The sequence below is a fragment of the Luteimonas sp. A611 genome (assembly GCF_054072715.1).
Genome location: NZ_JBSVRP010000005.1, coordinates 57,672 through 111,206 on the forward strand (window position 1 = coordinate 57,672; position 53,535 = coordinate 111,206).

Consider the following 53,535-nt stretch of genomic DNA (forward strand, 5'->3'; position numbering starts at 1 on the left):
CGAACAGCTCAACCTGGTGATGCACAGCGCCGAGTTCCAGCAGCTGGAGAGCGCCTGGCGCGGCCTGCACTACCTGGTCAACAACACCGAGACCGACACCCAGCTCAAGCTGCGCGTGCTGAACATCTCCAAGAAGGACCTGGGCAAGGTGCTCAAGCGCTACAAGGGCACCGCCTGGGACCAGAGCCCGGTGTTCAAGAAGATCTACGAGGAAGAGTACGGCCAGCTCGGCGGCGAGCCCTATGGCTGCCTGGTGGGCGACTACCAGTTCGACCACAGTCCGCCGGACGTGGAGCTGCTGCGCGGTATCGCGCAGGTCTCGGCGGCCTCGCACGCACCGTTCATCTCCGCCGCCGCGCCGACCCTGATGGGCATGGAGGGCTGGAACGAGCTGTCCAACCCGCGTGACCTGGCCAAGATCTTCACCACGCCCGATTACGCCGCTTGGCGTTCGCTGCGCGAATCGGACGATTCGCGCTACCTCGCGCTGGCGATGCCGCGCACGCTGGCGCGCCTGCCGTATGGCGCCAAGACCGACCCGGTCGAGGAGTTCGACTTCGAGGAGGACACCGCTGGCGCCGATTCGAGCAAGTACACCTGGCAGAACGCCGCGTACGCGATGGCGGTCAACGTCAATCGCTCGTTCAAGGAATACGGCTGGTGCTCGCGGATCCGTGGCGTGGAGTCGGGCGGCGCGGTGCAGAACCTGCCCACGCACACCTTCCCGACCGACGACGGCGGCGTGGACATGAAGTGCCCGACCGAGATCGCGATCACCGACCGCCGTTCGGCCGAGCTCGACCGGATGGGGCTGATGCCGCTGGTCCACCGCAAGAACTCGGACATGGCGGCCTTCATCAGCGCGCAGTCGCTGAACCGGCCCGAGGAGTTCGACGACCCCGACGCCACCGCCAACGCGGCGCTGGCGGCGCGGCTGCCGTACATGTTCGCCTGCTGCCGGTTCGCGCACTACCTCAAGTGCATCGTGCGCGACAAGATCGGTTCGTTCAGCAGTCGCGACCAGATCCAGAGCTGGCTGCAGAACTGGATCCTCAACTACGTCGACGGCGACCCGGCCAACTCCAGCGAGGAGGCCAAGGCGCGCAAGCCGCTTGCGGCGGCCGAGGTGGTGGTCGAGGAAGTCGAGGGCGCGCCGGGCTACTACAGCTCGAAGTTCTACCTCAAGCCGCACTACCAGCTGGAGGGCTTGACCGTCTCCCTGCGGCTGGTCTCGCGCCTGCCGTCCGAAGCCGCGGCCTGACAGACCGCGCACGCCGTCCCGCGCGCGGCGCCGATGCGCCGCGCGCACCACACCACGATGCGGGCGAAGCCCGCGACACACNCGCCAAAAGCTGCGCCCGGAAAACCCGCCCCCTCTTCCCTGCACGTCCCCCCGCGTCCCCCCCCCCACCACACCACGATGCGGGCGACGCCCGCGACACACAGAAGGGAGCATCGCCATGGCGTTCGACATGCACATCAAGTTCGGCAAGGGCAAGGTTTCGATCGAGGGCGCGTCCGACCACGGCAAGCACAAGGGCGAGGTACCGATCCTGGCCTGGTCCTGGGGCCTGTCCAATACCGCCGACCTGCATTCGGCCAGCACCGGCGCGGGCGGCAAGGCGCACGTGCAGGACATCTCGTTGACCAAGTTCGTCGACTCGTCCTCGCACGCGCTGCTGCAGGCAGCGTCGACCGGCGCGCGGATCGAGGAAGCCTGGCTGTACGTCACCAACGCCACCGGCGAGCAGACCGACTACGTCGAGCTGCACCTGAGCAACGGCGTCATGGTGACCTCGGTCTCGACCGGTGGCTCCGGCGGCGAGGATCGCCTCACCGAGAACGTCACCCTGCACTTCGGCAAGTTCAAGTACGGGTTCCAGCCGCAGAAGCCGGATGGTTCGAAGGACGGCGCGGCCAAGGAATTCACCTACGACATCCAGGCCACGGCCGCGGCCTGACCGATCGCGATGTCCACCACCGTGCAGACCAGCTTCCGCGCGCAGCCCTCGCCGGCCGAGGCGCTGCTGCGCGAGGGACGCCCGGACGAGGCGCTGCAGGCCCTGACCGCGCAGGTGCGCGCGGCGCCGGCGGATGCGGCGGCGCGCGTGTTCCTGTTCCAGCTGCTCGCGGTCTGCGGGCAGTGGGCGCGGGCGCGCACGCAGCTCGAGGCGGCGGTGCGGCTGGATGCGGCCAACGCGATGCCGGGCGCCGCATGGGCGGCGCTGCTGGACGCGGAGGACGTGCGCCTGGCGGTGTTCGCCGGCGAGCGGCTGCCGGTGGTGATCGGCGAACCGGCGCCCTGGCTGCCGCCGCTACTCGAGGCGGTGCGCCAGGATGCGCGTGGTGCGCATGCGGCGGCCGCTGAACTGCGCGTGCAAGCCTTCGATGCGGCGCCAGCAACGCCGGGCCGCATCGACGGCGTTGCGTTCGCGTGGATCGCCGATGCCGACACCCGCTTCGGGCCGTGCCTGGAGCTGGTGCTGCAGGGCGGCTATGGCTGGGCGCCGTTCGAGCGCATCGCCGCGCTGCAGTTCGAGCCGCCGGCCAGCCTGTCCGACACGCTGTGGGCGCCGGTGCTGGTGACCTGGCGCAACGGCGGCGAAGCGCACGGCTACGTGCCGGTGCGCTATCCGCACAGCGAGAGCCACAGCGACGTGGCGCTGCGCCTGGGCCGCGCCAGCGACTGGTCGAAGCTGGGCGAGGACACCTGGATCGGGCACGGCCAGCGGATGCTGGCGAGCGAGGGCGGGGAACACCCGCTGCTCGAGTTGCGCTCGATCGAGTTCGACTGCGACGACGGCTGACGACGGCGATGGCCGAGCTCACCGCCCAGGAGCGGCTGCAGCCCTCGCTGCTCGACCGCCTCACCGACGATGAGCCGGCGCGCCGAGAGGAGGGTCGCGACGCGCGCGTGATCAGCGCGCAGCGCCTGCGCGAATGCGTGATCCGCGACCTGTCGTGGCTGCTCAACTGCACCCACGCCGAAGCGACACGGCCGCTCGACGATGCGCCGCACGTCGCGACATCGGTGCTGAACTACGGGATTCCCGACCTCGCCGGCGTCGCCGCCAGCGGCCTGGACCTGGCGCGCGTCGAGCGTCGCCTGCGCGAGACGATCCTGGCCTTCGAACCACGGCTGATCGCCGACACGCTGCAGGTCCGCGTGCACCGCGACGCGGTGCGCATGGACCGGCGCTCGCTGGTGTTCGAGATCGAGTCTGAGATGTGGGCGCAGCCGCTGCCGCTCAACCTGTACCTGAAGACCGAGGTCGACCTGGAAACCGGGCGCATGGACCTGGCCGAGGCCTGGGGCTGAGCCATGGACCCGCGCCTGATCCCGCACTACAACCGCGAGCTGCAGTTCGTGCGCGAGATGGGCGCCGAGTTCTCGCGTGAGTACCCGAAGATCGCCGGCCGCCTCGGCCTGGACGGCTTCGAGTGCGCCGATCCCTACGTCGAGCGCCTGCTCGAGGGCTTCGCCTTCCTCACCGCGCGCGTGCAGCTCAAGCTCGATGCGCAATACCCGGTGTTCACCCAGCACCTGCTGGAGATGCTCTACCCGCACTACCTGCGGCCGGTCCCGTCGATGGCGGTGGTGCAGTTCCACCCGGACCCGGCGGCGGCCGAGCTGGCGGGTGGGCACCCGGTGCCGCGGCAGACGCCGCTGCGCGGCCTCCCCGGCGTCGACGAGCGCACCGCCTGCGAGTTCCGCACCGCGCACGCGCTGACGCTGTGGCCGCTGGAACTGGCCGATGCGAGCTACCTCGACACGCCCGCGGCGCTGGCCGCCGCCGGGGTCGAACCGCCGCCCGGAGGGCGGGTGCGCGCCGGCCTGCGGCTGGCGTTCCGCACCACCGGCGGCATCGACGCCGGCACGCTTGCGCTCGACGCGCTGCCGGTGTTCCTGGCCGGTGCCGACGAGCTGCCCAAGCGGCTTTACGAGCAGTTGCTGTCGGAGGCCGAAGGCTTCCTGGTACGCGGTGAGGGCGCGCATGGGCAGGTGTCCGTGTTCCGCCGTGGCGATGCGATCCGCGCGCGCGGCTTCGACGACGAGGATGCGCTGCTGCCGGTCGATGGCCGCTCGTTCAGCGGCTATCGGCTGCTGCAGGAATACTTCGCCTGTCCGGAGCGGTTCCTGTTCGCCGAGTTCACCGGCCTGCGCGAGGCGCTGCAGCGCCTGCGCGGCCAGTCGTTCGAGATCGTGGTGCTGCTGCGGCGCAGCCTCGGCGCCGCGGCGCGCGGCGTTGGCGCCGGCAACTTCCGCCTGTTCTGCACCCCGGCGATCAATCTGTTCCCGCGCGCGGGCGACCGCATCCACCTGCGCCAGGAGCAGGTGGAATACCACGTGGTGCCCGATCGCGTGCGGCCGATGGACTTCGAGGTGGTTGGCCTGGAGCGCGTGGAAGGCTTCGGCGACCGCCAGGAACCGGAGCTGCGCTTCCAGCCCTTCTACGGCGGCGACGCGCGCACCTGGCACGAGCGCCACGGCGCCTACTACACCCTGCGCCGCGAGCCGCGCCTGCTCTCGGGCCGCCAGCGCCGGCGCGGCGCGCGCTCGAGCTACGTCGGCAGCGAGGTGTTCATCGCCCTGGTCGACGCAGGCGAGCGGCCGCTGGCCACGCCGCTGCGGCAGCTGGGCATGCGCCTGTCGTGCAGCAACCGCGACCTGCCGCTGCACATGCCGGTGGGCAAGTCGAAGACCGACTTCCATGTCGATGCCGGCCTGCCGGTGCAGCAGGTCCGCTGCGTGGCCGGCCCGACGCGCCCGCGGCCGGCGGTCGCCGGCGGCGAAACCGCGTGGCGGCTGCTGAGCCACCTGCAGTTCGACTACCTGTCGCTGTTCGAAGGCGATCCTGCCCAGGGCGCCGCTGCGCTGCGCGAAATGCTGTCGCTGTACTGCGACCACAACGACGCTGCCGCGCTGCGCCAGATCGAGGGTGTCAAATCGGTGTCCTCGGCGCAGATCGTGCGCCGCCTGCCGGTGCCGGGGCCGATCACCTTCGGTCGCGGCCTGGAGATCGCGCTGACCTGCGACGACAGCGCCTTCGAGGGGACCGGCGCCTACCTGATCGGCGCGGTGCTGCAGCACTTCTTCGCGCGCTACGCCTCGGTGAACGCATTCACCGAGACCGTGCTGCGCACCCTGGAACGCAACGAGGTGGCGCGATGGCCGGCGCGGCTGGGCACGCGACAGGTCGCCTGACGCCGGTCGCGCTGGCGACGCCCGCGCCGGCCGCGGACGATGCCGCGCTGCGCGCGCGCCCGCACGGCTTCGAGCTGTTCGCCGCGCTGCGCCTGCTCGAGCGCGTGCATCGCGAGCGCCCGCGGCTGGGCCGGTCCACGAAACCTTCCGAGGATGCGGTGCGCCTGCGGCAGCCGCCTTCGCTGGCGTTCGCGCCCGGCGATATCGCCGCCTATGCACCCGCCAGCGGCGCGGGTCCGGCCACGCTCGACACGCACGTGCTCGGACTGTTCGGCCCCAACGGGCCGCTGCCGCTGCACCTGACCGAGTACGCGATCGAGCGCGCGCAGAACGCACGCGACCACACCCTGCGCGCCTTCGCCGACGTGTTCCACCATCGCATTCTGGCGCTGTTCTACCGCGCCTGGGCCGATGCGCAGCCGGTGGTGCAGGGCGACCGTCCGGAAGAGGACCGCTTTCGCTTCCATGTCGGCGCGCTGATCGGCATGGGGCCGTGCACCGGCGACGCGGTGGTGTCCACCGGCGCGCGCCATTACGCCGGGCGGATGCTCTCGCACGCGCGCAACGCCGAAGGGCTGCGCTGCCTGCTGCGGCGGGCGTTCGCGGTGGCGGTCGACGTGCAGGAATTCGTTGGCGAATGGATGCCGCTGCCGGACGAGGCCTGGCTGCGGCTGGGCGGCGCGCCGGCGGTGTCCACCCTGGGCGCGACCGCCGTCCTGGGCGCACACGTGCGCGGCGCGCAGCATCGCTTCCGCCTGCGGCTCGGGCCGCTGGACGGCGCCGCCTTCCGCGCCTTCCTGCCCGGTGGTCGCACGCTGGACGAACTCGCGGCGCTGGTGCGCGCCTACATCGGCGACGAACAGGCCTGGGACGTACAGCTGGTGCTGCGCGCCGGCGACGTGCCGACCTCGCGGCTGGGGCAGGCCGGCCGGCTCGGCCTCGACACCTGGCTCGGCCGCCGCAGCTGGGACCTGGACGACGCCCGCGACGTCGTCGTGCGGCCCGCCGCGCGCGCAAAGACACGACACTGAGGAGATACAGCCATGGCGGAAATCACCCGCAACGCCCTGTTCGGCAAGCTCAACCCCACCACCTACCGCGCGATCGAAAGCGCCACGGTGTTCTGCAAGCTGCGCGGCAATCCCTACGTGGAGCTGGTGCACTGGCTGCACCAGTTGCTGCAGCTGGAAGACTCCGACCTGCACCGCATCGTGCGCCATTTCGCGCTCGATCCCTCGAAGCTCGCGCGCGACGTCACCGCCGCGCTGGACCGCCTGCCGCGCGGCGCGACTGCGATCTCCGATCTGTCCTCGGCCATCGAGGAGGCGGTCGAGCGCGCCTGGGTGTTCGCGACCCTCATGTTCGGCGAGGCCCAGGTGCGCAGCGGCTATCTGGTGGTCGGCGCACTGCGCACCTCGCAGCTGCGCAACGCGCTGCAGGCGATCTCGCCTGAGTTCGCCAAGCTCAAGCCCGAAGCGCTGACCGACGGTTTCGACGCGATCGTCGGCGACTCGCCCGAGAACGGCATGCGCGCCAGCGACGGCTTCGACCTCGGCGGCGCCGCGCCGGGCGAGGCCAGCGGCGCGATCGCGCCGGCGGCGATGGGCAAGCAGGAGGCGCTGAAGAAGTTCACCACCGACCTCACCGCGCAGGCGCGCGAAGGCACGCTCGACCCGATCATCGGCCGCGACGACGAGATCCGCCAGGTGGTCGACATCCTGATGCGCCGGCGCCAGAACAACCCGATCCTGGTCGGCGAGGCCGGGGTGGGCAAGACCGCGGTGGTCGAAGGCTTCGCCCAGCGCATCGTGCGCGGCGACGTGCCGCCGGCGCTGCGCGATGTCGAACTGCGCGCGCTCGATGTCGGCCTGCTGCAGGCCGGCGCCAGCATGAAGGGCGAGTTCGAGCAGCGCCTGCGCGCGGTGATCGACGAAGTCCAGGCCAGCCCCACGCCGATCATCCTGTTCGTCGACGAGACCCACACCCTGGTCGGCGCCGGCGGCGCGGCCGGCACCGGCGATGCCGCCAACCTGCTCAAGCCCGCGCTCGCGCGCGGCGTGCTGCGCACCATCGGCGCCACCACCTGGGCCGAGTACAAGAAGCACATCGAGAAGGACCCCGCGCTGACCCGCCGGTTCCAGACCGTTCAGGTGGAAGAGCCCGACGAGATCAAGGGCGTGCTGATGATGCGCGGCGTGGCCAGCACCATGGAGAGGCACCACAAGGTGCAGATCCTGGACGAGGCGCTGGAGGCCGCGGTCAAGCTCAGCCACCGCTACATCCCCGCGCGCCAGCTGCCCGACAAGTCGGTGAGCCTGCTCGACACCGCCTGCGCGCGCGTGGCGGTCAGCCTGCACGCCACCCCGGCCGAGGTCGACGACAGCCGCCGCCGGATCGAATCGCTGGAAATCGAACTGGCGATCATCGCCCGCGAACAGGCGATCGGCATTCCCGTGGTCGAGCGCGAGGCAGAGTGCCGCGCCGCACTGGTATCCGAGTGCGCGCGCCGCGACGGCCTGGAGCAGCGCTGGGAATCGGAGCGAACCCTGGTCGACGAACTGCTGCTGCTGCGCGGCAAGCTGCGCGAAGGCCTGGCGCCGGTGGAAGGCACCGGCAGCCCGCTGGAGGCCGCGGCCGAAGCCGAAGCCGACGCGGTGGCTGACGCGGCCGACGTGCCCGCCGCCGTGGAAGGCGACGACCGCGACGCGCTGCTGGCGCGGCTGCGCATCGTGCAGGCGGAGCTGGCCGAACTGCAGGGCGAATCGCCGCTGATCCTGCCCACCGTCGACTACCAGGCGGTCGCCTCGGTGGTCGCCGACTGGACCGGCATTCCGGTCGGGCGCATGGCGCGCAACGAGATCGAGACCGTGCTGCGCCTGCCCGAACTGCTCGGCCTTCGCGTGATCGGCCAGGACCACGCCATGGAGATGATCGCCAGGCGCATCCAGACCAGTCGCGCCGGCATCGACAACCCCTCCAAACCGATCGGCGTGTTCATGCTCGCCGGCACCTCGGGCGTGGGCAAGACCGAAACCGCACTGGCCCTGGCCGAGGCCCTGTACGGCGGCGAGCAGAACCTGATCACCATCAACATGAGCGAGTACCAGGAAGCGCATACCGTCTCCTCGCTCAAGGGCGCGCCGCCCGGCTACGTCGGCTACGGCGAAGGCGGCGTGCTGACCGAAGCCGTGCGCCGCCGGCCGTACTCCGTCGTGCTGCTGGACGAGGTCGAAAAGGCCCACAGCGACGTGCACGAACTGTTTTTCCAGGTCTTCGACAAGGGCTGGATGGAGGACGGCGAGGGCCGCAAGATCGACTTCCGCAACACCCTGATCCTGCTGACCACCAACGCGGGCACCGACCTGATCGGCAGCCTTTGCGCCGACCCCGAACTCATGCCCGAACCCGAGGGGATGGCCAAGGCCCTGCGCGATCCGCTGCTGAAGATCTTCCCCCCGGCGCTGCTGGGACGGCTCGTCACCATTCCCTACTACCCGCTCAGCGACGAGATGCTCGGCCAGATCGTGCGCCTGCAGCTCAACCGCATCAAGAAGCGCGTCGAGGCGCGCTACCGCATCCCCTTCGACTACGACGACGAGGTGGTGAAGCTGGTGGTCTCGCGCTGCACCGAGAGCGAATCGGGCGGCCGCATGATCGACGCGATCCTGACCAACACAATGCTTCCGGACGTCTCGCGCGAATTCCTCAACCGCATGATCGGGGCCATGGCGGTGACCGGTGTGCAGGTGGGCGTGAAGGATGGCGGGTTCTCGTACGCGTTTGGCTGAGGTGTGCGAGAAGTAAACCTGACCCCGCTAGTTTTTGAACTCGGGTGAGATGCCGCGGACGTTGCTGCACCTGCGGCTATTTTTGGTGAGGAGATTCAGGAATGTTGAAGCTTCGCATAGGAAATGTGGCTGCCACAGAGAAGGTGTACCAGACGGCCGACGAGGCCTACAAGGATATTGGCGACGGCCTGGCGGCCTCCACGAATATTGTCAATGCAGAAACGTCCGTCATGGCCGTAAAGTGGCATGCTAAATGGATCAAACACAGTGAAATCATTCGCCAGGTGCTGCAGGATTGGGTGGCATCGAGCGACTATTTTCTTATCCGGCTCTTATCGGGTCAGGCGTGCGAATCAAAGACGTACACCAGTTATCTTGGCGTCGCCAAGGCGGTGGTGGGCGAGGCGAAGTCGAGGCCCAACCTCCTCAAGGAGCGTGACCTCGCGCTTGACGCCAAATCCAATGGTTCCATTGACCGCGACCTGTGCGGATTGATCAAGAAGATCCACCAGAAAGTCGCCAATCCCGTCGGCTGGCGGTCGCCGTGCCCGAATCTGGCCTGGCATCGGGGCGCTTACTGGTCCATCGGATACAAGAGCTACAACTTTGAAACCCTGCTCGCCAATCCTACTGCGGATGGCAACGTCACCCTGAAGGTGGCCGTTCTGCACGACATCATGGACGTGCTCAAGGATCACGGGCCCTTGGCTGCCACCGTGGTCCCGGGGGGCAAGGACATGTGCAGCATCCTGGTGCCAAATCATGTCGGCGGACACACATATTACAACGTTCAGCAAAACAATCTCGGCCCCACGCTCGGCTTCCGGCGTGGCGACGACGGCACGCTGCTCGAAGAAAGTGGTGTCATTTCGTCCGCCCGAAAGAAGAAAATGCCGCTGTCCTGCGGTCCGTCCTACACAACGGGAAGGTTGATGCAGATGTCTTCTTGGGCAGGCGGTACAGTTGACGAAACAACGGCGATGGCGTGGGGTATCTTTGCCTTCTGGAACCAGGACTATTTCACCAGTTTTTCAGGCGTTCACCGATTTCACGAGGTCATGGACATGGCCAAGAACTACAGGGTCGCCTACAAGCCATTTTCCTACCCAGATGCCTCGCCGACGGATGAGGCGATGGACGTGGGCTGGCTGTTTGACCAGTGACGGTGCCGGAGTGCGATTGTTGGTAACGGGGTGGTAACGGGGTCAGGTTTACTTAAGGGGCGGGTCGGGAGTGCGCAGCTGGATGTTGGAAGTGCCCGGGCCCGGCGCTGCGTTTCCAGGTGGCCGTTTCGGACTGCGCCCCAGGTTTTGACTACGTATTCGACCTTGCCGAGCGCTGGGCGGCACGCCTCAGACGCGTGGGTCCAGCAGTCGATGAGCCAGCGCTTCCTATACGAGATCCACGAATGATCAGCTACTACCAGCTTGGCGGGAACAAGAAGCTCAACGAGATCGTGTTCGCTGGGAGTCACGACGCGGCGATCACGCAGGGCGGCGGGAATGCGAAGACGCAGGACCTGGACATCCATGGCCAGGCCAGCGCGGGCGTGCGGCTGTTCGACATCCGGATTACGGGCTCCATCCTCAAGAAGGGTGAGTCCGACAAGGTGCTCGCGCTGCGGGCCTACCATGGCACCGGCAGCAAGAAGGTGCAGACGGGGCTCGATCTCCGCACCGGCAACCGCACCGACCTGAGCGTCAAATCCATGAGCGGCGGCACTTATGGGCTCACGCTGAGCAAGATCCTGACGGATGCCGCCAAGTTCGTGAAGGAGAACGACACCGAGTTCCTGATCCTCAAGTTCGACAAGTGCGACAACTGGGGAGCGATCGCCGAGGCCTGCGTCGATCTTCTGGGAGACACGATCTTCCGCACGCGGGGCAATGTGAACCTCAGGACCTTGCGCGAACTGCGCGGCAAGGTCGTTGTGCTGTTCTCGAAGGCAGGGCAGGCGGCGACAGGTCTGGACAACCCCGTGAGGCACGGGATCCTGGTCTTCCAGAACCTCAAGGGCGGCGGTGGGTTCGACCAGGACTTCGATGGACTGCAGTACTTCGGCAAGGGGGGAACCAGCATCCTGAAGCCGTTCTCCAAGATCTCGCAGAACGTGAAAAAGCAGAGCAGCCTGATGCGCAAGGGCATCGGCTGCGGCCCCGAGGTCATGGGGATGATGTACTGGACCACGACCGGCGTGTTCGAGAGCATCCGCCAGCGCAACGACACGATGTGGACCAAGGTCAAGCGGGAATCGCTGAAGAAGATGTGGACGAACGGACTCTACGAGTCGATCCAGGAGCGGATGAGCTCCGCGATGAACGGCCGGGTCCATTCGAACGGTCCCGTGCTGAAGGCCTTCATGCCCAACATCGTGATGATCGACTTCGCCGACGAAGGAAAGTGCAAGACGATCTACGAACTGAATGTCGTGGCATCAGTCGACCTGACGGACGTCGCGACCGTGCTCGAACCTTTCCTGTTGACGGCCTGATCCGCGCGCGCGCCGGTTGCGGACGGCGGCAGACTCCGGACTTTTGGTCCGGGCCCGCGGCGACCGCCGCTGCGGGCGCGCCCGCATGTTGATGGGCGCAGTTCCGCGAGCACAAGCAGAGCGGTGAGCAGGTCCGTTCCCTCGAGCGGATCTGGTGTGGATGGGTGGTGCGGATGCGAGCAGCGCATCCGGAGCGGCGCCTGTGTCGATCCAGCAATCCCGCAACGGGCACCACTACATGCGCCGCCGCATGGTGACGGGAGTGGCCGATCCGCCGACCAGCGTCACCGGTTGGCAGCGCAACCGCAGCTGCATGCGCATATGATTGGGATCCGCCGCGGTGCCCGTTCGCGACACGGGACTGGCGGCCGGGGTGCCCGGTACGTGGCCGGCCAGGATCGACAGGGGCGGTGGGGCGTGGCTTTCGATGTCTTCGCCTGGGCGGGGACAGGGACGCAGGGGAAAGTGACATGAACGCCCGGCATACCTGCTATCTGCGGGCCAAAAGCATTGTGGAAATGGCCGACGAACTTCCGACGGAAGAGCGTGCGGATTTCGTCGCGCGCGAATGCGCGGGGGATGGGGCGCTGCTGGCCGAGATCGCGTGGATGCGCAAGGCCGCGGCCTCGGAAACGACACTGCATGCACTGCGCTGGGAGATGGCGGAGCCGCCCGAGCTGGCGGGCGAGCAACTCTGTGCCGATGCCGCGCGCGACTATCGCGTGCTGCGGCGGATCGGCCATGGCGGGATGGGCGTGGTCTATCTCGCAGAGCGACAGCAGGACGGTTTCGTGCAGCGGGTGGCGCTGAAACTGCTGCGGCGGGCGAGCGGCGACAGCAGGGTGGCGCTGGAGCGCTTCCAGCGCGAACGCGCGCTGCTCGCGCGCCTGGAGCATCCGGGCATCGCGCGCCTGGTCGACGGTGGGCTGCTGTCGGACGGGCAGCCTTTCCTGGCGATCGAGTACGTCGAGGGTGAGCACATCGACGCCTGGTGCCGCGAGCATTCGCCGGACCTGCGCCGGCGCCTGGAGTTGTTCCTGCAGGTCTGCGCGGCGGTCGAGTTCGCGCACAGCCACCTGGTGATCCATCGCGACCTCAAGCCGGGCAACATCCTGGTGACCGCGCAAGGCCACACCAAGCTGCTGGATTTCGGTATTGCACGCCTGCTCGAGGCGGCCGATGGCGCGCCGGCCGACGCCACCGAGTTCGGCCAGCAGGCGCTGACGATCGCCTACGCCAGCCCCGAGCAGATCAAGCAGACGCCGCTGTCGGTGGCGACGGACATCTATTCGCTGGGCGTGGTGCTGTACCAGCTGGTCTGCGGGCGGCAGCCGTTCGCCCACCACGTCTCTTCGTTCGACGTCACCCGCGCGATCGTGGCAGGCGAGGTGGTCCCGCCAAGCCGACAGCCGGCAGGCGGCGGTGGGATGGAGCGGATCCCGGCCGATATCGACGCAGTTGTGCTCAAGTCGATGCGGCCGGTGGCGGGCGAGCGTTACACCACGGTGGCGGCGCTGGCCGCCGACGTGCGGCGGTTCATGGCCAAGCGGCCGGTCGAGGCGCGGCGCAGCCGCATGGGCTATCGCGCCCGCCGTTTCGTCCAGCGCAACCGCTGGCCGATCATGGCCGGCACCGCGATCGTCGCAACGCTCACCGTCGGCATCGCCGTGTCGCTGTCGTCGCTGGGCCAGGCGCGCGTGCAGCAGCGGCTGGCCGAGCAGCGGCAGGGCCAGCTCGAACGCATCACCGCGTTCCAGCGCGGGGTGCTGGAAAGCGTCGACATCGACGCGATGGGCTATGCGCTTGCCGAGGCGCAGCGCGTGGCGGTGCAAGCCGCGCTGCGCGATGCGCCCGAGCAGGACGATCCTGCGGCCCGTCTCGATGCGGCGTTCGCCCTGGTGCCGGCGACCGACATCGCCCGCGAGGCGCTCGACCGCTACGTGGTCTCGCATGCGCTCGAGCGGGTGCAGCACGATTTCGCCGATGCGCCGCTGCTGGCGGCCGACCTGCGCCAATCGATGGCGCGCGTGCTGATGGGGATCGGCCAGTACGGTTCGGCCGTGGCCGAGCTGCAGCAGGTGCTCAGGAAACGGCGCGAATCGCTGCCCGACGCCGATCCGCGGATCGCCGCGGTCCTGGTCGACCTCGGACAGGCCCACTACCGTCGTGGCGACATGGATGCCGCGGCGCGCAGCTACGCCGAGGCGATGACCCGGCGCGACCGGCTCCTGCTCGACGACCCGCTGCGGCTGGCGATCGAGAGCGGCAACGCCCGACTGCTGGCCGCGCGCGGCCAGCAAGGCGAGGCGCTCGCAGCCCAACGGGCGCTGCTCGAACGCTGGTCCGGCGCGCTGCCCGCGGAGGACCCGGCTCTGCTCGAGCTGCGCCGCGACGAGGTCCACACGTTGATGCAGCTGGGTCGCCGGCCCGAGGCGCGAACCCGGATGCAGGCGCTGCTGCCGGTTTACGAACGGAGCTTCGGCGAGAACGCGCCGGCCACCCTGGCGGCGCGGCTGACCTTCGCCAACCTCACCAACATGCTCAACGACTACGAGGTGTCGCTGCGCGAAGCCCGGGCGGTCGCGGGCGAGCGCGAGCGTTCGCTCGGGCATGATCATCCGGACACGCTGCAGGCGCTGGCGCTGGTGGGCGCGAACCGCGTGCGCCTGGCGCAGGCGGAGCCCGCGTTCGCCGAGGTCGAGATCGTGATGCGCGACCTGCTGCAGCGGCAGCAGCGGATCCTGGGCCGCGACCATCCCCAACGGCTGGCGAGCATGTCCGAGCTGGTGCGCCTGCTTGCCAAGCAGGACCAGCCGGCGAAGGTCGGGCAGGCGATCGCGCTGCAGCGACAGGTGATGCTGGCGCGCCAGCGCACGCTGGGCGAGTCGCACCTGGACTCGATCGTCGCACTGGGCGGCCTGGCCAGCCTGCAGGCAAACGCCGGCGGCATGCGCGACGAGGCGGTCCGCAATGCGCGGCTGGCGCTGCAGCGCTACGAGCGCGTCGTACCCGGGCATCGCTGGATTTCGGCGACCTGGGACGTGATCGGCCGCGCGGAGTTCGGTGCCGGCAACCTGCAGGCGGCGCGCGACGCGCACCACCAGGCGCTCGCGCTGCGCACCGAGCAAGGCGGGCTGTTGGATGCGCACACGGTCGAGAGCGCGTCGCGGCTGTACGTGGCGCTGTTCGAGCTCGATGACCGCAAGTCGATGGAGGATCTCCGGACCCGCTACCTGGAGCCGGTGATCGCGCTGGAGCCGTCGACGCTCAATGCCGCCATGCTCAGCATCCGCGACTCCGCCCTGCTGGCGATCGAGGGGCTCCCGGACTAGCACGCGGGAAGAGTGCGCAACACGGCGGACGAATGCGGCCGCCGATACGAAAGGGAGGGCGACACAGATGAAGGTCCGGGAGGCACCGCATCCATGGCAGGCGGGCATGCCCGATGCCGGCGAGGTGACCGTCTGGCTCAAGGATGCGCTGGCCGGCGAGGCCGGGGCGATGGACCGGGTGATGCGGCAGATGTACGCGGCCCTGCGGCAGATCGCGCGCCAGCAGCTGGCAGGCGAATACCAGCAGCGCACGCTCGGCGCCACCGAGCTGGTCAACGAGAGCTTCCTGCGCCTGTTCGGCGGCGACGCGATGCCACGCGTCGAGGACCGTCGCCACCTGCTCGGCATGGCGGCCAAGGCGATGCGGCAGGTGCTGATCGACGCCGCACGCCGGCGCAGTGCGGCCAAGCGCCCGGCCGCCGAGGACCGCATCGCGCTGACCGAAATCGTCGATTCGCTGGCCGGCGGCGCCGAACCCGAGGCCCTGGGCCAGGCGATCGACGACCTCGAAGCGATCGACCCGCGCCAGGCGCGGATCGTGGAGATGCGCTTCTTCATCGGCCTGACCGAGGAGGAGATCGCATCGGTGCTGGGGCTGTCGGTGTCGACGGTGCAGCGCGAATGGCGGATCGCGCGGGCCTGGCTGCGGCGCGAGCTGGCCTGAGCACGCCCGCGGTCGCGCGCGGCTGAGACGAATCGTCGGGGCCGGCGTGGCGCGGCGCGCGATGATCGCGGCGAACCCTTGGGACCTGCGAATCATGAGGCCTGCCGCGCGCCTGACCGACATGCATGCCTGTCCGATGGTGACGGGCGTGGTGCCGCATGTCGGCGGCCCGATCGGCCCGCCCTGCGCGCCCACGGTGCTGATCTGCAGCCTGCCGGCCGCGCGCCTGGGCGACATGGCGGTGTGCGTGGGGCCGCCGGACACGATCGTGACCGGCGCGCCCACGGTCCTGATCAAGGGCCAGCCCGCGGCCCGGATCGGCGACACCAGCGCGCACGGCGGCGCCATCGTCATGGGCGCCTTCACCGTGCTGATCGCCTGATGGACGCGGCAACGGCAGGCGCGGCGTCCACGCATGTGCGGGACGACAGCATCGGCGCACTGCTCCAACGCGCGGTGGCCCGCCACGCCGATGGCGCGCTGGACGCGGCCCAGGCGCTGTACGGCCAGGTGCTCGCGCGCGCGCCGGAGCAGCCCGACGCGCTGCACTTCCTCGGCGTCCTGCGCCATCAGCAGGGCGACAGCGAGGCGGCGATCGCGCTGATCGAACGTGCGCTCGAGCAGTTGCCACGGCACGCCGACATCCACAACAACCTCGGCAACGTCCACAAGGAACGCGGCTGCCCGGTCGCCGCCGAGGCCTGCTACCGGCATGCGATCGCGCTGAAACCGGCGCACATCGACGCCATCGGCAACCTGGCCGTGGTGCTGGAAGTGCAGGGCCGGCTGGACGATGCCTTCAACGCCTACGGCCTGCTGCTGCGCGCCGCGCCCGGGTATGCGCGCGGCTACTACCTGCTCGGCCTGTTCCTGTGCAACCACGCCGCCGAGGCCGTGCACCTGCGCCAGTCGGTGGCCTGCCTGCGCAAGGCATGGAAGATCGACCCGCGCAACATGCGCGCGCTGCGCTTGCTTGGCGTCGTGCTGTACTCGATGGGCGAGAGCGAGGCCGCGATCCAGGTCTACCGCGACTGGCTGCAGCGGGTGCCCGACGATCCGCTGGCGCTGCACATGCTGGCCGCCTGCGGCGGCGCGCGGGCGCCGGAGCGGGCCGGCGATACTTATGTCCGCGAACTGTTCGACGGCTTTGCATCCAGCTTCGACGAGCAACTTCTGCACAACCTCGACTACCGGGCGCCGCAGCTGCTGGCCGATGCGCTGCAGCCGGTGCTGGACGGGCGCGGGCACCTCGACATCCTCGACGCCGGCTGCGGCACCGGCCTGTGCGCGCCGCTGCTGCGGCGCTGGGCGCGGCGCCTGGAAGGCGTGGACCTGTCGCCGGCGATGCTGGTGCGCGCGCGCCAGCGCGGCGGCTACGACGCGCTGGTCGAAGCCGAACTCACCGCGCACATGGACGCGCGGTCGAAGGCCTTCGACGTGGTGGCCTCCGCCGACACGTTGGTGTATTTCGGCGACCTGCACCGCGTGGTGGCGGCGGCTGCGCATGCGCTGCGGCCCGGCGGCTGGCTGGTCTTCTCGGTCGAGGCGATCGAGGGGGCGGACGCGTCCGGCGATGGCGTCGAGCTCGGTCCGAGCGGGCGTTACCGGCATGCGCGCGAACACGTGGAGTCGGCGCTCGGCCGCGCCGGGTTCGGACAGGTCCAGGTCCAGGCGCGGGAACTGCGCAAGGAAGTCGGGCGCCCGGTGCACGGCTGGGTGGTGATGGGGCGCCTGGGACAAACGGCCTGACCGCACTGCCGCTTGCGGGTGGCGCGCAAGCCGGCCCATGAGACGAATTGTCGCGCCGCCCGCGGGCCTGCATGTGAGCATCGAGTGCGAGCCCGAAGGGGTGCAGGGCCGCAGCGGCATGCCTGCGCGGAACCCGCCCCCGGCTGCGGCAGGCCCGACGCACAGGAGCACCATGTCGCGCAACCAGCGCAACTTCACCCTGCAATCCGACCTCGGCGACGCGCTGCGTTTCGCCGGCATGGACGGCAGCGAACGGCTGGGCGGACTGTTCGAATTCCGCATCCGCGCGGTGTCGCAGGACCCGAAGCTGGACCTGGTCGCGATGCTGGGCAAGCCGATGGCCGTGCACATGCGCATGCCCGATGGCTTCGAGCGCTGGTTCCACGGCATCGCCATCGAGGCTGCGCAAACCGGCTTCCAGGTGGTCGACGACCTGCGGCACGCGGTCTACGCGATCACGCTCGCGCCGATGCCGTGGCTGCTGACCCAGCGCCGGCACAGCCGCGTGTTCGCCAATCGCGACGTGGCATCGATCGTGCGCGAGGTGCTGGCCGGCGTCGGCTACACCGACGTGCGCCTGCAGCTGTCGGCAAGCTATCCGGTGCGCGAGACCTGCGTGCAGTATCGCGAGGACGACTTCAGTTTCATCAGCCGGCTGATGGAGCAGGAAGGCGTGTACTACTACTTCGTCCACCAGGACCGCCGCCACCTGATGGTGCTGGCCGACGGCATCGGCGCGCACGAGATGGCGCCCGGCGCCGCGCAGCTGCCGTGGCTGTCCGTCGGCGACCACCGCGCGCGCGCGACCGTCGGCGTTGGCGACTGGCGGCCTTCCAGCGCCGTGCATACCACCATCGCGCGGCTCACCGACTACGATCCGCTCAAGCCGCGGGCTTCGCTCGAAGGCAAGGGCGACGCCGGCCAGGGCGCGCCGCTGCACGGCGTCGACGGACTGGAGGCGTTCGACTTTCCCGGCGGCGAAACCAGCGCCGACCAACACAGTCGCCGCGCACAGGTGCTGGTCGAGGCCTGCAACGCGACGCGCGCCGGCTTCTCCGGCAACACCGGGGCCTACGGCCTGGCGGCGGGCGCGCTGTTCAAGCTGGATGGCTCGCCGGGCGGGCAATGGGATCGCGAATACCTGGTGAGCGGCTGCGAGCTGATGCTGCGCGAGGCCGGGCTGGCCTCGAGCGAGGCCGGCGATGTGGACGAGCAGCCGTGGCGCTGCCGCTTCGAGGCCATCGACAGCCGCCTGCCGTATCGCAGCCGGCCTACCGCGCCGCGTCCGCTGATCGCGGGGCTGCAGACCGCCACCGTCTGCGATGCGAGCGGCGGTGGCGACGACGAGGAGATCGCGGTCGACCAACACGGCCGCGTGCACGTGCTGTTCCACTGGTCGTCCAGCGCGCAGGGGCGGGACCAGTCCCACTCCTGCCCGGTGCGCGTGGCCACGCCCTGGGCCGGCAAGCAATGGGGCATGGTGCATATCCCGCGGGTCGGGCAGGAGGTCGTGGTCAGCTTCCTCGAGGGCGATCCCGACCGGCCGCTGATCGTCGGCAGCGTCTACAACGGCAACCACGCCACGCCGTATCCGCTGCCGGCCGAGAAGACCCGCAGCGGGATCCGCAGCCGCAGCGACGGCGGCGGCGCGGAGGACTTCAACGAGATCCGCTTCGAGGACAAGAAGGGCAGCGAGGAGCTGTTCGTGCACGCGCAGAAGGACCTGCGCGAAGAGGTGGAGAACGACCACCACCTGCTGGTCGAGCATGACGAGATCAGCGAGGTGAAGAACGACCAGGCCGGCAAGGTCGGCAACGACCGCAGCCACGAGGTCGGCAACGACGACACGCTGGACGTGAAAGCGAACGGCACCACCACCATCGGCCGCAAGTTCAAGCTCGACGCCGGCACCGAGATCGAACTGGTGACCGGGCAGTCGAGCATCGTCATGAAGAGTTCGGGCGAGATCCAGATCAAGGGGCTCAACATCACGATCAAGGGCCAGCAGTCGGTCAAGATCGAGGGCGGGGTGCAGGTCGGCGTGAAGGCAGGCGCGACGATGGACGTCAAGGCCGGCGCGACCATGACGGTCAAGTCCGACGCCATGCTGACGGTCGAGGGGGGCGCGATGGCGACGGTCAAGGCACCGATGCTGACGCTGCAGGGACAGGGGCTGGCGAAGATGTCGGCACCGTTGATCCTGATCGGGTGAGGCGGCGATGACCGACGTGGTGCTGGACGCTTGTACGCAGATGGGCATCGAGGCGGAGTCGCGCACGCTGCTGCCGCGCGGCGCGCTGCCGCAGGACGCGGTGCGGACGCTGCTGGACGCCGGCCGCGTGCAGTCGGCGCTGCAGCTGCTGGCCGCGCTGCTGCCCAAGCGCTACGTCGTCGCCTGGCTGTGCCAGTGCGCGCGCGGCGAAGCGCTTGGCGACGAGGACCGCGCCGGCGCCGTCCTTGCCGAGCAGTGGGTGCGCGATCCGGCCGAGCACAATCGCCGCACCGCCTACGAGTTCGCCACTGCGGATGGCTACCAGACGCTCGGGGGCTGGATCGCGGCGGCGGCGGGCTGGTCCGGCGGCAGCCTGGCGCCGGCCAGCCAGGACACGCCGGTGCCGCCGCCCGCGCTGCTGACCGCACGCGCGGCCACCGCCGCCATCAACCTGCTTGCGGCGATCGAACCCGATCGCTTCGACCAGCGCCGCACTGCGTTCGCGATGCGCGCGCTGACGCTGCTGTCGGAGGCGCCGCGTGCCGCCGCCACCATCGAACAATCCAGGAGGATGCCGCAGTGAGCGGAGCACACACCCTGACCCTGACCGTGCTCGGCACGCGGCTGCCGCCCGGCCTGCGCAGCAGCTACGAGTTCCACCAGTGCGGCGGCAGCATCGGCCGCTCCGACGACAGCGACTGGATGCTGGCCGCGCCGGGTATCTCGCGCACGCATGCGGTGGTGCGCTACGTGCACGGCCTGTACTTCCTCGAAGACCGCAGCACCAACGGGATGCTGCGCAACGGCGCGCCGCTGTCCCGCGGCGAGCCGGTGACACTGGACGATGGCGATCGCCTGCAGATGGACACGTTCGAGGTGGCGGTGGCGCTGGCACGCACGGCCGAAGCGGCAGCCGCGACGCCGGCGGCCGATCCGCTCGACAGCGACGCGACCATCGCGGTGCCGGCCAGGCCGCGGGCACCGCAACCGGCCGCGCCGTCCCCGGAACCGGCATTGGCGCCCGCGCCGTCCCCGCACGCGGGCGGCGCCGATCCCTGGGACCTGCTGCTGCCGCCCATGCCGGCGTCACGCGTCGTGCCCGATGGCGCCGACGCCGATCCGCTGGCGGGGCTGGGCGTGGCCGCCGAACTCGATCCGCTGCGCCTGTTCGATGCGCCGCCGCCGCCCCGGCCGCCGGCTGCCACCGGCGACTGGAACCACAGCCCCGGCAGCGCCGATCATTTCCGGCCCCCGCAGGCCGCGGCGCACAAGCCGCTGCTGCCCGAGGAGTGGGACCTCACCCGCGGCGACTTCGCCTCTGCGGCGGCGCCGGCCACGCAGCCCGGACCGGCGCCGGCGATGGTTGCGCCGGTCGCGCCAGCGCTTGCTGCAGCGCCGGCGGCTGCACCCGTGCCGCCAGACACCGAGGCGATCCTCGGCATCGTCGTCGACGGCGTGATGGAGGTGCTGCGCGCGCGCGCCGAGATCAAGAACACCTTCCGCCTGCCGGTCACCATCATCCAGCGCAGCGAGAACAACCCGCTCAAGTTCGCGGCCACGCCCGACGAGGCGATGCGCCGCCTGCTGCAGCCCGATGGCGCCTTCCTCAGCGGCGCCACCGCCTTCGAGGATGCGTTCGACGACATCCGCTGCCACCAGATGGCGATGCTCGCGGGCATGCGCGCAGCGTTCGAATCGCTGCTCGCGCACTTCAACCCGGACCGACTGGAGCGCGAGGTCGACAGCGGTGGACGCCGCGCGTTCTCCGGCAAGGGCCGCTACTGGGAACGCTACCGGGACGACTTCGAGCGCACCGCGCGCGACCCCGACGAGTGCTTCCGCACGCTGTTTGGCGACGAGTTCGCGCGCGCCTACGAGGCGCAGCTGGCGCGGCTCAAGTCGGCCCGGCGCCGCGATCCGCGCTGAGACGAATTGTCGGGCTGCGCCCGCGCCCGATCGCGAGAATCCAAGCGGCAAGGCGTGCCGTCGGCGCGCCACGATCTCACCGCAGCGGTCCGCCCTGGGGACGTCCGTCCGTCCGGCATGTGCGCGGCCGACGCGACGGGCGGGCAGCGGATGACGCAGAACAACAAGATCGTCTGGAGCGAGGGGCTGTTCCTGCGGCCGCAGCACATGCAGCAGCAGGAGCGCTACCTCGAGCGCCGCATCGAGCTGCGTGCCGGCAGCCTGCGCGCCCAGTCGTGGGGGTTCACCGAGCTGGAGCTGGAACCGGACCTGCTCGCCGTCGGCCGCTTCGGCCTGCGCCGCGCGCGCGGCGTGTTTCCCGACGGCACCCCGTTCTCGATGCCCGACGACGATCCGCTGCCGATGGCGCTGGAGGTCGAGCCGGGCTGCCGCAACGAGATCGTCTACCTGACCCTGCCGCTGCGTTCGCCGGCGCAGCCGGACAGCGCATGGCCCGACGCACCGGCCGAGCGCCTGGTCCGCTACCGCGTGCGCGAAACCGAGGCCGTCGACGCGTCGGGCAGCGTGGAGGGCGGCGTGCTGCTGGAAGTCGGCGGGCTCGCCACCCGGCTGCTGCCCGGGTCGCGGTCGCCCGAAGGCCTGGCCAGGATTCCGCTGGCGCGGGTGGTGGAGTGCCGCGCCGACAACCGCGTGGTGCTGGACGAGGGCTTCATCCCGACCGCGCTGGACTGTCGCGCCGCGCCGCGGCTGGCGACCTTCCTGACCGAACTGCTCGGCCTGCTGCACCAGCGCGGCGAAGCGCTGGCCGGGCGGGTGGCGCTGACAGACCGCGGCGGCGCGGCGGAGATTGCCGACTTCCTGCTGCTGCAGGCGGTCAACCGCTGGCAGCCGCTGGTCGCGCACTGGGCCGACGCCTCCACCCCGCATCCCGAAGCGCTGTACGCCGCGCTGGTGGCGATGGCCGGCGAACTGGCCACCTTCACCGCGCCCGGCAAGCGGCCGCCCGCGCTGCCGCCGTATCGCCACGAGACGCTGCAAGCCAGCTTCGAGCCCGTCGTCGCAGCGCTGCGCGGCAGCCTCAGCGCGGTGCTGGAGCAGAACGCGCTGGCGATCCCCGTGCAGCAGCGCAAGTACGGCGTCTGGGTCGCGGTGGCGGCCGATCCATCGCTGTTCGACAACGCCGCGTTCGTGCTGGCCGCGCGCGCCGACCAGCCATCGGAAGAACTGCGCCGGCAGTTGCCGGCGCTGGCCAAGATCGGGCCGGTCGAGAAGATCCGCGACCTGGTCAACCTGCAGCTTCCCGGCGTCGGGCTGTCGCCGATGCCGGTGGCGCCGCGGCAGATCCCGTACCACGCCGGATTCGTCTATTTCGAACTCGATCGCCAGGCCGCGATGTGGCGCGAGCTGAAGACTGCGGGCGGCATCGCCCTGCACTTCGGCAACGACTACCCCGGCCTGGACCTGCAGCTGTGGGCGATCAGGGGATGAGCGCATGAGCACGCATGGCTACGATCCGCTGGACGACGCGACCATCGTCCGCCCCCGGCAGCCGGCCGGCGCCAGCGCCGCGGCGCCGCCGGCAGCCTCCGCGGTGCCAGCGCCGGCGGGGGAGGAGATCAGCGCCTTCCTCGGCCGCGGGCTCAACCCGATGGTGCAGGCGGCCAGTCCGCTGCTGCTGCTGGCCGTGCAGCTGCGGCACAGCACCGCCGCCGGCGACCCCGAGGCGCTGCGTGCGCAGGTGGAGGCGCAGGTGCGCAGGTTCGAGGGCCGCCTGACCGAGCTGGGCGTCGGCACGCAGGCGGCGACGGCCGCGCGCTACGTGATCTGCGCGATGGTCGACGAGGCGGTGCTGAACTCGCCGTGGGGCGAGCACAGCGGCTGGTCGAGCCGCACCCTGCTGGTCACCTTCCACGGCGAGTCCTACGGCGGCGCCAAGTTCTTCCAGCTGCTCGAGCGCCTGCTGCAGGACGTGCCGCGCCACATCGAACTGCTGGAGCTGATGTACGCCTGCCTGGCGCTGGGGTTTTCCGGGCGCTACCAGATCGAGGCCGGCGGTCGCGCGCGGCTGGCCGATATCCAGGACGACCTGTACCGGCGCATCCGCGCCCATCGCGGACAACCCGACGAGGCGCTGTCGCCGCAGTGGCGCGGCATCGTGGCGCGCCGCAGCCGGCTGCTGCATCGCTTCGTGCCGTGGATCGCGGGCGGCGTGGCGGCCTGCGCGCTGCTGGCGGCGTTCACCTGGTTCCATTCCCGTTTGAACGAGCAGGCCGCGCCGATCGGCGCGGAGGCCGCGCGCATCGGGCTGGCCACGGTGCCGCCGCCGGGCGATCTGCCGCGCACGGTGCCGCGCCTGGGCCTGGCGCAGTTGCTGTCGAACGAATCGCAGGCCGGCCTGCTCGAGGTCGAGGAACGCGACGATGGCCAGGCCCGCGTGCGCCTGGCGGCCGCCACGATGTTCGCCTCGGGCGGCGACGCCCTGGGCGATGACGCGCGCGTGCTGGTGGCGCGCGTCGCCAAAGCGCTGGAGCAACTGCCGGGGCGTGTCCTCGTGGTTGGCCATACCGACGACCAGCCGCTGCGCTCGCTGCGCTTCAAGGACAACTACGAGCTGTCCACCGCACGTGCGCGCGCCGTGGCCGACGTGCTGACCGCGTCGCTCAGCGACGCGGGCCGCATCGACGTGGTCGGCGCGGGCGCTTCGCAGCCGCTGGCCACGCCGGTCGCGCTGGCGGAAAACCGGGCGCGCAACCGTCGCGTCGAGATCCTGTACCAGCCGGGGGACTGAGCCATGCGCAGGGTGTTGGAGGTGTTGAAGTCGGGCTGGTGCCTGTCGCTGCTCGCGGTGCTGGTGCTGTGCGCACTGGTGTGGGTCGCGGCGCCGTGGATTGCGGTCGCCGGCCATGTGCCGCTGGCGACGGCCACCGCGCGACTGGCGACGATGCTCGGCCTGCTGCTGGCCTGGGCGGTGGTGGTGCTGGTGCTGGCCCTGCGCCAACGCGCCCGCGCGCGGCGCATGGGGCAGGCACTGGACGCCGCCGCCAGGCCGGCCATCGGCGACGATCGCGACGCGGCATCCGAGGCCGAGCGGGCGCAGCTCGAATCGCGCTTCCGCGATGCGGTGAAGCTGCTGCGCCGGCGCGGTGGCCGCCGCAGCCTCTACGCGTTGCCCTGGTACGTCGTCATCGGCCCGCCGGGTTCGGGCAAGAGCACCCTGGTCCGCAACTCGGGCCTGGAGTTCCCGCTGGCCGGCCAGTTCGGCAAGGAGGCCCTGCGCGGCGTCGGCGGCACCCGCAACTGCGACTGGTGGTTCACCGGCGAGGCGGTGTTCCTCGACACCGCCGGCCGCTACACCACCCAGGATTCCGACGCCCGCGCCGACGCCGAGGGCTGGGGCGGCTTCCTGCGCCTGCTGCGCAGGTTCCGCCGCGAGCGTCCGATCGACGGCGTGCTGGTGACGATGAGCATGTCCGACCTGCTGCTGCTCGACGAGCGCGAGCGCGACGCGCACGTGCAGGCGGTGCGCCAGCGCCTGGACGAACTGGCCGAACACCTCAAGGTGCAGGTGCCGGTGTACCTGGTGTTCACCAAATGCGACCTGGTGGCCGGCTTCAGTGAGTTCTTCGACGACCTCAACCCGGAGCAGCGTGCGCAGGTCTGGGGCGTGACCTTCCCGGTGGCCAGGACCGTCGACGGCAGCGCCGCCCGCGGCTTCGCGGCCGGTTTCAACGAACTGCTCGACCGCCTCAACGCACGCCTGGTCGATCGCCTGCACCACGAGCGCGACCGCAACCGGCGCGCGGCCATCCTGTCGTTCCCGCAACAGTTCGCCTCCTTCGGCGACACCGCGCGCGAGTTCGTCGAGAGCGTGTTCGCCGGGCACGCCTATGGCCCTGCGCCGCTGCTGCGCGGCGTCTACATGACCTCGGGAACCCAGGAAGGCACGCCGATCGACCGCATGATGAGCGCGGTCGCGCGCACCTTCGGCGTCGACGCCGCGCGCGTGCAGGCGCCCGGCGTGCAGCGACGGACGTTCTTCGTCGAACGGTTGCTGCGCCAGGTCGTGTTCGCCGAGGCGGGGTTCGTGGGCAGCAATCCCGCGGGCGACCGCCGCCGCCGGCTGGCGATGGCCGCGGTGGTGGCCTGCATTGGATTGGGCAGCATCGCGATGCTGGCGGCGATGGCCACCAGCTACACGCGCAACGTGCGCTACCTGGCCGACGTGCGCGCCGCGCTCGACGCGCGTCCCGAGGTCGCCGCGCTGGAGTCGGCGGCCACGCCGCAGCAGTACTTCGCACTCACCCTACAGAGGCTGGAGGCGCTGCGGCCGGTGGTCGAGGTTGCCGATCGCCATCGCGGCGACGTGCCGTGGACGATGCGCGCCGGCCTCTACCAGGGCGCCGCGGCCGGCGGCCAGCTGCGCGATGCCTACCTGCGCGAACTCAACGCCAGCCTGGTTCCGGCGCTGGGGGCGCAGTTCCGGCGCGGCCTGGCCGGCAATGCCGGCGACCTGCAGGCGCTGTACTACTACCTCAAGGCCTATCTGATGCTGGGCCAGCCGCGCCACGCCGACGCCGAAGAGCTGTCGGCGTTGGCCGCGATCGAATGGCGCGGGCTGTTCCCGCGCGATCCGGTGCTGCAGGCGGCGCTGGCCTCGCACCTGCAGGCGCTGCTGGCGGAACCCGACGCACTGCGCGCGCTGCCGATCGACCAGGAGCGCGTCGAGCAGGCGCGCAACACGCTGGGTTCGGCCGACCTGTCCAGCCTGGTCTACAGCAGCCTGCGGCTGTCGCTGCAGGACCAGGTGGCGGACGAGGCGCGGCTGGACAAGGCCCTGGGCCTGCTCGGCGACGTGTTCCTGCGCGACAGCGGCAAGCCGCTGTCCGAGCCCTGGCCGGCGATCTACACCCAGCCGGTGTTCGCCGCGCAGGTCAGCGGTGGCATCGAGGCCGAGGTCGAGCGCTTCCTGGCCGACGACCGGGTGCTGGGCGCCTCGCGGCGCGATGCGCTGGGCCGTGCGCGCACCGTGCAGCAGGTGCAGGCCCTGTACGAACAGGACTACATCCGCGCCTGGGACGGGCTGCTGGCCGACCTGCGCCTGCAGCCGGCCGCCGACCTGCAGCAGGCCAGCCTGGTGGCGGCCAAGGTCTCGGGCCCGGGCTCGCCGCTGCGGCTGCTGCTGCAGCTGCTGCGCAGCCACACCACGCAGATGCGGCAGCTGCCCGAGGCCGATGGCGCGGCGGCAGCGCTGAGCGCACAGGCCGCCGCCGCGGCCACGGCCGCAGCCGGGCAGGCAGCCGCCCGCAACCAGGCGCTGCAGGCCGTGCTGGGCAGCGCGGAGCCGCCACCGGCCGAACCCGGGCAGTCGATCGAGGCGCATTTCGCAGCGCTCAACCAACTTACCGAGGGCGCGGCCGGAGCGACGCCGCTGGACCGCACCCTGGCCGCGGTCGACGAACTGGGCAAGGCGCTGCTGACCATGACCGGCTTCGATGCCGGCCAGCCCAACCCGCAGCTGCTGTCGGCCCGGCAGATGGTCTCGCAGCTGCCGCAGCCGGTCGCCGGCTGGCTGGCAGCGCTGACCGGCGACAGCGAGTCGCTGGTGGCCAGCGGTGCGCGCGATGCTCTGGCCGAGCAGGCGCGCGAGGCGATCGGCAGTGACTGCGCCGACTACGTGCGCGGCCGCTACCCGTTCGATCCGGCGGCGGAGGCCGAGATCCCGCTGCAGGACTTCGGCGAACTGTTCGCCCAGGGCGGGCGCTTCGACCGTCTGCACCGCGAATCGCTGGCGCGCCTGATCGACAGCAGCCGCGACCCCTGGCGCTGGCGCGAGGGGCCGGGCATGACCGGCGGGCCGGCCGGGCTGCCGGCGCGGATGCAGGCCGCCGACCGCATCCGGCGCGCCTACTTCCGCGCCGGGCCGCTGCCGGAAGTGCGCTTCACCCTGCGCCCCGCGATCATGTCCGCGCCGATCGCGCGGGTGCTGGTCGACATCGACGGCCAGGCCTTCGATACCGCGCAGGGCAGCGAGCGCGTCGCACCGATGCAGTGGCCCGGCCCGACGCCAGGCCAGGCCTCGCTCACCGCGTTCAACGCAGAAGGCGTGCAGATTGGCCGGATCGTCCACCAGGGCGAGTGGGCGATGTTCCGGCTGCTGGGCGCGCAGGCGCTGTCGCGCGTGTCCGATGTCGATTTCGTGGCCCGCTTCACCATTGCCGGGGGCACCGTCGCGCTGCCGCTGCAGGCCGGCAGCCTGCGCAATCCGTTCCTCGATGACGCGCTGCAGGCGTTTCGCTGCGGGGCGCGCGCATGAGCGCGTCGCCGGGCTATTTCGGCAAGCTGCCCGGGGCCGGGGATTTCGTGCAGCGCCGCCTGCCGCCGGACTTCATCGATGCCTGGGACCGCGCGTTCTCGCATGCCGTGGCCGGCGCTCGCGACCGCCTCGGCGCGCGCTGGAGCGAGGCCTACCGCGCCGCTCCTGCGTGGCGCTTCCTGCTCTCGCCGGGCATTGCAGGCCGCGATGCGTGGTGCGGCGTGTTGCTGCCGGCCAGCGACCGCGTCGGCCGCTGTTTCCCGATGGTGGTTGCCGCGCGCCTGGCCGGCGGCCTTGCGCAGCCGGGCGTGCTGGCCGACGGCGGGCGCTGGTATGACGCGGTCTCGGCGGTGGCATGGGCGGCGCAGGCCGATCCGGCCATCGATGCCGCGCGCTTCGACGCCGCGATCGCCGCGCTCGGCCTGCCCGAGATCGAAGACGAGCCGACCCTGCCGGCACTGCCCGCTGGCATCGATCGCCGCCGGCGCGACTACTGGCTGCCGTGGCCCGAGGGCGCAGCGCGCCTGCCGGCGGCGCTGTGGGGGCATCTGGGCGCGAACGGCTGCTCGCTGTGGTGGCATCCGGGCGACTTCGGCGGCAGCGGCGCCCTGCGCGTGGGCAGCGGGCTGCCCGATGCCAGCACCCTCGTCGGTTTGCTGCACGCCGGTGCGCAGGCGGAGGTGGCCTGATGCGCGCGACGCTCGCCCGCTCCTGCGGCCGCACCGACACCGGCAAGGTGCGGCGCTGCAACGAGGACGCGATCCTGGTTCGCGACGAGGCCGGCATCTGGGCGGTGGCCGATGGCCTTGGCGGCCACACCGCTGGCGACCTGGCCAGCAGCCTGATCGTCGAGCGACTGGCGGCGCTGGACCGGCCTGACGACCTTTGCGATTTCATCGACGCGATCGAAGACACGCTCGAAGCGGTCAACGCCGAACTGATCCGCATCGCCGGGCAGCGCGGCTTCGACCTGATCGGATCGACCGTGGTGGTGCTGGTGCACGATCGCGACGTAGCGTTGTGCGGCTGGGTCGGCGACAGCCGCGGCTACTGCTTCGACCGGCGGCGCCTGCGCCAGATCACCGTCGACCACGTGCACGGGCAGAGGGAGGACGTCACCCGCTTCGGCGGCGTGGCCCCGGTCGACCAGCCGCCACCGGGTGCGCTGACCCGCGCGGTCGGCGCCCAGCCGGAGCTGTTCGTCGACTGGACCATCGCCGCCAGCGGCCGCGATACCACCTTCGTGCTGTGTTCGGACGGCATCAACAAGGAGGTCGGCGACGAGGAACTCGATCTCGAATGCGGCCGCGCACGCGATCCGGAAGGACTGGTGCGGCGGCTGTTCGAACTCGCGCTCGAGCGCGCCGCGCGCGACAACGTGTCGGCGATCGCGGTGTGCTTCGAGGAGACCGGGCAATGAGCAGGAGCGAAGCGGACGTGGTGGAACTGGTGACCGCGCTGAGCCGCGGAGAGATCGACCTGGGCGGGGTGCTGGATGCGCTGTCCGCGCGCGGGGTGCTACCGGAGGCCGAGTACAGCGCCGGCGTGGTGACGCTGCTGCGCTTTCGCGCCGAGCTCGACGAGGACACGATGACCACGCTGCGCACGCGGATGGAGGCGCTGCGCGCCGCCGCCAGCGACGATGCCACCGTGGTGATGCCGGTGGCCGGGCGCGCGCCTGCAGCCGCCGTCGAGGACGAGGCCACCCGGGTCTTGCCGCGCGCACCGCTGCCGCCGCCGCGCGAACCTGGCACCGGGCGCACCGGCGCCGACACCGGGGCCAGCACGTCCGCCAGCGTCGCCAGCGCCGAGTGGGCACGCATCGCCGATGCCGCGGCGGGCGAGGTTGCCGGCGTCGGCATGCTGCTCAAGGGCAGGTTCCTGCTCGAGCGCGAACTCGGCCGCGGCGGGATGGGCGTGGTGTACCTGGCCCGCGACGAGCGCAAGGTCGAGGCCCACGACCGCGATCCCTACCTCGCGGTGAAGGTGCTCAACGACGAGTTTCGCCGCCATCCCGATTCGCTGGTGGCGCTGCAGCGCGAGTCGCGGCGTTCGCAGCAGCTCGCGCACGACAACATCGTGCGCGTCTACGACTTCGACAAGGCCGGGACCATCGTCTTCATGACGATGGAGTACATCGACGGTTCCGACCTGCGCACCCTGATCCGCGAGCGTGCCTTCAACGGCATGCCGCTGGCGCAGGCGCACCCGCTGATCGAGGGCATGGGGCGCGCACTCGCGCGCGCGCATGCAGCCGGCATCGTCCATTCCGACTTCAAGCCCGGCAACGTGATGGTCACGGCCGACGGCCTGGTCAAGGTCTTCGACTTCGGCATCGCCCGGGCCGGCAAGCACGGCGCCGGCGGCAGCGGCGAGGTCACGGTCTTCGATGCCTCGACCCTGGGCGCGCTGACCCCGGCCTACGCCAGCCTGGAGATGATCGAAGGCGCCGATCCCTCGCCGTCCGACGACGTCTACGCGCTCGGTTGCGTCTGCCACGAACTGCTGACCGGCCGGCATCCCTTCGACAAGGTCAGTGCGGAGGTGGCGTTGCGCGAGGGACGCCTGCCGCCGAAGGTCAAGGGCGTGACGCGGCGCCAGGCGCGCGCGCTGCGGCAGGCCGTCGCGCTGCGCGCCAGCGATCGGCTGTCCTCGGTGGCCGAACTGCTCGAAGGCCTGCGCCACGTGCCCGCGCGCGAACGGCTGCTGCCGCTGGTCGGCTACGGGACGGCGCTGGTGCTGGCCGCCGGCGGCGCCGGCTGGGGCGTCTCGCACTGGCTGCACCAGCGCCAGCTGGCGGCGGTGGTCGCGGGCTTCACTGCCGACGGGGCGGGCGGTTTCCCCGACGAAGGCGCGGCCATGGCGGCGCTGTCGGCGCTGTCGCCGGAGGATCGCGATGCGCTGGTGCTGGGCGAGAACCAGCGCATCGAATCGTTCCTGCTGCGCCGGCTGGACGCGCTGTGGAACCCGGCGCAGGGCCGCTACAACTACGTGCTGGCGCAGGGGGTGTTCGCGCTGCGCAACCACCTGCGGCTGTTCTCGCCGACGCTCGACACGCGCGCGCAGCGCATGGCCGCGGAGATGCCCGACGTGCTCAACGCACTGGACAGCGAACTCACCGCGCAGATCGAATCGGGCGCGATCTTCGACGTCGCCGGCGATGACGATGCCGCCGACACGCTGGCCGACATCCGCGCGATCGATCCCGACAGCGTGCTGCTGCGCCATCCCGGGCTGGAGCTGGCGCTCGCCGATGCGGTCGCAGGCGCCACCGCCGGCGGCAGGCTCGAGCTGGCATCGACGCGCCTGCAGGAAGCGCGGACGCATTTCCCGCAGTCGTTGCGCCTGGAACTGGCCGCCGCCGACCTCGAAGCCGCCGTCGCGCAGGAGGCGAGCCGCAGCCGGCCCGCCGACGCCGCGCCGCGCGATGCCGAATCGGCGCGGACCCTGCTGGCGGCGCGGATCGCGCAGCCGTCCGGCGAGCCGGCATGGCGCACCGATGTCGCCGCGGCGCTGGCGGCACTGCGTGGGCTTGGCCTGGAGACGGAAGACCAGGCGCTGCTCGATGCGCTGGCGCGGGCAATCGCCCACCAGGCCGCGGGCGCACGCGAGCCCCTGCAGCTGGCGTCTGCATCGGCCCTGGTTGCGTTTGGCCTGGAACAGGTACCGCAGGCGCCCGCGCTGCTAGTCGAGCAGGACAGGTTGGCCAACCTGCGGGCAGCGCTGGACGCGCGACTGGCCGGGGAAGCCACCAGCGCCGAGGTGCAGGCGCGCGCCGCTTCGCTGCGCCATGCCAGCGCGGCCGGCGACCTCGACAAGATCCGCGACTCCCTGCTGCGCCTGCGCGCGCTCGCGCCCGACGATGCGTTCACCACCACGGGAGCGCCACAGCTTGCCGCCGACGCCTGGCTCGGCGCAGCGTCCGGCGCCGCAGCGGCAGGCGACATGGGCCGGGCCTTGGCACTGCTTGGCGAAGCCAGCACCCTGCTCGGCGACCGCGAGGGCCTGCGCCGTGCCCAGGCCCGCTATGCTCTGGTCATGGCGATAGGGGTCGCAGGGGAGTCGCCACCCGGTGTTCGCGAACATGCGGCGCTGGTGGCGCAACTGGACGAAGTCGTACGCAGCGATCGCGCCGGGCTCGAAATGCTCGAGGCGCAGCTGCGCGAACGCGGCCGCCTGCCGGAGGGCAGCCTGCGCGCCAGGCTGCGCGCGCTGGCGCCTGCGGCGGCGACCGATGGGGCAGGCGAGGCCGCGACACCGGGCCGTCGTCGAGCCGATCGACCTGCCGGCGTGCCGCCTTCGACCCAGGCGGCGACCGCCGCGGCGATTGACCCGGACGATGTGCTGCCACCGGTCCCCGACGGGCCGGATCCCTGCGGTCGCCCAGGCCTCGAGGGCCGCGGCCGCTTCTGCTACGACGCGATCGGCGAAGGTCGCGGGCCGACCTTCGTCGTGGTGCCGGGTGTTTCGGGCGGCAAGCCCTATGCGCTCGCTCGCGCCGAGGTGACGGTCGGCGAGTTCAACGTGTACTGCACCACCACCGGGCGCTGCCGGCCGCTGGCGGCCGCCAGCGGTGCCGCCGCCACCTTGCCGGCGACCGGTGTCCCCGTGGAGCAGGCGCGCGGCTATGCGCGCTGGCTGGTGCATGCCACCGGTGGCTGGCGCCATCGCCTGCCCACCGAGGCCGAATGGCGGCACGCCGCGCAGGCCGCCGCCGGCTGGCGGCAGGCGCCCGACAGCAACTGCGTGCCGCCGACCGCCGACGCCGGCAGCGGCGGCGCGCCGGTGTCCGCGCGTGGGCGCGCGGCCAATCCCTGGGGGCTGATCAACATGAGCGGCAACGTCTGGGAGTGGACCGACAGCAGGGGCAGCCTCGCGGTGCAGGGCGGCAGCTACGCCAGCCTGTGGTCGGAGTGCACCGTCGAAGCGCGTCGCGTGGATTCGGGCGCGGCGCAGGCCGATGTCGGCTTCCGTGTCCTGCGGGAGCTGAAATGAGCAGCTGGGAACACGATGCGAACGCGGCGCTGCGCGCCCTGGGCGACAGCTACCAGCAGGGCGGCATCAGCCGCGCCACCTACCGCGAACGTCGCCGCCGGGTGCTTGCCGCCATGCGCGAGCGCCTGGACGTCACCGAACGCAAGCCGATCCATGCCGGTCGGCGCGACGCGCCCGCTTTCGACCGCGCCAACCTGCATGGGGAGCCGGTGCCGCGACGCTGGCTGGCGTTGCTGATTGCCGTCGCCGTGGGGGTGGCCATCGCAGGCGCTGCCGCGGCGCACTGGATTCTGAAGATGAAGACGGAGTTGGGTGATGTCTGAAGTCGTTGCGATCGTCGGGTGCCGGGGGGGACGCATGCCGCGGTCGCTGCTGGCCATCGCCTGTGCATGCGCGCTGGCCGCGTTGGCCCCCGCATGGGCGCAGCAGGACCCGCCGCCGGCCGCCGGCTGGCAGCCGGCCGATCCGCAGCAGGCGCTGCGTGAAACCGAGGCCCCGCCTACGCTCGATGCGCCCGCGGTGGAAGTGCCGGCGCTGCGCGATCGCGCCACGGCCACGCAGGCCACCGTGCCCACGCGCGGCTTCCGCATCAGCGGCGTCGGCGCGCATCCGCGGCGCGGAATCACGCCCGCCTCGATGCAGGCCCTGCTCGATGAGAGGTTCAGGACGCTGGCCGGCGGCGCGGCGGAGATCACGCTGGACTTCGACCAGCTGCAGGACGTGGCGACGGAAGTCACCGCCGCCTACCGCAAGGCCGGGTTCGTTGTCGCGACCGCGTACATCCCGGTGCAGACCGTCGGCGCCGATGGCGTGGTCGCGCTGGACGTGCTGGAAGGCCGCCTGGGCCGGGTGCTGGTCGAGGGCAACCGGCGCGTGCGCAGCAGCGCGATCGCCGCGCCCGCGCGGCGCCTGGAAGGGCGCAGCCTGCACCGCGACGAGGTCGACACCGCGCTGCTGACCATGCGCGACCTGCCCGGCGTCGGCACCTCGGCGGTGCTGCAGCCGGGCCTGGCGCAGGGCGAGACCGACATGGTGATCACCGCGACCGAGGAGGCGCGGCCGTACTCGGTCACGCTCGGCGCCAGCAACCATGGCACCGAACTCACCGGCCGCTACCGCGGCCAGGTCGGCCTGACCTACCGCAACGCGCTGGGCCTGGGCGATGTCATCAGCGCCGGCTATGTGCACGGCTTCTCGCCCGAACAGAGCACCTCCGCCTACCTGGGCTGGACGGTGCCGGTCCACGCGGTCGATGGCCTCTCGCTGGCGGCCTCGTATTCGCGCAGCGAGATGGAGGTCGCCAGCGGCCCGTTCGCCGCGCTCGGACTGACCGGCCCCACCACCAACGCCCAGCTGGGCGTGGACTGGAAGTTCCACAACCGGCCATTGCTGCAGATGCACGGAACGCTGCGCCTGGTGCGCGAGCATTCGCAGCTGCAGGCACTGGGCTTCACCCTGTCCGACCAGGAGTTCGATGTACTCGACGCCGGCTTCGTGCTGCGCCACGTCGCCCGCCGCAGCCGCGGCGTCAACCTGGTGCAGGCCAACGTCCGCCACGCACTGGCAGACCGCTCGCTCGATCCCGACCTGGTCACGCCCGCGCGCGACAGCGACTGGACCCTGCTGCGCGTGTCGCTGGCGCGGATGCAGTACCTGACCCCGTCGCAGCGGCTGTTCGGCCGTCTGTACGGGCAGTACACCAGCGACGTGCTGGTGCCGATGGAGCAGATCGCGCTTGGCGGCCCGGACAGCATCCGCTCGCTGCCGGTGTCCGATGCGCTCGGCGACCTGGGCTACCAGGCCACGCTTGAATACCAGGTCGACGCGCCCGGTTTCGGCGACGTCGCCTCGCCCTTCGGCGGGCGCCCCTGGCGCGAGCTGCTGCAGTTCGAAGTGTTCGTCGACCATGGCCGCGTCATGGCCTCGGACGGCGGGCTGTCGCCGGCGCAGGCGCGCAGCTACCACGGTGCGGGCGCGGGGCTGCAGTTCCGCCTGCCGCATTTCCACGGCCTCGAGCTGCGGCTCGCGGCCGCAGTGCCGGTGGGCGGCACCGACGCCTCCGATGGCGACGACTTCCGCACCTGGCTCCGGCTCGGCATGACGTTCTGAGGACCCTGACATGAACCACATCTATCGCATTGTGTTCAATCGCGCGCTGGGACTGGTGCAGGTGGCCTCGGAGCTTGCATCGGGTCGTGGCGCCGGCGGCGCATCCCGCTGCGGGTCGCGCGCGGGGCGGCGGACCCTGCTGGCGATCGCGCTGGTCCTCGCTTCCGGCGGCGCGCTGGCGCAGGTCGCCCCGGGGCAGCTGCCGACTGGCTGGGACGCAGTGGGCGGCATCGGCAACATCACTCCGGACGACACCACCCTGAGCATCACCCAGATCGACGACCGGGCCCTGATCCGCTGGGACACCTTCGACATCGGCACCATGGCGCTGGTGGAGTTCGAGCAGGTCGCGGGCCAGGTGGCGCTCAACCAGATCCTGGACGTGAACGCCAGCCAGATCCTGGGCAACCTCAGCGCCGACGGCACGATCTTCCTGATCAATCCGAACGGCATCGTGTTCGGCGAGGACGCGACGATCAGCGTCGGCGGACTGGTGGCTTCGACCCTGATGCCCGACGACCCCGATGAGTTCCTCGACATGGGCGTCGACAGCTTCGTCTGGCGCGAAGGCGGCACTGCGGGGACGGTGATCAACCGCGGCACCATCACCATCACCGCCGCCGATGGCAGCGTGGTCCTGCTCGGGGGCGCAGCGCAGAACATGGCGGGCGCCAGCATCGACGTGGGCACCGGCCTGGCGGCGCTGCTGGGGGGCGGACAGGCGCAGGTCGAGCTGGTGCCGGGGGGGACGGTCGTGCAGATCACCGGCCCGGTCGCCGGTTTGCCTGTGGGCATGAGCGCAAGCGTGCTGAACGCGGGGACGATCTCCGCGCACGGTGGAGCGATCCGGCTGCAAGGCGAGCTCGCGCCCGGTCTGTCGACGGCCGTGATGAACACCGGCACCCTCGCCGCCGGCAGCATCGGACTCGGCCCCGACGGCACCATCTCGCTGCTGGCCGGCGGCGCCAGCGGAGACCTGACGGTGGGCGGCAACATCGATGCCGGTGCGGGCCAGGTCGACCTGCAGGCGTCGGGCAATATCAATCTCTCTGCTGCGCTCACTACCGGCGCGTTCGATGTCTCCGCGGCGAGGCTGCTGCAGACGGGTGGTCAAGTACACGCATCCGGCGCGAGCAGCGTGGTCACCTCGGGAACGGCGCAGCTGAACCGCGCGGCCAACGATTTCGAAGGAACACTGGACCTTAGCGCTTCCTCGGGCGTCGTGCGCGATGCGAACGCGCTGCGCCTGGGAACGCTCGATGTAGGCTACCTGGAGGCGGTCAGTGCCGGCGCGCTGTCGCTGGGCACTGGCGTGATCAGCGGGGGTCTCGACGCAATCAGCACCGGCGGCAACATCACCCAGAGCGGCGGGTTGTCGGTGGACGGGTGGGTCTTGATCAATGCCGACACCGGCAATATCACACTGGACCACGTCGCCAACGACTTCACCGGGTCCGTGGAGTTCAGCGGTGGCGTGGTCAACCTGCGCGATGCGAACGCATTGACGCTCTACCTTGTCAGCGCTGACAGCCTGGACGTGGCCAGCACCGGTTCCCTGAACCTGGGGACTGGCGTCATCGCCGGAGATCTCACCGCAACCAGCTCCGGCGGGCAGATCGTCCAGACCAACGTGCTGGCGGTGGGCGGGAATGCCACCATCGATGCCGGCACCGGCGGCATCAACCTGATGGCCTTCGCCAACGAGTTCGAAGGAACAGTCAGCCTCAGCGGTGGCCCGGTCAGCGTGCGCGATGCGAACGCGCTGCGCCTGGGCACGCTCGACGCCAGCAGCCTGCAGGTGACCAGCGCCGGCGCGCTGTCGCTGGGCGAGGGCGTGATCGGCGGGAGCCTCATTGCAAACAGCAACGGTGGCAGCATCACCCAGGCCGGTGCACTGCGCGTGGACGGCGTCAGCACCATCAACGCGGGCAGCGGCGCGATCACGCTGTCCAATGCAGGCAACGACTTCCGCAACCTGGTGAACCTCGCCGGCGGCGTGGCCGTGCTGCGCGATATGAACGCACTGGGTCTGGGCGCGCTCAACGTGACCAGCCTGGCCGTGACCAGTGGCGGCGCGCTCTCGCTGGGTAGTGGCGCGATCGGCGGGAATCTCACCGCCACCACCACCAGCGGCGGCATCACCCAGACCGGCGCGCTCCTGGTCGCGGGCGCAAGCTCGATCGACGCGGGCGCCAGCGCCGTGACCCTGGCCAATGCCGGCAACGACTTCGCCGGCACGGTGAACCTGCGCGGCGGCGCAGTGGCGATCACCGATGCCAACGCACTGACGCTGGGCCAGGTCGATGCGGCGAGCCTGACCGCGGACGCGAACACGATCCGCCTGTCCGGCGACGTGACCACCAGTGGCAACCAGGACTACGACGGCGCGGTAGTGCTCGCCGCAAACGCGGCCCTGGCCGCCGGCGGCAACGTGGATTTTGCGTCGACACTCGATGGCGCGCATCGCCTGTCGGTGGATGCCGATGGCGCGGTCGCGTTCGGCGGCGCCGTCGGCGGCGTCACGACGCTGGCCGGGCTGGACGTGGATGCCGGCAGCTTCAGCACGGACTCGATGATCAGGGTGACCGGCGACCTGTCGATCGCGGTGCAGACGGGTGGCATCACGCAGTCGGTCGCGTTGTGGGGCGAATTCAGCGTTGGCGGCGATGCCATTTTCGATGTCGGTACGGGCAACATCACCTTGACCAACATCAACAACGACTTCGTCGGAGCAGTGAGCCTCCGCGGTGGCCCGGTCAGCGTGCGCGATGCAAACTCACTGAGCCTGGGTACCCTCGACGTCAGCAGCCTGCAGGCGGTCACTACCGGCGCGCTGTCGTTGGGGGAGGGTGCTGTCGCCGGTAACCTCACCGCAATCAGCCAGGGTGGCCACATCACCCAGACCGGCGCACTGTCGGTGGGTGCGGTGACCACGATCCTTGCCGGTGCGGGCGACATCACCCTGGACAATGGCGACAACGATTTCACCGGGAACGTGAGTTTCCAGGGTGCTGCGGTCAGCGTGCACGATGCGAACGTGTTGGGTCTGGGCAGCGTCAACGCTGCCAGCCTGACCGCGGGCAGTGTCGGTGCACTGTCGCTGGGGATCGGCACGATTACCGGGAATCTCGTCGCGACCAGCGGCGGCGGCGGGATCAGCCAGAGCGGCGCGCTGAGGGTGGGTGGGACGAGCACGATCGATGCCGGCGCGGGCGGCATCAACCTGGCCAATAGTGGCAACGATTTCACCGGTGCGGTGCAGCTGCGTGGCGGGACCGTGGCCATCCGTGACGCCAACCTCCTGCAGTTGGATGAGGTGGACGCCAACAGCCTGCAGGCGATGGCGACGACGATCGGCCTCGGCGGCGACGTGACGACCAGTGGCGACCAGGCCTACGCCGGCGCGGTGCTGCTCGGCGCGGACGCTGTCCTGGCCGCCGGCGGCCACGTGTTCTTCGGCTCGACGCTCAATGGCGCGCATCGGCTGCGGGTGGACGCCGATGGCGAGGTGATGTTCGTAGGCGCGGTGGGTGGCGGTACCGCGCTCGCCGGGCTGGACGTGGACGCCGGCAGCTTCAGCGCGGCTTCGACGATCAACGTGGGTGACCTGTCGATCGCGGTACAGACGGGCGACATCCTGCAGTCGGCGGTGTTCCAGGTGGGGGGCAGCGCCAGCTTCGATGCGGGCACGGGCAACATCACCCTGACCAACATAGGCAACGACTTCGTCGGACCAGTGGATCTCCGCGGCGCCATGGTCCTCGTGAACGATACGAACGCGTTGAGCCTGGGCACGCTCGACGTCGGCAGCCTGGATGTGGGCAGTGCCGGCGCGCTGTCGCTGGGGGCTGGTGCAGTCGCCGGTACCCTCGACGCCAACAGTGGCGGCGGCAACATCACCCAGACCGGCGCACTGCACGTGGGCGGCGACAGCATTATCTTCGCAAGTACCGGCTCGATCACGCTGTCCAATGCCGGCAACGACTTCGTCGGCACGACCAATCTCATGGGTGGCGCGATCAGCGTGCGTGATGCGAACACGTTGCGCCTGGGGTTCATCGACGCTGACAGCCTGACTGCGGCCAGTGCCGGCGAATTGTCGCTGGGCTACGGCGGGATTTCCGGAAATCTCGTCGCGACCAGCGGCGGCGGCAACATCAGCCAGCTCATCGAGCTGGCGGTGGGCGGGACGAGCACGATCGATGCGGGCGCGGGCGACATCACCCTGACCGACGCCCGCAATGATTTCGTCGGCGCGGTGGACCTGCGCGGCGGTGCGGTGGCGATCACTGATGCCAACGTGCTGACGCTGGGCCAGGTCGATGCGACGAGCCTGCACGCGACTGCAGTCACGATCGGCCTGTCCGGCGACGTGAGCACCAGCGGCGACCAGCAGTACGACGGCGCGCTGGGCCTGGGTGCGGACCTGGCCTTGACCTCCGGCGGCAACGTGGGCTTCGGCTCGACGATCGACGGCGCGCACCGCCTGTCGGTGGACGCCGATGGCGCAGTCGCGTTCGGGGCCGCGGTTGGTGGCGGTACGGCGCTGGTGGCACTGGACGTGGACGCCGGCAGCTTCAGCGCGGCCTCGACGATCGACGTGGGCGGGGACTTGTCGATCGCGGTGCAGACGGGTGGCATCGCGCAGTCGGGCGCGTTCACGGTTGGCGGCAGCGTCAGCTTCGATGCGGGCGCGGGCAACATCAGCCTGACCAACGCCGGCAATGATTTCATCGGTGCGGTGGACCTGCGCGGTGGTGCGGTCGCGATCGCCGATGCCAACGCGCTGACGCTGGGCCAGGTCGACGTGGCGAGCCTGCACGCGACTGCAGCGACGATCGGCCTGTCCGGCGACGTGACCACCAGCGGCGGCCAGCAGTACGACGGCGCGCTGCGCCTGGGTGCGGACGTGGCCTTGACTTCCGGCGGCAACCTGGGCTTCGGCTCGACGATCGACGGCGCGCACCGCCTGTCGGTGGACGCCGCTGGCGCGGTCGCGTTCGGCGCCGCGGTCGGCAGCGGAACGGCGCTGGCGGCACTGGACGTGGACGCCGGCAGCTTCAGCGCGGCTTCGACGATTGAGGTGGACGGCGATCTGTCGATCGCGGTGCAGACGGGCGGCATCGCGCAGTCGGGCGCGTTCACGGTTGGCGGGCTGTCGAACTTCGACGCAGGCACCGGTGCCATCACGCTGGACAATTCGGGCAACGACTTCACCGGCGCCGTCTCGCTGACCGGTGGCGCGGTGGCGATCACCGACGCCAACGCGCTGACGCTGGGCCAGATCAACGTGGCGAGCCTGCATGCGACTGCAGCGACGATCGGCCTGTCCGGCGACGTGACCACCAGCGGCGACCAGCAGTACGACGGCACGTTGGACCTGGCTGCGGACCTGGCCTTGACCGCCGGTGGCGATGTGGGCTTCGGCTCGACGCTCGACGGCGCGCATCGCCTGTTGGTGGATGCCGACGGCGCGGTCACGTTTGGGGCCGCGGTCGGCGGCGACACGGCGCTGGCGGCACTGGACGTCGACGCCGGCAGCTTCAGCGCGGTCGCAACGATCGCCGTGGACGGCGACCTGTCGATCGCGGTGCAGGCGGGTGGCATCGCGCAGTCGGGCGCGTTCACGGTTGGCGGCAGCGCAAGCTTCGATGCGGGCGCGGGCAACATCAGCCTGACCAATGCCGGCAATGACTTCGCCGGTGCGGTGGACCTGAGCGGCGGCGACGCCGCGATCCGGGACAGCAATGCGCTGACCCTGGGCGCGCTTGCCGTCGATACCCTGTCCGCGAACAGCCGGGACGCGCTTGGCCTGGGCCAGGGCGTGGTCGGCGGCAACCTGTCTGCCAGCAGCCAAGGTGGCGGGGTCACGCAGTCGGGCGTCCTGCATGTGGGAGGCGCAAGCACGATCGATGCGGGCGGCGGAGCCATCACGCTGGCCGATGCCGGCAACGACTTCGTCGGCGCCGTGAGCCTGACCGGTGGAGTGGCCGCGATCCGCGACGGCAACGCACTGGTCCTGGGCGCGCTGGACGTCGAGGCCCTGTCGGCAAGCAGCCTGGGCGCACTCGGCCTGGGCAGCGGCACGATTGCCGGCGACCTGGTCGCCGACAGCCACGGCGGCGCGATCACCCAAGCGGGTGCGCTGCGCGTGAATGGCGCAAGTACGATCGATGCGGGCGCGGGTGCGATCACCCTGGCCAACGGCGGCAACGATTTTGCAGGGACGGTGTCGCTGACCGGCGGCGCAGTGGCGATCAGTGACGTCAACGAACTGGCGCTGGGCACGCTGGATGTCGGCGCGCTGAGTGCGGGCAGCAACGGCGCGCTGGGCCTCGGCACCGGCACGATCGCCGGCCCGCTGGTGGCCAGCAGCCAGGGCGGCGCGATCACGCAGTCGGGGGCCCTGCAGGTGGCAGGCGCCAGCACGATCAATGCCGGCAGCGGTGCGATCACGCTCGACCATGCCGGCAACGATTTCGTGGGGGCCGTGGCCTTGAGCGGTGGCGCGGCCACGATCCGCGACAGCAACGCGCTGGTCCTGTCCGCGCTGGATGTCGACGCCTTGTCGGCAAGCAGCCAGGGCGCGCTCGGCCTCGGCAACGGGACGATTTCCGGCGATCTGTCTGCCGAAAGCCATGGCGGCGCAGTCACGCAATCGGGGGCGCTGCACATCGGTGGTGCAAGTACGATCGATGCGGGCGCGGGGGCAATCATCCTGGCCAACGCCGGCAATGATTTCGCTGGCGAGGTGTCGCTGAGTGGCGCTGCCGCGTCGATCCGCGACCGCAATGCCTTGACCCTGGCGACGCTCGACGTCGACTCGCTGACGGCCACCAACCAGGGCGCCCTCGGCCTGGGCAGCGGCGGCATTGCCGGTGCGCTCACCGCGGGCAGCGGTGGCGGTGCGATCACGCAGTCCGGCGCGCTGACGGTGGGCGCACCGGCCACGCTCGACGCGGAGCGCGGATCGATCACCCTGATCAACGCCGGCAACGATTTCGTCGGCGAGGTCTCGCTGGGCGGCGGCGCAGTGTTGATCAACGACGCCAACGCGCTGACGCTGGGCGCGCTCGATATCGGCTCGCTGGCGGCCACCAGCCACGGCGCGCTCGACCTCGGCGCCGGCACGATCGCGGGCAATCTGGCCGCGAGCAGCGATGGCGGTGCGATCACGCAATCCGGGGCCTTGCACGTCGATGGCACCAGCGCGCTGAATGCAGGCAATGGTGCGATCGTGCTGGCCAACGCCGGCAACGACTTCGTCGGCGAGGTCTCGCTGGTCGGCGGTGCGGTCTCGATCCATGATCGCAACACGCTGTCCCTGGGCGCGGTGGATGCGGCCAGCCTGCAGGCGTCGGCGAATGCCATCGTCCTGCGGCAGAACATCGCCACCGCCGGTAACCAGGTCTACGACGGCGCGCTCGCACTGGCCAACGACGTGGCGCTGGACGCAGGTGGCAACGTCGCGTTCGGCTCGACGGTTGGCGGCGCGCATGCCCTGTCGGTCGACGCGGACAGACACGTCGGCTTTGCCGACACGGTCGCGGTGGGCGCACTGGCGGTGGATGCGGGCAGCTTCACTGCGGCCTCGACGCTGGACGTGGGCGGGGACCTGTCGCTCGTGGTGCGCAGCGGCGGGATCGCGCAGTCGGGCGCATTCCAGGTTGGCGGCAGCGCACACTTCGATGCCGGAAGCGGCGACATCGCACTGGACAACGCCAGCAACGATTTTGGCGGTCCGGTCGGCTTGGCCGGCGGCGCCATCACGTTGCGCGACCGCAACGACCTGACGCTGTCGCATCTGCGCTCGGGCCAGGACGTCAACGTGCAGGTGGTGGCCGCCGGTGCGCTGACCCTGCCGGTACAGGCCATCGACACCGGAACCGGAAACCTGCATCTGGCGGCCCAGGGCGGCACGCTGACCACGCGCGCCGCATTGGGCGGTGGTGATATCACGCTGCAGGGCGCGACCGGCGTGATGCTCAACAATGACGTCCTGGCAAGCGGCAGCCTGCATCTGGAAAGTGGCGGTGACCTGGTGCAGAGCAGCGGTCGAGTCGGTGCCGCCCTGCTGACCGGCAGCGCAGCGGGCGAGGCCAGGCTGGCCGGAGCCAACCGCATCGAACAGTTGGGCGCGTTCTCGGCCAGCCGGATCCACCTCGCCAATGCCGGCCCGCTCGCCGTCACCGGCCCGGTGGATGCGCGCACCGGCGCGCTGCTGGTGACGCTGTCCGAAGGCGACCTCGCGATCGACGGCCGCATGTCCGCGGCCGACATCCGGCTCGAGGTCGCCGGCGGCATCGCCCAGGGCGCGGACGGCCAACTGCTTGCGCGCACCCTCAGCGGCCGCGCCGGTGGCGCGGTGAATCTCGGCGACGCGACGCGCTTTGTCGACAACCAGGTCGAACGGATCGGCGACTTCACCGCGCGCAGCGGTTTCAGCATGACCAACGGCCGTTCGCTCACCCTGGCCTCGCTCAACGGCAGCAACTTCACCATCGATGCCGGCACCGCGGACTTCCACATCGAAGTCGACGGCGACCTGCACCAGGACGGTACCGACTGGCTCTACAACGGGCGCGGCACCTGGCTGGCGAGCGGCGGCATCGGCCTGCCGGCGTCGCCGATCTACGTCATGGGGCTGGAGTCGCAGGTCGCGACCCTGGGCGCGCCGCCCGCGTATTTCTATGCGGTGCGGCCCGATGGCTCGCTGCTGCCGATCGTCGGCGATGCAGTCAACGTGCCGACCTCGGTGTGGGCAGGGCGCGCGCAGACCTCCAGCAACCGCCAGGTGGCCTACGTGGACGTGGGCGCGGATGCCTCCAACTACCGGGGTTACGGCCTGGTCGAGCCGGGCGTGCGCCTGCCCGCCGACCAGCAGCCCGAATGCGACCCCGATTTCCCGAGCCCGGAATGCGAGGCACTGCAATGAGCATCATCGACAGGCACGTGCGACGGGGGATCACGGCATGAGCACGGGAGTAGACATCATGGCGCTGGCCGCGCCGCTCGAGGGCGATGCGCCGTCCGGTCCCGACCTGGAGTACGACGCCGGTTTCATGGCCCTGGAGCGGGCGGTTGCGCCGCGTGGAGAGCGTGTGGTCGGGGGCGACGATGGCGAAGCCGACGAACCCGACTGGGACCGCTTGGCTGCATCGGCGCTGGCCCTGCTCGAGCGCACCCGCGACCTGCGCGTGGCGGTGATCCTCGCCACCGCATGGCTGCGCATGCACGGCCTGCCCGGTTGGCGCGATGGCCTGGCGCTGGTGCTGGCGCTGCTGGAGCAGCACTGGGACGGCGTGCACCCGCAGCTGGATGCGGAGGACGACAACGACCCCACCGCGCGCGTCAATGCGCTGATGCCGCTGGCTGATCCGCAGGGCCCGCTGGGCTACCTGCGCAACACCCCGTTCGTGCAGTCGGCGCGGCTGGGCGCATTCGCCCTGCGCGACCTGCGCATCGCCAGCGGCAGCCTCAAGCCGGCCGCCGGTGACAGCGACGCTCAGGCTTCGACCACCGAAATCGAAGCCTGCTGCCTGGACTGCCCCGAAGACCTGCTTGGCCGCAACGCCGAAGCGGTGCATGCGGCGCTGGCGCACGCCCGCGCCATCGACGCGCTGCTGACCGAACGGCTTTCGACCAGCGCGCCGGAGTTCAAGCCGCTGCTGTCGGACCTGTACGAACTCGACCGCTTCCTGCAGGCGCAATGGTCCGCCCGCACCGGCACGGTGGGCGCGAGCGAGGAAGCCGGCGAGGCGGTGGCCGGCGACGAGGGTGCGGGCGCGCCCGCTGCCGGCGCGCCGGGCAGGATCGCGGGCCCGTCGGACGTGGTCCGGCGCATCGACGAAATCTGCGACTACTACGCGCGCCAGGAGCCCTCCAGTCCTGTCCCGATCCTGCTGCGTCGCGCGCAGCGCCTGGTCGGCCTCGGCTTCGAGGACCTGCTGCGCAACCTCGCTCCGGCAGGGCTGGGCGAACTGCAGAACGTGGCGGGGGCGGCGCAGGAATAAGGGTCTTCCCCGATCGAGGGAAACGACATGACGTCTGCAGGAGCGGCTTCAGCCGCGATCGAGACCGACCCACGACCAACGCCCGCCGACAGCAACGGCTGCCGCGAAGTTCGCAGCAAGGAAGGCTGCACGACACGTCCGGATCCAAGCCCGCTCCGCCTTCGCAAAGACGGGCCTTCCCCGGCTTGGGCACCCGTCCGAAACGAGCCCCTGGCCGTGTGCCACGGCACCACGGCGCCCCCCGGCGTGCGGCCCTACAGCATCCGCCGCAGCACGCCATCCTTCCTGATGAAGTGATGGACCAGCGCCATCCCCGCGTGGCCGACGACCATCAAGATCAGTAGCCATGCCAACGGCGAATGCAGGGTGCCGCCAAACGCGGCGAGCCAGGGGATCTTCGCGCCCTTGGCGACCAGCTCGATGCCGAACACGCTCAGACCGTAGCCGTTGCCGAGCATGATGCTGAGGCCCGTCACCGGCATCAGCACCAGCGCGGCGTACAGCGCCACGTGCCCCGCCTTGGCCAGCAAGCCAAGTGCCGCCGGCGGCGGTGCGGGCGGGCGGTTGCCATGGTTGCGCAGCGCCCAGAAAATCCGCGGCACCACCAGCACGAGCACCAGCACGCCGACCGAGATGTGCCACGGCACCAGGGTCTGGCCGATCCAGTGTTCGCCGTCGTCGATGCGGTCGAAGATCTTCAGCGCCTGCCACGCGACCAGCAGGGCCACGGCCCAGTGGAAGAAGCGGGAGACAGTTCCGTAGCGTTCCAGGGTGTCACGGCTCATGGTTGGCTCCTTGTTTCGTGGATTGCCCGTCGCCACGCACATGGCTGTCGCAGCCGACCATACGCGACGCCGGGCAATCGCGCGGCTCAGGCGTGCGGCCTGCTGGCGCGGTCGAGCACCTCCAGTGCGGACGCAGGCAATACCAGTGCGGCCGCGCCCATGATGTCGTCCAGCTGCGCGAGGCTGGTGGCACTGGCGATCGGCGTGACCTGCGGCCGCGCCATCAGCCAGGCCAGCGCGACCTGCGCCGGGGTGGCCGACAGATCGGCGGCGACCGCGCGCAGCACGTCGAGCAGCTTCATGCCGCGCGCGTCGAAGTAGCCCTTCAGGAACGCCTCGCGCGCCGTGCCTTCGAGATCGCTGGCGTTGTTGTACTTGCCGGTCAGGAAGCCGCCGGCGAGCGAGAAATAGCTCACCACCCCAAGATCGTGCTCTGCAGCCACGCCAGCCAGATCGGACTCATAGCCGGCGCGGTCATGCAGGTTGTAGCCGGGCTGCACCACCCCGTAGCGCGGCAGCCCGCGCTCGGCCGATAGCGCCAGCGCTTCGCGCAGGCGCGCGGCACTGTAGTTGGAGGCGCCGATCGCGCGCACCTTGCCGGCTTCGACCAGTTTCGAAAACGCAGTCAGCGTTTCCTCCAGCGGCACCTGGTCGTCGTCCTCGTGGGCGAAGTAGACGTCGATGTGGTCGGTGCGCAGGCGCCGCAGCGAGTCCGCGGCCGCCGCCTCGATGTTCGCCGCCGACAGGCCCTTGCGCGGCGCCCACTTGGCGACCTTGGTCATCAGCACCACGTCGTCGCGACGGCCGCGCCTGGTCAGCCAGTTGCCGATCACGGTTTCTGATTCGCCGCCCGACAGCCCGGGCGCCCACGCGGAGTAGGCGTCCGCGGTGTCGATGGCGTTGAAGCCACGCTCGAAAAAGCGGTCGAGCAGCGCGAACGAGCGCGCCTGGTCGGCGGTCCAGCCGAAGACGTTGCCGCCAAACACGAGCGGGGCGATCTGGAGGCCGGAACGGCCAAGTTCTCGCATCTGCATCCTGGTTCTCCTGTGGTTTTCTGTGTTTCATCTTCCCCCGCCTGCGGGGAAAGTACCCGCGAAGCGGGGGATGGGCCAAGCCGACTCCCTGGCCTCAGGCAATGCTTTCCACGATGCCGCCTTCCACCCGCAGCGCCGCACCCGTCGTCGCGCTCGCCTGCGGCGATGCGATATACACGCACATGGCGGCGACCTCTTCCGGATCGGCAAAGCGACGCAACAGCGTCGACGGCCGGTTCTCGGCCAGGAACCGCGCCTCCATCTGCGAGGCATCCTCGCTGGACACGAACTGGATCCGCCCCCAGCCGCGCGCGCGCATGCCCTTCGCGTAATGGCGGCCCAGGCGCACGCCGCTCATGACGTTGACCTGCCAGAACTCGTCCCGGAGCGCGTCGTCGATGTCGAAAAACCCGTGCGCGCCATGGATGCCGAGGTTGTTGACCGTCGCGCCGATGATGGGCTGGATCGATCTCCATACAATTTCCTTTGCGGTCAATGACTTCACGATGTGGAGGCGGCACGTGTAGCAAAGAAGCTGCACTGGAGGTAGGCCGCACTGTTGCGGAACAAGCCCCGTACCGACGATCGGAAGGCAGAAGCTGGCGCTGGTATAGGTAGCCGCCTTTAACCCCATGCGCCGTGGGCGTGCGTTCTCGATGGGGCCTCCAAAACTTGGAACCCGAATGCCACGTCTTGATCAGAACTCGCCCGCGCCCTTTTTCCTTATAGCTCTTGCTTCGGTATCCCTGTTGGCCGCCTGCGGGCCACAGGGCATCGCAGACAGCAGCAGCGACACAACCCTCGTTGCCGTATCCGCCAGCGCGGAGATCAAACGCACTCCTGACCTGGCAGTACTCACGACGGGTGTCGTGAGTCGAGGGGCGGATGCCAAGGCGGCGATCGCACTGAACAGCAAGGAGATGGCCTCTGTCGTCAACGCCGTCACGGCAGCCGGAATCGAGTTGAAAGACATACAGACTAGTGGCGTGAGCATCAATCCGGACTATGCCTATGTCGCCAACCGCCCCCCTCGCATCAATGGCTACTACGCCTCCAATACGGTGAACATCACCGTCCGCGAGATCTCCGCACTCGGTACGATCCTCGATGCGCTGATCGCTGTCGGGGCAAACCAGGTCAATGGCCCGATGTTCGACATCGCCGACAAGGACGCAGTGCTGGATGAGGCACGCGGCATGGCGCTGGTCAAGGCACGCAAGCGTGCGGACCTCTATGCGGAACATCTTGGACTACGCGTGACGCGTGTCGTCAGCGTGGATGAGACCCGCGGGCGCGCTCCCATCGGAGTCGCATACGCGCGTGGCACGGTCGTCGAGCAGGCGGCGACTGATGCGAGTGCGAACGTCCCTATCGCTCCCGGCGAAAACACCTTGAGCCTGGCATTGGATGTGGTGTACGAGCTGGCGGAATAGCACCAACCCGACGTCGCCGGGACTGCTGCACATGCTGAGCTGTGCGGTGGTCTATCTTCTGGTAGACCATGGTCGCGCTCTGGAGTGATGTGACGGCGCCCGATGGAATCGACCGCTCGGCGGATCTGCATCTCCAGCTCTGGTGGAATTGAACAATGGACAGCCCAATGAAAACAGCCTCATCCCGCGTCTGGCCGACGTATGTGGCCGCCGTGCCGGTCTTGCTGTTCGGCCTGTTCATGGCCGTCGGCGGCGGCATTCTCGCGAGCGCCGGCGGCAGCTGGTACTTCCTGCTTGCAGGCCTCGGCATGACCGCTTCGGCGGCGTTGATGTTCATGGGACGGCGGACGGGCGCCTGGCTGTATGCGGCGGTCTTGCTGGCCACGGTGCCCTGGGCGCTGCGGGAGGTGGGGCTCGAAGCCTGGCCGCTGATCTCGCGGCTGTTCGCACTCGGCGTGATCGGCCTGCTGGTCGCCCTGGCGTATCCGTCGCTGGCGCGGCGCGATGGCCATCCTGGCCGGCATCGCGGCGCGTGGGGTGTTGCAGTGGCGCTTGGCGCCTGCCTGGCCGTGGGCGTGGTGGCGATGTTCACGCCGCAGGTGCTGGTGGAGGCCGATGGCGCCGGCGCCGCGGTGACACCCGTCGTCGCGGGCGAACGCCAGAGCGAGTGGCGGCATTGGGGACAGGACACCGCGGGCACCCGCTTCGCCGCACTCGACCAGATCGACCGCGACAACGTCGGCGCGCTGGAAGTGGCCTGGACCGCCCGCACCGGCGACATTCCCGAGAGCACCGGCTCCGGCGCGGAAGACCAGAACACGCCGCTGCAGATCGGCACCGACCTGTTTGTCTGCACCGCCTACGGCACCGTGCTGGCGCTCGATGTCGACACCGGCGAAGAGAAGTGGCGCTTCGATCCGCAGGCCACCGCGCCCAACTGGCAGCGTTGCCGCGGGCTCGGCTACCACGAGCAGGGCGGCGCCGGGCTGCCGGTCGGGTCGCAACACACGGCCGACCCCGGCGCTCCGGCGCAGCCGCCGGCCAGGACGGCGGATCCCCGCAGCGCGGACGGCGGCACCATGAGCCGCGACCCGACGAGCCGCAACGCCACGCCTCCCGTCGCAGCCATCGACGATGACGCGGCGACGGAGCAGGCCGCCGAGGCAGGCCCCGAAGTCGAACCCCGGGCCGCCTCCGAAGCCGCCGAGGGCGTCAACGTCAACGCCATGCCCACGTCGCGCGGCTGCCGCCGCCGACTGTTCCTGCCGACCCTCGACGCCCGCCTGATCGCGCTCGACGCCGACACCGGTCTGCCCTGCGCCGGGTTTGGCGACGGCGGCACGGTCGACCTGGGCGTCGGCATGGGCGAGATCCTGCCCGGCTACTACCAGCAGACCTCGACCCCGCTGGTGGCCGGCAACGTGGTGGTGGTCGGCGGCCGCGTGGCCGACAACTTCTCGGTCGACGAACCGCCGGGCGTGGTCCGCGCCTTCGATGCGATCAGCGGCGAACTCGCCTGGGCCTGGGATCCGGGCAATCCGGCCATCACCGGCTTGCCGCCGGAGGGTGAAACCTACACCCGCGGCACCCCCAACATCTGGGCCGCGATGTCCTACGACGCAGCGCTCGGGCTGATCTACGCGCCCACCGGCAACGCCACGCCCGATTTCTGGTCCGGCCATCGCAGCGAGCTGGACGAGCGCTATTCCTCGGCCGTGGTCGCGCTGGACGTGGCCACCGGCCGCCCGCGCTGGCACTACCAGATGACCCACCGAGACCTGTGGGACTTCGACATCCCGGCCCAGCCGCTGCTGTACGACCTGCCCGACGGCAACGGCGGCAGCGTGCCGGCGCTGGTGCAGATCACCAAACAGGGCGAGATCTTCGTGCTCGACCGCCGCACCGGCGCACCGATCACCGAAGTGGTCGAAAAGCCCGTGCCGCAGGGCGACCTGCCCGGCGAGCGCTACGCGCCGACCCAGCCGTACTCGGTCGGCATGCCGTCGATCGGCAACCAGACCCTGGTCGAGTCCGACATGTGGGGCGCCACGCCGGTGGACCAGCTGCTGTGCCGGATCCAGTTCAAGTCCATGCGCCACGAAGGCGTCTACACCCCGCCGGGGCTGGACCGCTCGCTGCAGATGCCGGGCTCGCTGGGCGGGATGAACTGGGGCGGCGCCGCGGTCGACCCGACCACCCACACCCTGTACGTCAACGACATGCGTCTGGGCCTGGCCAACTACATGGTCAGGCGCGAGGACGTGCCCACCGATGCCAGCGGCATCGAGATGGGCATCGTGCCGATGGACGGAACGCCCTACGGCGCCATGCGCGAGCGCTTCCTGTCCCAGCTCGGGATCCCGTGCCAGAAGCCGCCGTTCGGCACCATGACCGCGATCGACCTGGCCAACCGCCGGATCCTCTGGCAGGTGCCACTGGGCACCGTGCAGGACACAGGCCCACTCGGAATCAAGATGCTGCTGCCGATCCCGATCGGCATGCCGACGTTGGGCGGGCCACTGTCGACACAGTCGGGGCTGGTGTTCTTCGCCGGTACCCAGGACTACTACCTGCGCGCGCTCGACGGCCGCACCGGCGAGACTTTGTGGAAGGGCCGCCTGCCGGTCGGCAGCCAGGCCGGCCCGATGACCTATGTCTCGCCGCGCACCGGCCGCCAGTACGTGGTGGTCACCGCCGGCGGCGCGCGCGTGTCGCCCGACCGCGGCGATTACGTCATCGCCTATGCGCTGCCGCAGGATCGGACCGGTGGGGCGCCCAACTGACGGTGGCTTGCCGTGGGGATGGAAGCCGCCGCTCCTGGGACCATGCCGCAGGTCTTCGTGGTCATTGCGAGATCCCTGTGTGGGGATTTTCGGATGCGGGAATTCAAGGCTTCAGGCTGGGGTCTTGTCGGCGCGTGACGCGAGCAACGCCAGCAATGCAGCGGCCACCAACACGGCGGCGCTCACCACGAACGTGGTCGCATAGCCACTCGTGTCGAACAGCACGCCGCCGACCGTCGAGCCCAGCGCGATGGACAACTGGATGACCGCCACCATCAGCCCGCCGCCGGCCTCGGCGTCGTCCGGCAGTGTCCTGGCCACCCACGACCACCAGCCCACGGGCGCGGCCGTGGCCAGCAGGCCCCAGAGACCGAACAGCACCGCCACGCCGGCAAGCCAGCCACCGAACGCGACCAGCGCCACCGCGACCACCGCCATCAACACCGGGATCGCGACCAGCGTGCGGTAGAAATCCATCTTCAGGGCGGTGCCGATGACCGCAGTGCCGATGAGGCCGGCGACGCCGATGATCAGCAGGATGAAGGACAGCGTTGCCACGTCCACCAGCGTCACCATTTCGAGGAACGGCCGCACGTAGGTGAACAGCACGAACTGCCCCATGAAGAAGGCGCCGACCGCCAGCATCCCGAGCGTCACCACGCGGCGTTTGAACAGGCGAAAGACGTTGCCGGAGCCCGCCGTGCGCGGGCCGGCCGGCATCGACGGCAGGCTGATCCATTGCCAGACAAGCGCGATCAGCGCGACCGGCACCAGGCACAGGAATGCACCGCGCCAACCGATGACGCCGCCAAGCCACGCACCCAGTGGCGCGGCCACCACCACCGCCAGCGCGTTGCCGCCATTGAAGATGGCCAGCGCCCTGGGCACCTGATCGGTCGGCACCAGCCGCATCGCCACCGCCGCCGACAGCGACCAGAACCCGCCCACGACCACGCCGATCAGCGCACGGCCGATCATGTAGGTCAGATAGTCGGGCGCCAGCCCGACGATGAGGCCCGACGCGCACATGAGCCCGGTCATCGCCAGCAGCAGGGTCTTGCGGTTCATCGTGCCGGCGAGGGTCGAGATGGACAGGCTGGTCAGCACCGCGAAGGCGCCCGAGATGGCGATCCCGTAACCCGCCCAGCCTTCGCTGATCCGCAGATCCGTGGCGATGGGCGTCAGCAGGCTGACGGGCATGAACTCCGAGGCGATGAGCGCGAACACGCACATCGTCATCGCGAACACGCCGCTCCAGTAAGCGGGTTGCGCCCCGGCCTGCTGGACGGCAGGCGTGTCGCTTGTGGCGGTGCGGGGATCCGGAGATGTCATGGCGTGCGTCCTCGTGCCGGAGCGGTCGCGGGTGCGGGATGCGTGCCTGCGGTCGCATCATGATTGGTGGTGGACGTCCACCACGATGTGAACACCTGCAGTCGGTCGTCGAAGTGCACCGGCTGGCCGATCGTCGGTGTCCACAGAGCGTAGTCGCGTCCCTTGCTGGCCTCGACAAGACGTTCGAACGGGTCGTTCCAGTCGTGCGGCGCGAGGGTGAAACGGCCCACGTGTTGCGGTGTCAGCGCCCGCGCCCCGAGATCCGCCGCGGCCTGGGTCGCCTGTTCCGGATTCATGTGCAGGTTCGCCCAGCGCGGGTCGTACTGGCCGGTGTCGAGCGCCACCCAGTCGAACGGTCCGTGGCGCTCTCCGATCGCGGCGAAATGGTCGCCATAGCCGGAATCACCACTGAAGAATATCCGCCGCTGCGACGTTTCCATCGCGAAGCCGACCCACAGCGATTTGTTGCGGGTGAACGTGCGCCCGGAGTAATGGCGCGCCGGCGTGGCATGAAGCGCCAAGTCTTCCGTGAGCGCAAGCGTGTCGTTCCAGTCGAGCTCATCGATTCGCGTGGCGTCGTAACCCCACGACTCGAAATGCGCGCCGACGCCGAGCCCGGTGACCACCCGATCGACCACGGGCTCGATCGCAAGAATGGTCGGATAGTCCAGATGATCGAGATGATCGTGCGTGATCAGCAGGACATCGATCCGCGGCATGTCGTCCGCCGAGTAGATGCTGGTGCCGGCGAACGCCTCGATGAAGCCCGGCAGCGGCGCCGCGTTGGCGCTGAACACTGGGTCGATCAGGATGCGCTGGCCCGCCAGCTGCACGTACCAGGAGGAATGGCCCAGCCACACCACCAGGTCCTCGTTGACGTCCAGCGACTTCAGGTCGGTCTTCTGCGCGGGAATGTCATGCGGCGGCCGCGGATTGCCCTTCTCGGCGCGCAGGTCCTCGATCTGGATCGACAGCTGGGTGGCGCCCGCGGTCAGGAACGGCGTGTCGACCAGGTTCTGGAACGCGCCGTCGACATGGTTGGGGGACCGCTCGATGATGCTGAGCCGCTCGCCCTGCGGCATCTGCCCGAACACGGGTTTGCGCAGGTAGAGCAGCGCCGCGACAACGGCGATCGCGGCGATGGCGGCCAGCACCATCAGGGAACGGAACCAGGTGATCTTCATGCCTTGCGCAGCTCAGTTCGCGGCCAGGTGTTGGGCGCGGAAATCGCGACGCTGTTGGCGACAGGAACGGGGTCAGGTTGGAGTGACCCGGGTTCTTCGGACAGTGGACCTAGGGCACATACCCCAGGCGATTGAACCGCTCTTCGTATTGGGCGGGCGATTGGTAGTCTAGAGCCGAGTGCATGC

The 53,535-nt window shown here is 70.3% G+C and carries 33 protein-coding genes (1 of these 33 cut by a window edge); 28 read left to right on the forward strand and 5 right to left on the reverse strand.

All coding sequences use genetic code 11. From position 1 onward, the window contains the following. From tssC to tssA, 26 genes are all read left to right on the forward strand, one after another. Positions 1–1,261: the 3' portion of a type VI secretion system contractile sheath large subunit gene (tssC, locus tag ACW5EG_RS15910; protein ID WP_457018486.1), read on the forward strand. It extends 239 nt beyond the left edge of the window; 1,261 of the gene's 1,500 nt are visible here — the last part of the coding sequence; its start codon lies beyond the left edge, outside the window; the stop codon is at positions 1,259–1,261. 199 nt (positions 1,262–1,460) lie between these two features. Continuing rightward, positions 1,461–1,961: an Hcp family type VI secretion system effector gene (locus ACW5EG_RS15915; protein ID WP_457018487.1), complete on the forward strand. Its 501-nt coding sequence runs from the start codon at positions 1,461–1,463 to the stop codon at positions 1,959–1,961. Positions 1,962–1,970: 9 nt separating this feature from the next. Then, complete coding sequence (locus ACW5EG_RS15920) at positions 1,971–2,807, forward strand: type VI secretion system accessory protein TagJ (protein WP_457018488.1); 837 nt, start codon at positions 1,971–1,973, stop codon at positions 2,805–2,807. Between the two features lie 8 nt (positions 2,808–2,815). Then, entirely contained in the window at positions 2,816–3,319 is a 504-nt protein-coding gene (tssE, locus tag ACW5EG_RS15925) for a type VI secretion system baseplate subunit TssE (protein WP_457018489.1), read from the forward strand. A gap of 3 nt (positions 3,320–3,322) precedes the next feature. After that, positions 3,323–5,206, forward strand: a complete 1,884-nt coding sequence (gene tssF, locus ACW5EG_RS15930; protein ID WP_457018490.1) for a type VI secretion system baseplate subunit TssF — start codon at positions 3,323–3,325, stop codon at positions 5,204–5,206. Next, positions 5,170–6,237 (forward strand): type VI secretion system baseplate subunit TssG, encoded by a 1,068-nt coding sequence (gene tssG / locus ACW5EG_RS15935; protein WP_457018491.1) that lies wholly within the window; start codon positions 5,170–5,172, stop codon positions 6,235–6,237. Before tssF ends, tssG begins: the two co-directional genes overlap by 37 nt. Positions 6,238–6,249: 12 nt before the next feature. Continuing rightward, positions 6,250–8,994 carry a type VI secretion system ATPase TssH gene (gene tssH / locus ACW5EG_RS15940; protein WP_457018492.1) on the forward strand — a complete coding sequence of 915 codons (2,745 nt, stop codon included), beginning with the start codon at positions 6,250–6,252 and terminating at the stop codon, positions 8,992–8,994. A 101-nt stretch (positions 8,995–9,095) separates the two neighbouring features. Next, the gene (locus ACW5EG_RS15945; RefSeq protein ID WP_457022276.1) at positions 9,096–10,157 is read left to right on the forward strand and encodes a hypothetical protein; all 1,062 of its coding nucleotides are present in this window, start codon (positions 9,096–9,098) and stop codon (positions 10,155–10,157) included. Positions 10,158–10,402: 245 nt separating this feature from the next. Continuing rightward, positions 10,403–11,485 carry a hypothetical protein gene (locus ACW5EG_RS15950; protein ID WP_457018494.1) on the forward strand — a complete coding sequence of 361 codons (1,083 nt, stop codon included), beginning with the start codon at positions 10,403–10,405 and terminating at the stop codon, positions 11,483–11,485. A gap of 518 nt (positions 11,486–12,003) precedes the next feature. After that, entirely contained in the window at positions 12,004–14,817 is a 2,814-nt protein-coding gene (locus ACW5EG_RS15955; protein ID WP_457018495.1) for a protein kinase domain-containing protein, read from the forward strand. A gap of 67 nt (positions 14,818–14,884) precedes the next feature. Then, entirely contained in the window at positions 14,885–15,481 is a 597-nt protein-coding gene (locus ACW5EG_RS15960; RefSeq protein ID WP_457018496.1) for an ECF-type sigma factor, read from the forward strand. Positions 15,482–15,575: 94 nt separating this feature from the next. Then, entirely contained in the window at positions 15,576–15,863 is a 288-nt protein-coding gene (locus ACW5EG_RS15965) for a PAAR domain-containing protein (RefSeq protein WP_457018497.1), read from the forward strand. Further along, positions 15,863–17,230 carry a tetratricopeptide repeat protein gene (locus ACW5EG_RS15970; protein ID WP_457022278.1) on the forward strand — a complete coding sequence of 456 codons (1,368 nt, stop codon included), beginning with the start codon at positions 15,863–15,865 and terminating at the stop codon, positions 17,228–17,230. Before ACW5EG_RS15965 ends, ACW5EG_RS15970 begins: the two co-directional genes overlap by 1 nt. 172 nt (positions 17,231–17,402) lie before the next feature. After that, positions 17,403–19,442, forward strand: coding sequence for a type VI secretion system Vgr family protein (locus ACW5EG_RS15975; RefSeq protein WP_457022280.1), 2,040 nt, complete (start codon positions 17,403–17,405; stop codon positions 19,440–19,442). 7 nt (positions 19,443–19,449) lie between these two features. After that, complete coding sequence (locus ACW5EG_RS15980; RefSeq protein WP_457018501.1) at positions 19,450–20,025, forward strand: DUF6931 family protein; 576 nt, start codon at positions 19,450–19,452, stop codon at positions 20,023–20,025. After that, entirely contained in the window at positions 20,022–21,368 is a 1,347-nt protein-coding gene (gene tagH / locus ACW5EG_RS15985; RefSeq protein ID WP_457018502.1) for a type VI secretion system-associated FHA domain protein TagH, read from the forward strand. The genes ACW5EG_RS15980 and tagH overlap by 4 nt, the downstream gene beginning before the upstream one ends. A 150-nt stretch (positions 21,369–21,518) precedes the next feature. Next, a complete protein-coding gene (gene tssK, locus ACW5EG_RS15990; RefSeq protein ID WP_457018503.1) occupies positions 21,519–22,856 on the forward strand; it encodes a type VI secretion system baseplate subunit TssK in 1,338 nt (445 codons plus the stop codon). Between the two features lie 4 nt (positions 22,857–22,860). Continuing rightward, positions 22,861–24,156 carry a type IVB secretion system protein IcmH/DotU gene (icmH, locus tag ACW5EG_RS15995; RefSeq protein ID WP_457018504.1) on the forward strand — a complete coding sequence of 432 codons (1,296 nt, stop codon included), beginning with the start codon at positions 22,861–22,863 and terminating at the stop codon, positions 24,154–24,156. A gap of 3 nt (positions 24,157–24,159) precedes the next feature. Further along, on the forward strand, positions 24,160–27,681 hold the full coding sequence (gene tssM, locus ACW5EG_RS16000; protein ID WP_457022282.1) for a type VI secretion system membrane subunit TssM: 3,522 nt from the start codon (positions 24,160–24,162) through the stop codon (positions 27,679–27,681). Continuing rightward, a complete protein-coding gene (gene tagF / locus ACW5EG_RS16005) occupies positions 27,678–28,370 on the forward strand; it encodes a type VI secretion system-associated protein TagF (RefSeq protein WP_457022284.1) in 693 nt (230 codons plus the stop codon). Before tssM ends, tagF begins: the two co-directional genes overlap by 4 nt. Further along, complete coding sequence (locus ACW5EG_RS16010; protein WP_457018507.1) at positions 28,370–29,101, forward strand: PP2C family protein-serine/threonine phosphatase; 732 nt, start codon at positions 28,370–28,372, stop codon at positions 29,099–29,101. Before tagF ends, ACW5EG_RS16010 begins: the two co-directional genes overlap by 1 nt. After that, positions 29,098–32,676: a protein kinase domain-containing protein gene (locus ACW5EG_RS16015; RefSeq protein WP_457022286.1), complete on the forward strand. Its 3,579-nt coding sequence runs from the start codon at positions 29,098–29,100 to the stop codon at positions 32,674–32,676. The genes ACW5EG_RS16010 and ACW5EG_RS16015 overlap by 4 nt, the downstream gene beginning before the upstream one ends. Further along, a complete protein-coding gene (locus tag ACW5EG_RS16020) occupies positions 32,673–32,999 on the forward strand; it encodes a hypothetical protein (protein ID WP_457018509.1) in 327 nt (108 codons plus the stop codon). Before ACW5EG_RS16015 ends, ACW5EG_RS16020 begins: the two co-directional genes overlap by 4 nt. A gap of 34 nt (positions 33,000–33,033) precedes the next feature. Next, positions 33,034–34,785 carry a ShlB/FhaC/HecB family hemolysin secretion/activation protein gene (locus ACW5EG_RS16025; protein ID WP_457022301.1) on the forward strand — a complete coding sequence of 584 codons (1,752 nt, stop codon included), beginning with the start codon at positions 33,034–33,036 and terminating at the stop codon, positions 34,783–34,785. Between the two features lie 10 nt (positions 34,786–34,795). After that, on the forward strand, positions 34,796–43,720 hold the full coding sequence (locus ACW5EG_RS16030; RefSeq protein WP_457022287.1) for a filamentous hemagglutinin N-terminal domain-containing protein: 8,925 nt from the start codon (positions 34,796–34,798) through the stop codon (positions 43,718–43,720). A 37-nt stretch (positions 43,721–43,757) separates the two neighbouring features. Then, positions 43,758–44,798 carry a type VI secretion system protein TssA gene (tssA, locus tag ACW5EG_RS16035; protein ID WP_457018511.1) on the forward strand — a complete coding sequence of 347 codons (1,041 nt, stop codon included), beginning with the start codon at positions 43,758–43,760 and terminating at the stop codon, positions 44,796–44,798. 254 nt (positions 44,799–45,052) lie between these two features. Here tssA and ACW5EG_RS16040 read toward each other — a convergent pair whose 3' ends face one another. The 3 genes from ACW5EG_RS16040 to ACW5EG_RS16050 all read right to left on the reverse strand — a co-directional run bounded on the left by ACW5EG_RS16040 (position 45,053) and on the right by ACW5EG_RS16050 (position 47,251). After that, on the reverse strand, positions 45,053–45,583 hold the full coding sequence (locus tag ACW5EG_RS16040) for a cytochrome b (RefSeq protein WP_457022289.1): 531 nt from the start codon (positions 45,581–45,583) through the stop codon (positions 45,053–45,055). Between the two features lie 86 nt (positions 45,584–45,669). Beyond that, a complete protein-coding gene (locus ACW5EG_RS16045) occupies positions 45,670–46,617 on the reverse strand; it encodes an aldo/keto reductase (protein WP_457022291.1) in 948 nt (315 codons plus the stop codon). Between the two features lie 94 nt (positions 46,618–46,711). Further along, on the reverse strand, positions 46,712–47,251 hold the full coding sequence (locus tag ACW5EG_RS16050) for an SDR family oxidoreductase (RefSeq protein ID WP_457018514.1): 540 nt from the start codon (positions 47,249–47,251) through the stop codon (positions 46,712–46,714). A gap of 49 nt (positions 47,252–47,300) precedes the next feature. Here ACW5EG_RS16050 and ACW5EG_RS16055 point away from each other — a divergent pair, with 49 nt between their 5' ends. Together ACW5EG_RS16055 and ACW5EG_RS16060 are read left to right on the forward strand one after the other, a co-directional pair. Beyond that, on the forward strand, positions 47,301–48,050 hold the full coding sequence (locus ACW5EG_RS16055; protein ID WP_457022293.1) for an SIMPL domain-containing protein: 750 nt from the start codon (positions 47,301–47,303) through the stop codon (positions 48,048–48,050). A gap of 167 nt (positions 48,051–48,217) precedes the next feature. Next, positions 48,218–50,833: an outer membrane protein assembly factor BamB family protein gene (locus tag ACW5EG_RS16060; protein ID WP_457022295.1), complete on the forward strand. Its 2,616-nt coding sequence runs from the start codon at positions 48,218–48,220 to the stop codon at positions 50,831–50,833. A 111-nt stretch (positions 50,834–50,944) separates the two neighbouring features. Here the strand turns inward: ACW5EG_RS16060 and ACW5EG_RS16065 are convergent, their stop codons facing one another. Continuing rightward, positions 50,945–52,165: an MFS transporter gene (locus ACW5EG_RS16065; protein WP_457022297.1), complete on the reverse strand. Its 1,221-nt coding sequence runs from the start codon at positions 52,163–52,165 to the stop codon at positions 50,945–50,947. After that, positions 52,162–53,349, reverse strand: coding sequence for an MBL fold metallo-hydrolase (locus tag ACW5EG_RS16070; RefSeq protein WP_457022299.1), 1,188 nt, complete (start codon positions 53,347–53,349; stop codon positions 52,162–52,164). Before ACW5EG_RS16070 ends, ACW5EG_RS16065 begins: the two co-directional genes overlap by 4 nt. Positions 53,350–53,535 lie beyond the last annotated feature (186 nt).

Coding starts and splice junctions, on each gene's coding strand:
- ACW5EG_RS16050 (WP_457018514.1), bottom strand. CDS start 47,251: ATGGGGTTAAAGGCGGCTACCTATACCAGCGCCAGCTTCTGCCTTCCG.
- ACW5EG_RS15960 (WP_457018496.1), top strand. CDS start 14,885: ATGAAGGTCCGGGAGGCACCGCATCCATGGCAGGCGGGCATGCCCGAT.
- ACW5EG_RS16065 (WP_457022297.1), bottom strand. CDS start 52,165: ATGACATCTCCGGATCCCCGCACCGCCACAAGCGACACGCCTGCCGTC.
- ACW5EG_RS15915 (WP_457018487.1), top strand. CDS start 1,461: ATGGCGTTCGACATGCACATCAAGTTCGGCAAGGGCAAGGTTTCGATC.
- ACW5EG_RS16070 (WP_457022299.1), bottom strand. CDS start 53,349: ATGAAGATCACCTGGTTCCGTTCCCTGATGGTGCTGGCCGCCATCGCC.
- ACW5EG_RS16020 (WP_457018509.1), top strand. CDS start 32,673: ATGAGCAGCTGGGAACACGATGCGAACGCGGCGCTGCGCGCCCTGGGC.
- ACW5EG_RS16045 (WP_457022291.1), bottom strand. CDS start 46,617: ATGCAGATGCGAGAACTTGGCCGTTCCGGCCTCCAGATCGCCCCGCTC.
- ACW5EG_RS15975 (WP_457022280.1), top strand. CDS start 17,403: ATGTCGCGCAACCAGCGCAACTTCACCCTGCAATCCGACCTCGGCGAC.
- ACW5EG_RS15950 (WP_457018494.1), top strand. CDS start 10,403: ATGATCAGCTACTACCAGCTTGGCGGGAACAAGAAGCTCAACGAGATC.
- ACW5EG_RS15945 (WP_457022276.1), top strand. CDS start 9,096: ATGTTGAAGCTTCGCATAGGAAATGTGGCTGCCACAGAGAAGGTGTAC.
- ACW5EG_RS15970 (WP_457022278.1), top strand. CDS start 15,863: ATGGACGCGGCAACGGCAGGCGCGGCGTCCACGCATGTGCGGGACGAC.
- ACW5EG_RS16030 (WP_457022287.1), top strand. CDS start 34,796: ATGAACCACATCTATCGCATTGTGTTCAATCGCGCGCTGGGACTGGTG.
- tssM (WP_457022282.1), top strand. CDS start 24,160: ATGCGCAGGGTGTTGGAGGTGTTGAAGTCGGGCTGGTGCCTGTCGCTG.
- ACW5EG_RS16010 (WP_457018507.1), top strand. CDS start 28,370: ATGCGCGCGACGCTCGCCCGCTCCTGCGGCCGCACCGACACCGGCAAG.
- ACW5EG_RS15955 (WP_457018495.1), top strand. CDS start 12,004: ATGGCCGACGAACTTCCGACGGAAGAGCGTGCGGATTTCGTCGCGCGC.
- ACW5EG_RS15980 (WP_457018501.1), top strand. CDS start 19,450: ATGACCGACGTGGTGCTGGACGCTTGTACGCAGATGGGCATCGAGGCG.
- ACW5EG_RS15965 (WP_457018497.1), top strand. CDS start 15,576: ATGAGGCCTGCCGCGCGCCTGACCGACATGCATGCCTGTCCGATGGTG.
- icmH (WP_457018504.1), top strand. CDS start 22,861: ATGAGCACGCATGGCTACGATCCGCTGGACGACGCGACCATCGTCCGC.
- ACW5EG_RS16015 (WP_457022286.1), top strand. CDS start 29,098: ATGAGCAGGAGCGAAGCGGACGTGGTGGAACTGGTGACCGCGCTGAGC.
- tssA (WP_457018511.1), top strand. CDS start 43,758: ATGAGCACGGGAGTAGACATCATGGCGCTGGCCGCGCCGCTCGAGGGC.
- tagF (WP_457022284.1), top strand. CDS start 27,678: ATGAGCGCGTCGCCGGGCTATTTCGGCAAGCTGCCCGGGGCCGGGGAT.
- tssF (WP_457018490.1), top strand. CDS start 3,323: ATGGACCCGCGCCTGATCCCGCACTACAACCGCGAGCTGCAGTTCGTG.
- ACW5EG_RS16040 (WP_457022289.1), bottom strand. CDS start 45,583: ATGAGCCGTGACACCCTGGAACGCTACGGAACTGTCTCCCGCTTCTTC.
- ACW5EG_RS16025 (WP_457022301.1), top strand. CDS start 33,034: ATGCCGCGGTCGCTGCTGGCCATCGCCTGTGCATGCGCGCTGGCCGCG.
- tssE (WP_457018489.1), top strand. CDS start 2,816: ATGGCCGAGCTCACCGCCCAGGAGCGGCTGCAGCCCTCGCTGCTCGAC.
- tssK (WP_457018503.1), top strand. CDS start 21,519: ATGACGCAGAACAACAAGATCGTCTGGAGCGAGGGGCTGTTCCTGCGG.
- tssG (WP_457018491.1), top strand. CDS start 5,170: ATGGCCGGCGCGGCTGGGCACGCGACAGGTCGCCTGACGCCGGTCGCG.
- ACW5EG_RS16055 (WP_457022293.1), top strand. CDS start 47,301: ATGCCACGTCTTGATCAGAACTCGCCCGCGCCCTTTTTCCTTATAGCT.
- ACW5EG_RS16060 (WP_457022295.1), top strand. CDS start 48,218: ATGAAAACAGCCTCATCCCGCGTCTGGCCGACGTATGTGGCCGCCGTG.
- tssH (WP_457018492.1), top strand. CDS start 6,250: ATGGCGGAAATCACCCGCAACGCCCTGTTCGGCAAGCTCAACCCCACC.
- ACW5EG_RS15920 (WP_457018488.1), top strand. CDS start 1,971: ATGTCCACCACCGTGCAGACCAGCTTCCGCGCGCAGCCCTCGCCGGCC.